A 57,671-nucleotide genomic window follows, 5' to 3' on the forward strand; every position below is an offset into this window, starting at 1 on the left:
ACCGGCTTGCCATCCTCTGCCCAGCCGACCCAGCGGTGACGCATATGAAACTGCACGCCCTGCGACTTCATACGCACCAGCCAGGCACGCAGCAGCGGCGCTGCCTTCATATCCGCAGGAAACACTCTTCCGGATGACCCCACAAAGGTATCAAAGCCCAGCTCCTTGACCCAGGCCTGAAGCTCGCTCGCACCCCACTTTTCGAGCCAGGGAGTCAAATCTGCAGAGCGGCAGCCATAGCGAGTGACAAAGCTCGAAAACTCCTCGGAGTGCGTAAGATTGAGACCGCCTTTGCCGGCCATGAGGAATTTGCGAGCCGCCGAGGCTTTCGCCTCGAATACTCTGACCGACAAGCCGGCCTTTGCCAATTGCTCGGCCGCCATCAAGCCTGCAGGCCCGGCACCGATCACTGCCACATCACAGACCCATTCGGAATCGACCATCAAGGGCTCCGAGACACTCATACTTCTACCACCTCAATCTGCCGGCAGCCACCGGCCGCCAAAGGGTGCGCAGAATACCACCGACGGCATTTCTGCAATATTGCGGGCACTATTAGCGTGATAGCTGCAAACAACCAGCCACACACCGTGGCGGGAGATGAGTTTCTGTCACAATCAACTCACTAGGCGAATAGACCGCCTACCTTTTTGATTCAAGAAAATCCAGGACTACAAATGGCCAGCGAATTGATCAAGCACATCACGGATGCAAGCTTTGAGTCTGACGTACTGCAACCCGGCACGACCGTGCTGGTGGATTACTGGGCTGAATGGTGCGGCCCTTGCAAGATGATCGCCCCCATCTTGGACGATGTGGCCGAAGGCTACAAAGGCAAGGTGCAGATCGCCAAGATGAATGTGGACGAAAACCGTGAGATCCCTGCCAAGTTCGGCATTCGCGGCATTCCCACACTGATGTTGTTCAAGGACGGCCAGCTGGCCGCCACCAAGGTTGGCGCGCTGAACAAGACGCAACTGTCCGCCTTCCTCGACCAGCATATCTAATGCATTCAACAAACAGAGCTCCCAATGGAGCTCTGTTTGCTTCTGGGCACCCGCTGCCCACCCCCATTTGCATCTGCTACAGACCCGGCACAGGCTGCAGATGACAAGTCCTCGATAAATTGCTTGCAAGCTGCGCCAGTTTTCCTGTCATAATGTATGAACCGCCGGCAACCGCATGGGACCGCGCTGGATTTTCTTCAGGCAAGCCTGCCCACTTTCACAGTGTCTCGTTAGGCTCTACGCCTCCCCCCCTGGTTATTCTCACTCCACGCTTGGAGTCATTTCATGCACCTTAATGAACTCAAGGCACTGCACGTGTCTGAAGTCTTGAAGCAGGCCGAAGCGCTTGAGATCGAAAATGTCGGTCGCATGCGCAAGCAGGAACTGATGTTCGCCATCATCAAAAAGCGCGCCAAGGCCGGTGAACAGGTCTTCGCCGACGGCGTGCTGGAAATCCTGCCCGATGGCTTCGGCTTTCTGCGTAGCCCCGATACCAGCTACACCGCCAGCACCGACGATATCTACATCTCGCCCAGCCAGGTGCGCCGCTTCAACCTGCACACCGGCGACATGATCGAAGGCGAAGTGCGCATCCCCAAGGATGGCGAGCGCTACTTCGCACTGACCAAGCTCGACAAGGTCAATGGCAATTCGCCCGAGCAAAACAAGCACAAGGTGCTGTTTGAAAACCTGACCCCTCTGTTCCCCAAGGAACAGATGCGCCTGGAGCGCGACATCAAGGGCGAAGAGAACATCACCGGCCGCATCATCGACATCATCGCCCCCATCGGCCGCGGCCAGCGCGCGCTGATCGTGGCACCGCCCAAGAGCGGCAAGACCATGATGATGCAGAGCATTGCGCACGCCATCACCGCCAATCACCCCGATGTGCACCTGATGGTGCTGCTGGTGGACGAGCGCCCCGAAGAAGTGACGGAAATGCAGCGCTCGGTCAAGGGCGAAATCATCGCCTCTACCTTCGACGAGCCTGCCACCCGCCACGTGCATGTCGCCGAAATGGTGATCGAGCGCGCCAAGCGCCTGGTGGAACTGGGCAAGGATGTGGTCATCCTGCTGGACTCCATCACCCGTCTGGCCCGCGCCTACAACAACGTCGTGCCCTCGTCGGGCAAGGTGCTGTCCGGCGGTGTGGACTCCAACGCCCTGCAGCGCCCCAAGCGCTTCTTCGGCGCCGCCCGCAATGTGGAAGAAGGTGGCTCCCTGACCATCATCGCCACTGCACTGGTCGACACCGGCAGCCGCATGGACGAAGTGATCTTTGAAGAATTCAAGGGCACGGGCAACAGCGAACTGCACCTGAATCGTCGCCTCTACGAGAAGCGCGTCTTCCCGGCCATCGAGCTCAACAAGAGCGGCACCCGCCGTGAAGAGTTGCTGCTGCCTCCCGAGATTCTGCAGAAGACCCGCATCCTGCGTCAGTTCATGTACAACATGGACGAGATCGAGTCCATGGAACTCATGATCAAGAACATGAAGGCCACCAAGAACAATGTGGAGTTCTTCGACATGATGCGTCGCGGCGGCTAAGCCCTTCGTGCACCGAGACAACAAAGCCCCGCCTCGCGGGGCTTTGTTGTTTCTGGCGCTTGACTCCACTGCTTGACCTAGCTCAAACTGAATTGCGAGCTGCCCCCCAATACTAGGGATACACATCTATACAAATCTTGCGATAACCGGAAGCCAAAAGCTTTCAAGTCGCAGGTTCTGCATTCATGGCCCCTTCAGCAAATCGCACACCACCCTACAACACTACACCGATGCGCCTGCTGGCAGCAGCCGCATTGCTGACAGCGCTGGCAGCCTGCAGCCCGACGGTGCCGATGCTGCAGCCACAGGCCCAGGCCAAGCTACCGGACAAGTGGCCTCAGGAGTGGACAAAAAAACAAGAGAACGCTGCGCCAGCAAATACGGCATCGATTGCCTGGCAAGACTTCTACCTTGACCAAAACCTGCAGGAGCTGATTCGCGCAGCTCTTGCCCACAATCAGGACCAGCGCCTTGCATTGCTGCGTGTGCAGGAGGCCCAGGCTGCCTATGACATACAGAGTGCTGCTCGACTGCCGAGCATTGGCCTGGGCAGCAGCCATGGCAGAGCACGTGTTCCCGCCGACCTCAACGCCAGCGGCCGCTCCGTCGTCGCCGGCGATCAGCAAGTCTTTGTCGGCCTCAACAGCTGGGAACTCGATCTTTGGGGCCGTGTCAAAAGCCTCAGCGAGGCTGCTTTAGGCAACTATCTGGCGCTGGATGCCACGCAGCATGCGGTTCAATCCAGTCTCATCAAGCAGGTGGCACTGAACTATCTGGCCCTGCGCAGCCTCGATGAGCGCCTGGCCCTGACCCAGCGCACGATTGCCAGCCGCGAGGAATCGCTGCGCATCTTCAAGCGCCGCACCGAGGTGGGCTCCACTTCACGCTATGCGCTCACGCAGGTACAGACTCTGGTTCACCAGGCCAAGGCCATAGGCACCCAGCTGGCACAGCAACGCGCGCTGCAGGCCAATGCGCTGCAGCAGCTCACGGGAATGGATGCAGACCGCTTGCCGGAGAGCAGCTCCACCGCCGGGATCCTGAAACCGATTCCCGAAGGCCTGCCGTCCGATCTGCTGACACAGCGCCCCGACATCATTGCCGCCGAGTACGGGCTGCAGACGGCCAAGGCCAACGTGGCCGCCGCACGCGCCGCGTTTCTGCCCCGTATCGCGCTGACCGGCAGCTGGGGCACGGCCAGCGCCGAACTCGACGGCCTGTTCAGAAGCGGCAGCCGTGCCTGGCAGTTTGCTCCCACGATTTCGCTGCCGATCTTTGACGGCGGCCAGCGCCAGGCCAACCTGAATCTGCAGGCCGTGCGACAGAACATGGCGGTCGTCCAGTACGAAAAAACCATAGAGACAGCAATGCGCGAAGTGCTGGACGCGCTGTCCAGCCGCACCATGCTCGAGCAGCAGCTCGTGGTGCTGACCGATCAGCGCGCTGCACTCAAGGAACGTGCCCGACTGGCCCGGCTGCGCTATGACCAGGGAGCCTCGCCCTATCTCGATGTGCTGGATGCCGAACGCGACCTGCTGAGTGCCGAGCAGCAACTGGTTCAGGGCCGTGAAGCCCTGCTGTCCACCCAGGTCGCTCTCTATGCCGCTTTGGGTGGAGGCTACTTGGCTCAAGGCCAGAACAGAGCCCCCAGCCCTGCAGCCCTCCAACCTTGACTGCGAATCCATGCCCATGAACAAGAAATTGACCATCGCCGCGCTCATCGTTGCCGCCGCCGCCCTGGGCGCCTATGGCTGGCAGCAATGGCGCAGCGCACAGGCATCCGAAGGCCTCGTCAGCGGCAACGGCCGCATCGAAGCCACCGAAATCGACGTCGCCACCAAATACGCCGGCCGCATCGCTGAAATCCTGGTGCAGGAAGGCGAGTTCGTGAAAGCCGGTCAGCCACTGGCGCGCATGCAGATCGAAAGCCTGCAGGCTCAGCAGCGCGAAGCCATAGCCGGTCGTGAGCGCGCCTCTCATGCGGTGACCTCGGCTCGCGCCGAAATCGCGCTGCGCGAAAGCCAGTACGCGGCCACCATGGCCACGGTGGCCCAGCGCGAGGCCGAACTGGATGCAGCGCTGCGCCGCGTCAAGCGCTCCGAGACCCTGGCGCGCGAAGGTGCTTCATCGGAGCAGGAGCTGGACGACGACCGGGCCCGCGTGCGTGGCGCCCAGGCCGCGCTCAAGGCCGCCCAGGCCCAGGCCACGGCCGCCAAGGCGGCCATCGACGCAGCCAAGGCCCAGACCATAGGTGCGGAATCGGCGGTGACGGCCGCTGCCGCCACCGTCCAGCGCATCGATGCCGATGTGAAGGACAGCGAACTCACCGCCCCGCGCGATGGCCGCGTGCAATACCGGCTGGCCCAGCCCGGCGAGGTGATCGGCGCAGGCGGCAAGGTGCTGAACATGGTGGATGTCTCGGACGTCTACATCAGCTTCTTCCTGCCCGAGACCGTGGCAGGCCGAGTGGCCCTTGGCACCGAGGTGCGCATCGTGCTGGATGCGGCTCCGCAATATGTGATTCCGGCTCAGGTGTCCTTTGTCGCCAGCACCGCCCAATTCACACCCAAGACCGTGGAGACGGCCAGCGAAAGACAGAAGCTGATGTTCCGCGTCAAGGCACGTATTGCACCGGACCTGCTGCAAAAGCACCTGGCTCAAGTCAAGACAGGCCTGCCCGGCGTGGCCTGGATCAAGCTCGATAAAGAGCGCGAATGGCCGGCCAAGCTGGAACTGCGCACCGGCGACGCTTCTGCCTCTTGAACGTTGCGTCCCCATTTGCCATGACCCAGCATGTAGCCACTTTGCGCAATGTGACGCTCGCCTACGGCAAGACGCAGGCGCTGCGCGGACTGAGCCTGGAGATTCCTGCAGGCATCATGGTCGGCCTGATCGGCCCTGACGGCGTGGGCAAGTCAAGCCTGTTGTCTTTGATTGCCGGCGCGCGTGCCCTGCAGGGCGGCGAGATACAGGTGCTTGGCGGCGACATGCGCAGCAAAAAGCACCGCGATGCCGTCTGCCCCCGCATTGCCTACATGCCTCAGGGCCTGGGCAAGAACCTCTACCCCACACTGTCGGTGGAAGAGAATCTGCAGTTCTTCGGGCGCCTTTTCGGTCATGACGCGGCCGAGCGCCGGGCGCGCATCGACGACCTGACCCAGAGCACCGGACTGCAGAAATTCCTCTCCCGCCCTGCCGGCAAGCTCTCGGGCGGCATGAAGCAGAAGCTGGCGCTGTGCTGCGCCCTCATCCACGACCCCGACCTGCTGATTCTGGACGAGCCCACGACCGGCGTGGACCCTCTGGCGCGCGCGCAGTTCTGGGATCTGATCAACCGCATCCGCGGCCAGCGCCCGCAGATGAGCGTGATCGTGGCCACGGCCTATATGGACGAGGCCCAGCGCTTCGACTGGCTGGCTGCCATGGATGACGGCCTGATTCTGGCCACCGGCACCCCCGCCGAGTTGCTGGAGCGCACCGGCATGCCGGCGCTGGAGGCCGCCTTCATCGCCCTGCTGCCCGAAGAAAAAAAGCGCGGCCATGCCGCCGTGGTGATCCCGCCGCTGCAGACCAGCGATGACGACATCGCCATCGAGGCGCGTGATCTCACCATGCGCTTTGGCGATTTCGTGGCCGTGGACCATGTGAATTTCCGCATTCGTCGCGGCGAGATCTTCGGCTTTCTGGGCTCCAACGGATGCGGCAAATCGACCACCATGAAGATGCTGACCGGGCTGCTGCCCGCCAGCGAGGGCGATGCCTGGCTGTTTGGCAAGAAGATCGATCCGCATGACGTGGCCACGCGCCGACGCGTGGGCTATATGTCGCAGGCCTTCTCGCTCTACGGCGAGCTGACCGTGCTGCAGAACCTGGTGCTGCACGCCGAACTCTTCCACGTGGATCCAGCCGAGATCCCCGCGCGTGTCGAGGAAATGCTCACCCGCTTCGGCCTCACCGAAGTGCGCGAGACGCTGCCCGGCAATATCCCGCTGGGCATGCGCCAGCGCCTGTCTCTGGCCGTGGCCATGGTGCACAAGCCGGAGCTGCTGATTCTCGACGAGCCCACCTCGGGCGTGGACCCCGTGGCTCGCGATCAGTTCTGGCGCTTGCTGATCGAGCTCTCGCGCCGCGACCGGGTGACGATCTTCATCTCCACGCACTTCATGAACGAAGCCGAGCGCTGCGACCGCATGTCCATGATGCATGCGGGCAAGGTGCTGGACAGCGACAGGCCGGCAGCCCTGACCGCCAAGCGCGGCGCGGCCACCCTGGAGGAGGCCTTCATCGGCTATCTGGTGGAGGCCTCGGGCGAGGCAGCGCCCGTGCTTGATATCAAAAAAGAAGCTGTTATCGCTGACTCAGCCTTATCTTCAGCATCAAAAGTATCTGATACCAATACAGATAAAGCGCAGCAAGCTCCTGTTTCAGAAGCACACAAAGGCCCTGGCTTCAGCCTGCAACGCTTGTGGAGCTATCTGTGGCGCGAGTCGCTGGAGCTGCAGCGCGATCCCGTGCGCGCCACCCTGGCTCTGGTGGGCTCGCTGGTGCTGATGGTGGTGATCGGCTTCGGCATCAGCATGGACGTCGAAGACCTGAAGTTTGCCGTGCTCGACCGCGACCAGAGCACCATCAGCCAGAACTATGTGAACAATCTCGCAGGCTCGCGCTATTTCATTGAAATGCCTCCCATCCAGGACTACGCCGACCTGGACCGGCGCATGAAGAGCGGCGAGCTGGCGCTGGCCATCGAGATTCCACCCGGCTTCGGCCGTGATGTGCTGCGCGGCTCGCAGGTAGCCGTGGGAGCCTGGTTCGACGGCGCCATGCCCCAGCGCGGCGAGACCGTCAAAGGCTATGTCCAGGCCATGCACCAGCTGTGGCTGGTGCAGCAGGCGCGCGAGCGACTGGGCGTGCAGCTGGGCAGCCAGGTCAGCCTCGAGACCCGCTTTCGCTACAACCCCGATGTGAAAAGCCTGCCCGCCATGGTGCCGGCCGTGATTCCGCTGCTGCTGATGATGCTGCCCGCCATGCTCACGGCCCTGGCCGTGGTGCGCGAAAAAGAGCTGGGCTCCATCGTCAACCTCTACGTCACTCCCGTGACCCGCATCGAGTTTCTACTGGGCAAGCAGCTGCCTTATGTGGTGCTGGCCATGCTGAACTTCTTTCTGATGTGCGCCATGGCGGTATTCGTGTTCGGCGTGCCCATGACCGGCAGCTTTCCCCTGCTCGTCATGGCCGCCCTGCTCTTCAGCGTCATTGCCACAGGCATGGGGCTGCTGGCCTCTGCCGTCACCAGCAGCCAGATTGCCGCCATGTTCTTTGCCATGCTGGGCACCTTGATTCCGGCCACGCAGTTCTCGGGGCTGACCGATCCGGTGTCCTCGCTCGAAGGCGCTGGTCGCTGGATTGGCGAGATCTACCCGGCCACCTATATGTTCGCCATCAGCCGCGGCGTCTTCAACAAGGCGCTGGGCCTGCACGATCTGGCGCCTACCTTGCTGCCGCTGCTGATCGCCATTCCCGTGATCATGGGCGTGGCCATCTGGGCTCTGCCCAAGCAGGAGAAGTAATGAAGCTCCCCCTGAGTCGCTGCGCGCCTTCCCCCTCTCTCGCTGCGCGGGAGGGGGACGACACCTTCGCTGCGGGGCGGCCCTGGCTCGGTGTCCCTGCGTTGGGCCTGCGCTTGTTCAGAGCGTCTTCTGCTTCACGGCACACCTTGGACTTTTACGATGTTGCATAGCCTGAAAAATATCTGGCGCCTGGGCGTCAAGGAACTGTGGAGTCTGTGGCGCGACCCGGTGATGCTGGTGCTCATCGTCTACACCTTCACGGCCTCGGTGTACACCGCGGCCACGGCCATGCCCGATACGCTGCACAAGGCGCCGATTGCCATCGTCGACGAAGACCAGTCGCCGCTGTCCGCACGCATCAGCTCGGCGTTCTACCCGCCTCAGTTCATGCCGCCACAGATGGTGGATTTCAGCCATGTGGATCCCGGGCTGGATGCAGGCGACTTCACTTTCTCGCTGACCATTCCTCCCAACTTCCAGCGCGATGTGCTGGCCGGCAGAAAGGCCGAGCTGCAGCTGAACGTGGATGCCACGCGCATGAGCCAGGCGTTCTCCGGCAGCGGATACGTGCAGCAGATCGTGCTGGCCGAAGTCAACGAGTTCGTGCAGCGCCACCGGGGAGCCAGCGCACTGCCCGTGGACCTGGAGCTGCGCGCCCGCTTCAACCCCGGGCTGAACAAGATCTGGTTCGGCGGACTGATGCAGATCATCAACAACGTCACCATGCTCTCCATCATCCTCACGGGCGCGGCGCTGATCCGCGAGCGCGAGCACGGCACCATCGAGCATCTGCTGGTCATGCCCGTGACGCCTACCGAGATCATGCTGGCCAAGGTCTGGTCCATGGGAGCCGTGGTGCTGCTGGCGGCAGGTGTCTCGCTCAATCTGGTCGTGCGCGGCGCGCTCAAGGTGCCCATCGAAGGCAGTCTGCTGCTGTTCATGGCAGGCTCGGCCCTGTGCCTGTTCGCAACCACGGCCATGGGCATCTTTCTGGCCACTGTTGCGCGCAGCATGCCGCAGTTCGGCCTGCTGATGGTGTTGACGCTGCTGCCGCTGCAATTGCTGTCTGGCGGCATGACACCCCGCGAATCCATGCCCCAGCTGGTGCAGGATGTGATGCTGTTCGCACCCACCACGCACTTTGTGGAGCTGGGTCAGGCGATTCTGTATCGCGGCGCCGGCATAGAAACCGTATGGAAGCCCTTTGTGTGGCTGGCGGGAATCGGCGCAGTGCTGTTCTGGCTGTCGCTGATGCGGTTCAGAAAAACCTTGTCGAGCATGGCCTGAGTTCTGGCCGGGCGCCGCAGCAACCATGGAGGGCGTATTGCCGGTTTCTGCTGAAAGTTTTTTCCTTCCAACCTCAAGGCCTCGGCCCTCACCGGCTCCAGCTGCTGGAAGAACAGCCCTCAGGCACGCTCGGCCATCCAGGCGAGCATCGATGCGGCCAGGCAGTGTCCGGCGCAAGAGAGCGAAGCCGGCGCACAACCGTCCAGCCTCAGCACTGTGCCGCCATGAATATCGGCATGGCGCCTTCAAGCCCTGCCGCCACTCGATGCGCGTCAAAAAGACTATGAATCCGCGAGAATTCGCACCGTATCGCGGGCGGCCACCCACTCCTCATTCGTGGGCTCAACCCCCACCAGTACCCGGCTGTCTGCAGATGAAATGAGCGGTGCATGGGCTGCATTGGCCTGCTCATCCAGCCCAAGGCCCAGCCATGCCAGACCGGCGCAGACGCGGGCGCGAATCTCCTCGCTGTGCTCGCCAATGCCCGCCGTGAACACCAGCATGTCCAGCCCGCCCAGCGCAGCGACCAGAGAACCGATCTCGCGCACGATGCGACGTACAAAGAGGTCCAGCGCGGTGCGCGCCCGCTCGCCAGCCTCACCTGAATCCCGGACATGGCGCAGGATCACGCGCGGCTCGGACGAGATGCCCGACACGCCCAGCAGCCCCGAGTCGTGATAGAGCAGACGCCCGACCTCCTGAAGCGTCAGCTTCTCGATCTCCATCAGATAGAGCACGGCCCCGGGGTCCAACGCCCCGGTGCGGGTGCCCATCATCAATCCATCCAGGGCCGAGAAGCCCATGGTGGTCGCCACGCTTTGCAGCTGCTGCATGCCGCACAGACTGGCGCCGCTGCCCAGATGGGCGACGATGGTGCGGCCCCTGGCCCTGTCGCCATGACGCTCGGCCAGCGCGGTCGCCATATAGGCATACGAGAGTCCGTGAAAGCCATAGCGGCGAACGCCGCGCTGCCACCATTCGTAGGGTAGTGGCAGGATCTGCTCGACCTTGGGCAGGCTGTGATGAAAGCCGGTATCAAAGCAGGCAATCTGCACGATGTCGGGCCGCTCACGCAACAGGATCTCAATGGCCTCCAGCGCAAACGGCTGATGCAGCGGTGCCAGCGGCACATAGCTGCGCAGGTCTCGCAACACGCTTGCATCGATGCGCGTGGACTCGAAATACTTGCTGCCGCCATGCACCACCCGATGGGCGATCGCCGCCACGGGCCGGCCCTCGAGCCGAGCCGTGATGCGCTCGCGGATGATGCGCAGCGCATCGCGATACGGATGCTCTGTGTCCAGTTCAATGGCAAAGGGCTGGACGCCGGTTTCGCCGAAGTCGGGGGCAGGCCCGCCAATTCCCTGCACCTTGCCGTTCCACAGGGGTTTGCGCGGCAGGGGACTTGCTGCCTCGAATACGGCGAACTTGATGCTCGACGAGCCGCAGTTCAAAACGATGATGACGGAATTGCTCATGCCAGGGCCTTTGTCTGCCGACGTGACCGAGACTGCTGCACTTGCCAGTCCGGTGCCATCGGCCATGTATTTCAGGGCGGCGTCTGCCGGTAGTGATGTGCGAGCAGCAGCGCAATCGCACAGGATGCAATGCGGGATTCGCGCGAGTCCGCGCGGCTGGTCAGCACGATGGGCACCTTGGCGCCAAGCACGATGCCTGCGCTGGCTGCGCCGCCCAGGTACATGAGCTGCTTGGCCAGCATGTTGCCGCTTTCCAGATCGGGCACCAGCAGGATGTCGGCCTGACCGGCCACTGGAGAGGTGATGCCCTTGGTACGCGCGGCCTCGATGGAGACTGCATTGTCGAAAGCCAGCGGTCCGTCCAGCACGCCTCCGGTGATCTGGCCCCGGTCGGCCATCTTGCACAATGCAGCAGCATCCAGTGTCGCAGGCATGTTGGGGTTGACCGTCTCGACGGCGGCGAGGATGGCGAGCTTGGGCCTTGCCACACCCAGAACCTGTGCCAGCTCGATGGCATTGCGCGCGATATCGGCCTTCTGCAACAGATCGGGGGCCAGGTTGATGGCCGCGTCGGTGACGATGAAGGGGCGTGGGTAGCTGGCCGTCTGCAACACAAAGCAATGGCTGACACGCCTCTTGGTGCGCAACCCGGCACTGCCGGCAACAACAGCCGCCATCAGCTCGTCGGTGTGCAGACTGCCTTTCATCAGTGCCTCGACTTCGCCGCTGGTGGCAAGTCTGGCACCACGCTCGGCGGCTGCATGACTGTGCGGCACGTCCTCGATGCGCAGGCCCTGCAGCTCGAACCCCTGCGCCAGCGCAATCGCTTCGAGCCTGGCGCGCGGAGCGATCAGGACCGGCTCGATCAGCCCCAGCCGATGCGCATCAAGCGCGGCGGACAGGCTGGTGGCATCGCAGGGATGGACGACCCCCACGCGAACCGGCGGCAGTTCCTTGACAGCCGCCAGCAGCCGGGTCAGGCCGTGATGTGAGGTAACGTCAAGCGGCTGCGCTGCGCCGCCTGATGGCATGGAAACCGCTTGCTGCGAGGCTGGCTGCCGGGGCTGCGCATCGTGGGCGCAGAGCAGCGTCAGCGTGCTCGCGTCACGGGAGGCGACGGTGACGCGCAGGCTGTCGCCGACGTTTATGCCCTCAAACGGCTGCAGCGTCATGTCTGGGCTCGGTTGACTCATCGCACTCCTTTCTTGCCGCGTGGTGCGGCCGGTTTACGTCGCACAGCAGCCGCAGCCCGCCGGGGAGCTGCAGGAGTCTGCACCGGAGCCGGCGCCAGCTCCAGAGGCTCCTGGATCCGGGGCTGCTGCGCCAGTGCGGCCTGCTCGAACAAGGCCTGCACCTGCTGCAAGGCATGTCTCACGGCATCCTCCTCGGCGCCGGGCTCCTTATCGATGGCTGCCATCTGGGTGATGGCTTCGCCGGCCCTGCGGATGGTGTCGGCAGGCGTGTTCTTCAGCAAGCCGGGAATGGCTTCGATGGCGGCGCTGCCGCATTGCCTCATCACCAGGGTCTGCTCGCGGATGGCGGCTCGCAGCTCGGCCAGACTCCAGCGCCCAGGTGCTTGCTGCTCCAGCAATTGCGCAGCCAGGTGGTAGTAGCGCTCGTCCACAGCGCGACGCCGGGACAGCACGCTCAGCAAGCCGCGCAGCGTGGCTTCGAGCACGCCCCCTTGATCCACGCTGCTCTCGATCTGTTGCTGCCTGGCCGCCATCAGCGCCAGATGCTCGGGGGTGGAGCCAGGATGCTGGCGCACTGGTGCGCTCTCGCCATAGGCATGCCCAGCCAGCGCCTGCATGAGCGGCAAGCCATAGAGCATGTCGAACCACAGGGCGTAGATGTGGTCGCGCCGGTCGCGGAAATCATCGAGAGCGCGATCCAGTGCGGCCGAGCACCGCTGCTGCATGTGCAGCCAGGGATTGGCCTCATCCACGGGCTGGCGATGTTCGCGTATGTATTCGGCGCTGCTGCGTATCAAACAAGCCAGCGGGTGCTGGCTGCTCCAGGCCTCGAATTGCAGGCGCATGGGATGCAAGGTCTGCAACCAGTGTGCCGATTGGGAAGTGCTCAGCGCACGCACCCAGGGTTGCCATATGCTGCGATACAGAGCCAGGTTGATGTCGGATACGCGGGCCGCTGCGTCGAAACGGCGATCGGACTCCGGATCGGGCCTGACGATATCGCGCACTTCATCGATGCCGCTGGCACGGATGCTCAGCAGATAGGGATCATGGAGCAGCTTTTGCTCCTGCTTCGTGGCATCGTCAACGCTGGCGCGATAGATGCCTGCCGGCAGCAGATTGATCTGCTCGATGGCACTGGCGAACTTGCGGTGCTGCTTGCTGCCGACGGCGCCCGAAACAAAGATGCCCAGATGACCGATGCTGTCGTGCGTGCTGAAGATGATGGTCTGGTCATGAGCGCGCACGTCGTCGTCGCTGGCGTACAAATCGGTGATCCAGCCCAGAGCCTGGGCCGGCGGCGTGATGTTGTCGCCATAGGAGCAGAACACGAGGATGGGCGAGCGGATATTGCGCAGATCGATGCGCACCCCGTCCGATGTCAGCAACTGGGCCGTCGACAGCCTGTTGCCTATGAACAGATTGTCGACGATGTACTGCATCTCCACATCGTTGAGGAAGACATAGCCACCCCAGTATTTCTCGAAGTCTATATAGCGCTCGGCTTCGGTGTCGGCATTCGCATAGACCTTGTACTGCTTGCTCCACAGCGTGTTGGCCGGATCGAGCTGCTCGAAGTTCTGCACCAGATGGGCGCCGTCGAAGCGGCCGTTACCCAGATCGCTGGCAAGAGCCGTCATCCAGCTGCCCCCGAGGAGCCCGCCCGAATAACGCATGGGATTGTCGCCAGCCCAGTACGACAGGGGCGCTCCGGCAACAATGATGGGCCCGAACAGCTCGGGCCAGACAGCGGCAGTCATCAGGATCTGCCAGCCCGCCTGGCAGTTGCCGATGACCGCCGGCTTGCCCTCACTCTCGGGGTGAAGCTCGGCCACGCGACGCATGAACGCTGCCTCGGCACGCATCACATCTTCCACCGTCTGACCAGGTACGGGATCAGGCAGAAAACCGACGAAGTAGCAAGGGTGGCCAGCCTCCAGCGCAGCACCGATCTCGCTGTGGGGCTTGAAGCCACCTATGCCCGGGCCATGCCCGGCGCGTGGATCTATCACGACGAACGGACGCTTGGCGGGGTCGGCAGGCCGGTCTTCGGACGCCTGAATGCGCACCAGACCATAGTTGACAGGTCTTGGAAGGTCCAGCCCCGACATCACGAGTTCCGCGGGGAAATGCAGCACGTTCGGCATCCTGGCCTCACGCTGGGTCCGGTACTGGTCGCCCACCTGCCGCTCGATGTCGGCATACAGCACCGCACGTTGAGCGGCATCCACCGCATAGGCCCCGGCGGCCCGCCACCATGCAAAAGGATCAACAGGCCCGTTGGTCGACGGACCGGCCCCGCTGGGTTTGCTCATGTCGTGCTCCCGAAGTCACAATCTTCTGTCTCAAGAAGATTCAAAAACAATAGCATCCAGCGTTTTATGGATCGCCACAAAACGCCGAAAATATCGGATTTTTTGCAATGGAGAGCCAGCTGACCAGCCGGCCCGCAGGCGGCAGCGTCGCCATCTTGGGCTGAAGCTGCGCCAGCCGATTGCCTACTTCTGCGCTGCTTTGCCGCTCTTGGCCTGAGCGGGGTCCTGAGTGGCCGGCGTCCAGGCAGACAGCCATTGCTTGAAGATGTCCTGCAGTGGCAAAGCGGGCAGATTGGGCGCGCCGTCGGCACGCAGGGCCTCGGCCACAGATTTTTGCCAGGCCTCCAGGGCCTGCTGCAGACCGCTGGCAAAAGCCTGCTGGTTCTTGATCGCGATATCGCTGGCGCTCTTGGCATCGCTCATGCGGTCTTCGAGCCTGCGCATGAAAGCCTCGGCGGGCAGGCTGGCCAGTGATTGCCAGTCTTCGGCACGCAGCAGGCTTTGCAGCTCCGCCGTGGTTTCACTGATGCCTGCAGCACTGGTCTGCTGCGCGGCTGCCAGCCAGCGATGGCCACTTTCACGCATAAGCTGAGCGATGCGCAGTTGCAGCTCGGCATTGGCCTTGAACAGATTCAGGGGGGTCGCTTGAATGCTCATATCGTTCTCCCTATGGTGATGGTGGTGCCTATCGAGAGGCTGGCGGACCGTCCGGCATATCACCGTGACCAGACGGCTTTTGAAAACTCAATGCCCGAGCACGTACTGGCCCGGAGCGTCATACAAGGGCCCGCCGCTCGTGCCGCCCATGCGCGGCGGAGCTATCGGTGTGCCGGATCTGTTTTTGAGCCACTCGTCCCATGCCGGCCACCAGGAGCCCTGGCGCTGCTCGGCCTCTTGCTGCCACTGATGGGCGACAACGTCCTGCGCACCGACAGACCGCGTGAGCAACTGGTAGCGGCGTCGCGGATGGCCGGGCTCGCTGACGATGCCGGCGTTGTGGCCGCCACTCGTCAGCACAAAGGTGATTTCTGCCGCAGTGTGGTGGTGCAGCTTGAATACCGATTGCCAAGGCGCCACATGATCGGTGAGCGTTCCCACACAGAAGATGGGCACTTGCAGATTGAGGAGCGAGACCGGCTTGCCATCGACCGGATAGCGGCTTTCGCTGAGATCGTTATTCAGAAACAGACGGCGCAGGTATTGCGAGTGCATCCTGGCTGGCATGCGCGTGGCGTCGGCATTCCAGGCCATGAGATCGCTCATCGGTGCCCGCTCGCCCAGCAGGTATTGATTGACCATGCGCGACCACAGCAGATCATGAGAGCGCAGCATCAGGAACGCGCCCGCCATCTGATCGGCGCGCAGATAGCCTTGCTGGGCCATCTGGGCCTCAAGCAGGCTGATCTGCGCTTCGTCGATGAACAGCGCCAGCTCGCCGGGTTCGGTGAAATCGGTCTGCGCCGCCAGCAAGGTCATCGATGCCAGACGCTCGTCTCCATCGCGCGCCATCGCGGCTGCCGCAATGGCCAGCAAGGTTCCGCCCAGACAATAGCCTGCGGCATGCACCTTCTGCCCCGGGACGATGGCCGTGACGGCATCCAGCGCAGCACGCCAGCCCAGCTCGACATAGTCGTCCATGCCCAGATCTCGATCTCCGGCATCGGGGTTCTTCCAGGAGACGCAGAACACCGTATGTCCCTGATCGACCAGATACTTGATCAGCGAATTGTGTAGTGAAAGATCCAGGATGTAGTACTTCATGATCCAGGCCGGCATGATCAATACCGGCTCGGGATGGACCTTGTCGGTTGTCGGCGCGTACTGGATCAGCTCCATCAGCTGGTTGCGCAGCACCACCTTGCCAGCGGTGACGGCCACATCGCGCCCCACCTGAAACCCCTCGCAACCTGCAGGCGGCTTGTTTGCGAGCTGCGCATGCACATCCTCCATCAGGTACTGGAAGCCACGCACCAGATTCGCCCCGCCCTCTTTGGCGGTACGTTCCAGAACTATCGGGTTGGTGGCAAAAAAGTTCGCTGGCGAAAGCATCTCCAGCCACTGCCTGCTCCAGAACCCGACCAGACGCTCGTGATGTTTTTCAACACCTGGAACGCCTTGAGTGGCAGCCTGCCACCAGCGTTGCTGGGCGACAAATCCTGCACTCATGACCGTGAACGGCCATTGCCTCCATTCAGGAGCCTGAAAGAGACGCTCCGCCTCCTGCGTCTGCGGCCCGCCATAGCAAAGCCTGACCCATTCCTCCAGCGCCAGCCTTGCCAGATCCAGACGCTTTCCTGGGCTGATGGCGAGATTGCCGGTCCAATCCATCCAGGCCTGCCATTGGGACTCGGGGGAAACCGACAGCCACTGCTGCGCCCACATCGCACGCACAGCTTGATCAAGCTGCTGGCTGGAACTGAACTGAGCTTCGGCCTCGCGGTCAACCATAGCGGCCCCTTTTTGCTGCATGGCAATAACGCAACATCTTATGCGCTGCAGAAGTTGTTGCATAGTCACGACCTGCCGGGAGTTGAGCCACATCAAGCTCCCGCAGCCGGAAGCGCTCCGGCATGCGCAAGCCGGCTCCAAGCACCGGGCTGCTGCAGCTAGAAGAACTCTGCAGCCTTGCCTGGATCAGGCCTGCCACCGAAGCTATCGGCCATGGTTTGCAAGCTGACCGCACACCACCGCCTGCGGACGCATGTGGTGGTGTTTTCTCATTGTGTGCAATAATGGAGAGCTTTTATGCGGAAAGTACACCGGACAGGCTGGTGCGGCTCCCGCACTTGACCAAAGGAAAGATCATGAAAGAAGGCATTCACCCCAATTACCGCGAAGTTCTGTTCGTTGACATGTCCAACGGCTTCAAGTTCGTGACACGTTCTTGCGTTTCCACCAAGGAAACCGAAAACTTCGAAGGTAAAGAGTACCCTCTGTTCAAGCTGGATACCACTTCTGAATCGCACCCCTTCTACACTGGCACGCAAAAGTCGGTGGACAACATGGGTGGTCGCGTGGAGAAGTTCCGCAACCGCTTCGGCAAGAAGTAATTCTTACTTTTTTGCTGAAAAGGCAGCCCGGGCAACCGTGCTGCCTTTTTCTTTTTTTGGGTGCCGCCCCACGGAATCCCAATGCTCCTATCATCGGAGCACCAAGCGCTTTGACTTCAAGCGCTTTCGCCTGATCTGGCCGTGCAAATTCGCACAGCCGCTACTGGATTGATTGCGTGAACCAGCCCACACCTGCCATCGTTGCCCAAAGCGCTGTACGCCGCCTGCCGCGCTGGGCCCTGCTTTTGCTGTGCCTGGCCTATGTAATTCCCGGCTTTGTCATGCGTGGCCCCTGGCGCTCCAACGATATGGAGGCCTTTGGCTATATGCGCGAGCTGGCGCTGGGCAAGACCGACTGGCTGGCCCCCAAGCTCTCGGGCCTGGCTCCCAGCATGGACGGTCTGCTGCCCTACTGGCTGGGTGCCTTGTCCTTGCAGGGTTTCGAGTGGCTGCTTGGCGCCGAGATGGCGGCGCGCCTGCCCTTCATCGCCTTGCTGATCGTGACCCTTGGCGCCACCTGGTGGGGAGCCTATTACCTTGCACGCACCCCCGGGGCGCAGCCCGTGGCCTTTGCCTTTGGCGGGGAAGCCCAACTGATCGACTATGCCCGCGCCATGGCCGATGCGGCTTTGCTGGCCCTGGTTGCCTGCCTGGGCCTGGCCCAGCTCTCGCATGAAACCACCAGCTATGTCACGCAGCTGGGCTGCACGGCGCTGCTGTTTTTTGCAGCAGCGGCCATGGCCTATCACCCCAGGAAGTCAGCCGCGGCACTGCTATGCGGCCTGCTGGGATTGGCCCTGAGCGGCGCCCCCACTCTTTCCGTACTGTTCGGACTGGGCGGCAGCGTGATCGCCTTCACACAGCGCAGCTGGGGCGACAATCCCGGCCGCGCCCACCGTCAGGCCCGCACCTGGGCCGCAGCCTGGCTGGCCGCCACGGTGCTCGCTGCCAGCCTGACCACGGCCTTGCATCAATGGGTCTGGCATCTGGTGGACTCGTTCAAGGACTGGGATGCCCTGCTGCAACTGCTGCTGTGGTTCTGCTGGCCCGCCTGGCCCCTGGCTTTGTGGACACTGTGGGTCTGGCGCCGCCAGATTGCACGCCCCGGCCACAACCCACATCTGTCCATCGCCCTGCTGTTTGCCACAGTCCCTGTGGCTGCCTGCCTGAGCAGCACCCCGGCCGATCGTGCGCTGCTGCTGGGACTTCCCGCCATTGCCACCCTGGCCGCCTTCGCCCTGCCCACATTCCGCCGCAGCATCAGCGCGCTGATCGACTGGTTCACGCTGCTGTTCTTTACGGCATCCGCGATTGCCATCTGGGTGGTCTGGCTGGCGTTTCAGACCGGATTCCCGCCCAAGATCGCCGCCAATATTGCGCGTCTGGCTCCGCAGTTCGAGGCCAGCATCTCCTGGCTCACCGTCATCGTGGCGCTGATCGCCACGGCCGGCTGGTTTGTACTGGTGGTCTGGCGCACCTCGCGCAATCGTGCAGCCATCTGGAAGAGCCTGGTGCTCCCGGCCGGCGGCGCCACACTGAGCTGGGTTTTGCTGTCCACACTCTGGATGGAGCCGCTGGATCATGCTCGCAGCTATGAATTCCAGATGACACAGCTGGGCGGCGAACTCAGGCAGAACGGCGCCACAAGCTGCGTGCTGACCTACGGCCTGGGCCGTTCGCAGATTGCGGCCGTGCGCTACTACACCCATGTGGATACGGCGCTATTGCGTCGCAGCAATCCAGGCGACTGCGGCTGGGCGCTGGTCGACGCAGACCGCTGGGCGGGCGATCACAATCGCAAGCTGCGCCAGGGCTGGAGCGAGGTCAGCCGCATCACCCGTCTGGCAGGCCAAAAGGAAGTCCTGGTACTGCTCAAGTACACCGACCCCAAAGCCCCATGAAGGGCGAATTGCAGTACATAGGACGGCATGCGGGCACCGTGCTGGCCGGGCAGCTGGCCGTCATGGCCTTTGGCACCACCGACACCATCGTGGCCAGCCGCTATTCCAACGATGCCGTGGCCGCCCACTCCGTAGGGTCGGCCATTTTCATCAGCGTCTATGCCTCGCTGATGGGCATTTTTCAGGCTCTTCTGCCCTTGTGGTCCGAGCAGCGCGGCGCTGGTCAGCCCCTGGCCATAGGTCAATCGCTGCGTCAGTCCATGTATCTGTGCGCCATGGCCTGCGTGCTCGGCATGGCGGTGCTGCTCATGCCCGGTGCACTGCTGCACTGGACGGGCGTGCCCGATGTGCTGCAACTGGAGGTCAAGCGCTATCTCGCCGTACTGGCCTGGGGCTTGCCTCCGGCGCTGCTGTTTCGTATCTACAGCGCGCTCAACCAGGCGCTAGGCCACCCCAAGCTGGTCACCTGGCTGCAACTCATCTCGCTGCTGATCAAGATCCCCTTGTCCATCTGGTTCACCTTTGGCGGGCTGGGTCTTGCTCCCCTCGGAGCAGTGGGCTGCGCACTGGCCACGCTGCTGGTCAACTACACCATGTTTGCCGTGGCTCTGTGGCTGATGCGCACTCAGGATTTCTATGCTCCGCTGGCGCTTTGGCAGAAGCTGGAGCGCCCTGACTGGCGGCAACTTGGCCATTTCTGCCGCCTGGGTGTTCCTGCAGGCCTGGCCATTCTGGTGGAAGTCACCTCCTTCACCCTCATGGCCCTGTATGTGGCAAGGCAGGGCTCGCTCTCGTCCGCCAGCCACCAGATCGCCGCCAATCTGGCCGCCATCTGCTATATGGTGCCGCTGTCTCTGGCCATCGCCACCAGCGCCCGCGTCAGCTACTGGCGCGGCGCCGGTGATGAAGCCCAGGCCAGGACGCTGATTCAACAGTGTTTCAAACTTGCCCTGCTCATCGGTATTGCGACAGCAGCTACGCTCTTGATCACTCGCACCTGGATTGCAGACATCTACACCGACTCCCCGCGGGTGCTGGCAATGACATCCTGGCTGCTGATCTGCGTGGCGGCCTACCACGTGGCGGACTGCGTGCAGACCTATTGCATTTTCGTGCTGCGTTGCTATCGCGTGACCGTGGCGCCTCTGGTGATCTATTGCCTGCTGCTATGGGGCGGCGGCCTGGGCCTTGGCTACTGGCTGACCTACCGATGGCAAGCAGCCGAAGGCTGGCTGGACTGGCAAGCCACGCCCATGCCCTTCTGGGTTTGCAGCGCGGCAGCCCTGTTTGTCACGGCCATGGCCTTCAGCAGCATTTTGCACAGAGCCATACGACCACCAAAGCCGCAGGCCCAGCCCAGGGCCTCCTAATGAGAAAGTGCCTTGGCGGGCACTTCTGCAGCCGCCCGCACTCGGCTGGGCGGGAAGGTGACGGCGAATTCCGAACCCTTGCCCAGCTCACTCTCAATACTGAGCCTGGCGCCATGCCGCTGCAGCACATGCTTGACGATGGCCAGCCCCAGGCCGGTGCCACCCGTATCGCGTGAGCGGCTGCGATCCACGCGATAAAAGCGCTCCGTCAGGCGCGACACATGCTTTTCATCGATGCCTGGGCCGGAGTCCTTGACGGCAAAGCGGGCTGATCCATCGGGCAGCAGTTGCCAGCGCACATCAATCTGCCCGCCGGCCGGCGTGTAGCGCATGGCATTGGCCAGCAGATTGGAAAACGCACTGTGCAGTTCTGCGCTTGCACCTGCCAGATCTCCAGCCTGCCGCAGCGCCTGCTCATCAGGAAAGTTCAGCACATGGGGTTTGGCCTGCTTGCGCGTCAAGGCATTGGACAGGCCGCGAGCCTCGTTCTCACAGCGATTGAGCAACTGCGCCACCGACACCCAGTCATTGTTGCTGGGCAGCGGGCTTCCCTCCAGGCGCGACAAGGTCAGCAAGTCTTCCACCAGATGCTGCATGCGCTCGGCCTGCTGGGCCATCAGCTCCAGATAGCGCCTGCGCTCGTCTTCCTCGAGCGGCAGGTTCTGCAGGGTCTCGACAAAACCGGCCAGCACGGTCAGAGGCGTGCGGATTTCGTGCGAGACATTGGCCACGAAGTCGCGGCGCATGGCCTCGGCCTGCTCCAGCGCCGTCACATCGCGCGCCAGCAGCAGCTTGCGCCCTTCACCGTAGCCGTAGAGCTGCACCGACAGCTTGACCGGCCGCGAAGGTGTGCTTTCGCGCCCCTGCATGACCAGATCATGGCTGAAGTCCTGCGCCGCAAAATAGGCACTGAACTGAGGATCTCGCACCAGATTACCGATGCTTTGCAGCACATCGCGCTCGGCGTCAAAGCCGAACTGCTTGGCGGAAATCTGATTGCACCATTCGATGCGGCCCTGTGCATCGAGCAGCACCACACCATTGGGACTGGCCTGCAAGGCAGACAGAATGTCATTGAGCCGCTGGTCGCCCTGCTGCACCTGCTGCACGCTCTGGCGAATCCAGCGGCGCATGCGCACGCTGGCCTCGCCCCAGATCCCTGCCAGATTGGGCACCGCGCCCAGCTCCGACTGGCGCAGCCAGTGCAGCAGCCGCGCGCCATTCCAGCTGTCCACCAGCCACCATATCCAGCCGCCGATCAAGGCGCCCGTCATGGCCGCCACGCATTGCTGCAGCACCGTCGCACCGGGTGCAACCAGATAGGCCCACAGCAGCCATACCACCACGGCTGCCGCGACCTGAGAAGCCAACAATCGAAAACCACGCCACCCCATATTTGCTTTCAGTTGTGATTTTTGACGACCCAGCCAGGCCGGGCCGAGGTTCGGGGGGAAATGCTGTCAGGCCATGGCCTGGGCGCTGAAACGGTAGCCCGCACCGCGCACGGTCTCAATCAGAACACCCGCCACGCCCAGCGATTCTCGCAAGCGCTTGACGTGCACGTCCACGGTACGCTCTTCAATGAAGACATGATCGCCCCAGACCTTGTCGAGCAACTGCGCACGGCTGTGCACGCGCTCGGGGTGCTTCATCAGATAGTTGAGCAGCTTGAACTCGGTAGGTCCGATCTTGAGCAGATCGCCCTGCCAGCTTACGCGGTGAGCCGCGGCATCCAGCACCAGCTCGCCAATGCTGACCTTGTCCTGCACCTGTTCAGGCGCACGGCGGCGCAGCACGGCACGAATGCGGGCCAGCAGCTCCTGGGTGGAGAAAGGCTTGGTGATGTAGTCATCCGCACCGGCATCCAGTCCCGCCACCTTGTCGGGCTCGTCGCCACGCGCCGTCAGCATGAGAATGGGCACGGCCTTGGTGCGGCTGTCGGCACGCCATTTGCGAGCCAGAGACAGACCGCTGGCCCCGGGCAGCATCCAGTCGAGCAAAATCACGTCGGGCAGCACGGCATCAAGCTCGCGCTGCGCCGAAACACCGTCTTCCGCCCAGACGGGCTGGAAGCCGTTATGCCTCAAATTGACCGCGATCAACTCTGCAATCGCAGGTTCGTCCTCCACGATGAGGACCATGGGCATCTTCTTCATCCCTGAGTAGCCTCCGTCTTACAACACCGCAGATTCGATTTCAGCCATGGTCTGATGGCGCACATCCTTGCCTTCGACCAGGTAGATGATCAGCTCGGCCACATTCTTGGAGTGGTCGCCGATACGCTCGATGGCCTTGGCCAGGAACAGCAGGTCCAGGCTGGCGGAGATGGTGCGCGGATCTTCCATCATGTAGGTGATGAGCTTGCGCACAAAGCCGTCGAACTCTTCGTCGATCAGGTCGTCTTCGCGCAAGATGGCCACTGCCGCCTTGGTGTCCAGTCGGGCGAAAGCATCCAGGGTCTTGCGCAGCAGCTCGGAAGCCATCTGTGCAGCCATGCGCAACTCGCCGCTGGGCAGCGAACGGGCAGCGCCGCTTTCGATGATGGACTTGACCATGCGGGCCATCTTGCAGGCTTCGTCGCCCATGCGCTCCAGATTGGCCGTGGCCTTGGAGAAGGCGATCAGCAGGCGCAGGTCGCGGGCCGTGGGTTGGCGGCGCGCAATGATGGACGACAGCTCATGGTCGATCTCGACCTCCATGGCGTTGACGCGCTGCTCGGTTCTGATGACCTGCTCAACCGCTTCGGTGCTGAAGCTGGTCAGTGCGTAGACGGCATTGCTGATCTGCGACTCGACCAGACCGCCCAGCTCCATGACGCGTGCCGAGACACGATTGAGTTCGGAGTCGAACTGCGTGGACAAATGTTTTTCTGTCATTTTTAAGTCCTTAGCCGAAGCGGCCTGTGATGTAGTCTTCCGTTTCCTTGCGCTGGGGCTTGAAGAACATTTTTTCGGTGTCGCCAAACTCCACCAGATCCCCCAGATACATATAGGCCGTGTAGTCGCTGCAACGGGCGGCCTGCTGCATGTTGTGTGTCACGATGACCACGGTGTAGTCGTTCTTCAGCTCCGCAATCAGCTCTTCGATCTTGGCCGTGGAGATGGGGTCCAGCGCCGAGCAGGGCTCGTCCAGCAGCAGCACTTCGGGCTTGATGGCAATGCCGCGCGCGATGCACAGACGCTGCTGCTGACCGCCCGACAGACCCGAGCCGCTTTGCTGCAGCTTGTCCTTGACTTCATTCCACAGTGCTGCCTTGCGCAGCGCCCACTCCACGCGGTCGTCCATGTCCGAGGCGTTGAGATTCTCGAACAGCTTCACGCCGAAAGCGATGTTGTCATAGATGGACATGGGAAACGGCGTGGGCTTCTGGAACACCATGCCGACCTTGGCACGAATCAGTGCCACATCCTGCTTGCTGGTCAGCAGATTGTCGCCGTCCAGCATGATCTGACCTTCGGCGCGCTGCTCGGGATAGAGCTCGAACATGCGGTTGAAGGTGCGCAGCAGCGTGGACTTGCCGCAGCCCGAGGGGCCGATGAAGGCCGTGACCTTCTTCTCGGGAATATCGAGGTTGATGTTCTTCAGCGCGTGAAACTTGCCGTAGTAGAAGTTCAGGTCGCGCACGGCCAGCTTGATGTTGGCGGGAGCAGTGATTGCAGTCATGATCTTGAACTTTCGAATTATTTCTGGCGGGTGATGAAACGCGCCAGGATATTCAGACCCAGCACAGCCACAGTGATGAGGAAGACACCGGCCCAGGCCAGTTGCTGCCAGTTCTCATACGGGCTCATGGCAAATTTGAAGATGGTGACCGGCAGGCTGGCCATGGGCTTGCTCATGTCGGCATTCCAGAACTGGTTGTTCAGCGCCGTGAACAGCAGCGGAGCGGTCTCGCCAGCAATACGGGCCACTGCCAGCAGCACACCGGTGATCACGCCGGCGCGGGCTGCGCGCAAGGTCACCATGATGATGACCTTCCACTTGGGCGTACCCAGCGCATAAGCCGCTTCACGCAGGCTGGATGGAACCAGCACCAGCATGTTTTCCGTGGTGCGGATGACCACGGGAATCACGATCAGCGCCAGCGCGATCACGCCGGCCATGCCGGAGAAGCTCTTGAAGCGCACCACCACCACGGTATAGACAAACAGACCGATGACGATGGAGGGGGCCGACAGCAGAATGTCGTTGACGAAGCGGGTGGTGGAAGCCAGCCAGCCTTTTTTGTCGTACTCGGCCAGATAGACCCCGGCCATCACGCCGATCGGCGTGCCCACGAAAGTGGCCAGCGCCACCATCATCAGCGAACCCCAGATGGCATTGGCAATACCGCCCTCCTCGTTGGGGGGAGGCGTCATCTGCGAGAACAGGGCGAAGTTCAGACCACCCAGGCCCTGGCGAATGGTTTCCCAGAGAATCCAGACCAGCCAGAACACGCCAAACAGCATGGCTGCCATGGACAGGGTCAGCGCGACCTGATTGAGGCGCTTGCGCTTGTTGTACTTGGCCTGACGCACCGCAGCCAGATCGGCTGCGTCGAGCATTTTGGTGGAGGTGGAGGTCGGGCTCATGAGCGGGCTCCTTCGTTCTTCTGCAGACGGTTGAGCAGCAGCTTGGAGCAGGCCAGCACCACGAAGGTGATGAAGAACAGCACCAGACCCAGATAGATCAGCGACGCCTGATGCAGGCCCTCGCCCGCTTCGGCAAACTCATTGGCCAGCGCCGAGGTGATGCTGTTCGCGGCCTCGAACACGGACAGGGAATTGAGCTGGTTCATGTTGCCGATCACAAAGGTCACGGCCATGGTCTCGCCCAGTGCGCGGCCCAGGCCCAGCATGACGCCGCCCAGCACGCCGGTCTTGGTATAGGGCAGCACCACTTTCCAGACCACTTCCCAGGTCGTGGAGCCCAGACCGTAGGCCGACTCCTTGAGCAGCGCCGGCGTGACTTCGAACACATCGCGCATCACGGAGGCGATAAAGGGGATGATCATGATGGCCAGAATGATGCCGGCCGACAAAATACCGATACCCACGGGAGGGCCGGAGACAAAAGCGCCCAGATAGGGCACACCGGTCAGCAGGTTCTGCAGAGGCTGCTGCACATAGGTGGCCAGCACGGGGCCGAACACCATCAGGCCCCACATGCCGTAAACAATGGAGGGAACTGCGGCCAGCAACTCGATGGCAGTGCCCAGAGGGCGCTTGAGCCAGGCAGGCGAGAGTTCCGTCAGAAACAGGGCAATGCCGAAGCTCACGGGCACTGCAATGATGAGCGCGATGGCCGAAGTGGCCAGCGTGCCGTAAATCATGACCAGACCGCCGTATTGATCCTGCACGGGGTCCCAGACACTGCTGGTCAGAAAGCTCAGACCATATTCGGAGATGGCGGGCCAGGCACCGAAGATCAGCGAAACCATGATGGCCAGCAGCAGCACCAGCGTCAAAATTGCTGCGCTGCGTGCCAGGCCACCAAACAAACGATCCGCCATACGTCCCGAGATCATCGGAGCACGTGGCGGAGAGGGAGAGCGTCGCTTGGCGGCATCGGTGGGGGCTGCAGCCAGCGAACTGGAGGGCGACGTAGTGGACACGTGAGCGCCTTTATTCGCAAAGGGTTGAAACAAGCAGCGAACATACCGTCCGGCACGGCAGCCCGCTGCTCACTGATGACACGAAATTACTTGGAAACAACCTTGCCCGAAGCGTCCTTGATGTCGTTCCAGGACTTGTAGATCACGTTCTTGACTGCGTCGGGCATGGGCACATAGTCCAGATCGGCGGCAGTCTTGTCACCCTGCTTGTAAGCCCAGTCGAAGAACTTCAGCGAGGTGGCGGCCTGAGCAGGCTTTTCCTGAGTCTTGTGCATCAGGATGAAGGTTGCCGAGGTGATGGGCCAGGCGTTCTTGCCGGGCTGGTTGGTCAGGATCTGGTAGAAGCTCTTGGCCCAGTCAGCGCCAGCAGCAGCCGCCTTGAAGGTCTCGTCGTCAGGAGAGACAAAAGCGCCTTCCTTGTTCTGCAGCTGTGTGTAGGTCAGCTTGTTCTGCTTCACATAGGCGTACTCGACATAACCGATGGAGTTGGGCAGGCGACCCACAAAGGCGGCAACGCCTTCGTTACCCTTGCCGCCGGCACCGGTGGGCCAGTTCACGGCCTTGCCCTCGCCCACTTTTTCCTTCCACTCGGCATTGACCTTGGAGAGGTAGTTGGTGAAGCCGAAGGTGGTGCCGGAGCCGTCAGCGCGGCGCACGGGAGCGATAGCGGCATCAGGCAGTGCCACACCGGGGTTCAGAGCCGTGATGGCGGGGTCGTTCCACTTGGAGATCTTGCCCAGGTAGATATCGCCCAGCACCTGGCCCGACAGCTTCAGCTGGCCGGGAGCCACGCCCTTGATGTTGACCACGGGAACAATGCCGCCGATCACGGTGGGGAACTGAACCAGACCCTTCTTGGCCAGTTCGTCATCCTTCAGGGGTTCATCGGAAGCACCAAAGTCCACGGTCTTGGCTTCGATCTGCTTGACACCGGCACTGGAACCCACGGACTGATAGTTAATCTTGACGCCAGTGGCCTTGTGATAGTCGGCAGCCCACTTGGAATACAGAGGAGCCGGGAAGCTCGCACCGGCACCTGTGGCTTCCTGGCTGGCGTTGGCAATACCCGCTGCAGACAGAGCACCAGCCACCAGAACGTGAATCAAGGACAACTTCATGAAACGACCTCTTAGGGTTGAAAGATTCGATGGAGTGAACTTTAAAAACCTTTTATGACAAGGTCGTGACATGAAAATTTCAAGGCGCAACCGAGTGAAAGAGCTCCAAAGCGGTCATGCGAGTGTCATATTTCATTCGCAAACTGCTGAGCCTTGACCCGCAGACCCGGCCCGGGTAACAGCTTGTCGCAAGGCTGGAGACTGATCGTCGGCAATGTATGACATAGTCTGTCACACAGCGTGAGCGCACTCTGGCGGCCCAACTCGGCAAATACCTGCAAATACCTGACTTGGCAGAGGTTGAACCCCGCGCCCCGCAAGCTTGATGACGGCCCGTATTGCATATTCCACTGCCCGGTGCATGTGTCGCCTGTTCCATCACGCTCATGCTCTGCCCGTGCCCCAACCCGCATAACAACAACGCATTGATTGGCTCAGAAATGGCTCCTGAATCGCTGCTTGCCGCCGTAGACCTTGGCTCCAATAGCTTTCGCCTTGAAATAGGCCGTATCGGCTCGCATCAACGCATCGAGCGTGTGGAATACCTCAAGGAAACCGTGCGCCAGGGCAATGGCCTGAACTCACGCCAGGAACTCTCGCGCGAAGCCATGGAGCGCGGCTGGGAGTGCCTGGCTCGCTTTGGCGAGCGCCTCAGGGGCTTTGATGCCTCGCATGTCCGCGCTGTAGCCACCCAGACCCTGCGCGAGGCATTGAATGCCGACGAATTCGTGACGCGTGGCAGCCAGTTGCTGGGCTTTCCCATCGAAGTCATTGCCGGCGAGGAAGAAGCCCGGCTCATCTATCGCGGCGTGGCCAGCTCGCTGCCGCCCAGCCAGCAAAAACGCCTGGTCATCGACATTGGCGGTCGCTCCACCGAAATCATCATCGGCCAGCACAGCCAGCCTCTGCAAGTGGCATCGTTCGCACTGGGCAGCGTCTCCTGGAGCAGCCGTTTCTTCAGCGACGGCGCACTGAGCAAGGCCAACTTCCAGGCCGCCGTTGCCGCCGCCAAGCAATGCCTGGCCCAGGCCCAGTTCGCCTACCCGGGCACAGCCTGGGACTGCGCCTATGCCTCCTCCGGCACAGCCAACGCCGTGGCCGACGCTCTCACGGCCCAGGGCCTGGACGGACAGGTGATCACGCCCGCCAAGCTGCGCTACCTCTATGAGCTGCTGCTGGACATCGGTCATGTGGAGCGCCTGCGCATGCCGGGCCTCAAGGAAGATCGCCGCCCGGTGGTCGCAGGCGGCATCAGCGTGATGATGGCCGTGGTCGACCTGCTGGGCATTACCGAGCTGGAAGTTGCACAGGGTGCACTGCGCCAGGGAGCCCTGCACGACCTGCTCGACCATGAGCCCCCTGCCGACAAGGAAGCGGCGGAAGTCGGCGCGCTGCAACTGGACTTCGGCGTGGACGTACCCCATGCCCAGCGCGTTCAGCGCATTGCCACCCAGCTGTGCCAGCAAATCCTGCCCGCAGAAACCGCGCCGCTGAGCACTCAGGCCCTGGCCATTGCCGCGCAGCTGCATGAGGTCGGCATGCGCGTGGCCCTGAGCAACTATCACCGCCACGGCGCCTATATCGTCGAGCATTGCGGCCTGGCCACCTGGGAGCCTGAGCTGCGCCAGCGCATCTGTCAGCTGGTGCTGGGTCACCAGGGCAAGCTGCGCAAGCTGGAGGACGCGATCGAGGAGCCGCAGCTGGCCCTGCCGCTGATGGCACTGCGCATTGCCGTGCAGTTGAGCCATACCCGCCGCGACCCTGACATGCAGGGCATGCAGATCAAGCGTTCGGGTTCGGAATGCAAGCTCTCCACACCTTCGGGCTGGATGCTGACCTACCCACAATCCGCCCGCCTGCTCGAAGAGGAAGCCATGGCCTGGAGCAAGACGCCCTGGAGCCTCAAGCTGCAGCTGCGCTGATATCAACTGCCAGGCCGCCACGGCCTGCAAAAGGCAAAGGGACTGCGAGGCAGTCCCTTTTTTGCTCTGCAGAAACCTTCAAAAAAGATAGCTTCAAGCACCTGTCAAACAATGATTTCAATACTAAAAATATCTGAAAACATTGCATATCAGGCGCAAGAAGCTCCTCTTTTCAGAGTATTCAAACGCTCTTGCCGCCGTAGCGCACCATCAGGGCCTGCTGGGCGCCCTTGCCCTCCAGCGGACGCGCGGGCTTTTGGTAAATGCCCGAGGCATTCAACGTCCAGGCATCGCGGTCGTCGCCCAGATAGGCCACCAGGCACTCGTCGATCACGCGCTGGCGCAGCTTTTTGTCCAGCACCGGCCAGGCCAGTTCCACACGGCTGAGCATGTTGCGATTCATCCAGTCGGCACTGGACAGCAGCAGCTCTTCTTCCTGGCCCCAGGCAAAGTAGAAGACCCGCGAATGCTCCAGAAAACGGCCGATGATGGAGCGCACGCGGATATTGTCCGTCACGCCCGGGCGCTGCGCCGGCAGCATGCAGGAGCCGCGCACGATGAGATCGATCTGCGCGCCCCTGCGGCCCGCCTCGACCAGGGCGCGAATCAGGGGCTCGTCGGTCAGCGCATTCATCTTGAGCACCATGCGTGCCTTCTCGCCCCGCGCCGCTGCGGCAGCCACCAGGTCGATCAGTTCCAGCATGCGGTTTTGCAGATGGAACGGCGCCATGACCAGCTTTTGCAGCTTGGGCATGGTGTTATGGCTGGACAGGTGGCGGAATACCGCATCCATATCGGCCGTGATCTCGTCATCGCAGGTCAGCTGGCTGATGTCGGTGTAAAGGCGTGCGCTGCGGGCGTTGTAGTTGCCCGTGGACAGATGGGCATAGCGCTTGAGCTGGTTGTTGCGCTTTTCACGGCGCGTGATGAGCAGCATCTTGGCGTGGGTCTTGAGGCCGACCACGCCGTACACCACCTGCACGCCCAGCGATTCCAGCTTTTCCGCCCAGTTGATATTGGCCTCTTCATCAAAGCGCGCCTTGAGCTCCAGCACGGCCAGCACCTCCTTGCCGCGGCTCACGGCCTCGGCCAGCAGGCTCATGATCTCGGAGTCGGTGCCCGTGCGGTAGATGGTCTGCTTGATGGCCAGCACCTGCGGATCGTTCACGGCCTCGCGCAGCAACTCCAGCACGCCATCAAAGCTCTCGAAGGGCTGATGGATGATGATGTCGCTCTTGCGCATCTGCGCCAGGATGGAGCGACCGGGCACGAGCTGCGTGGGCCAGGCCGGCTTCCACTTGGGAAACAGCAGGGCCGGGTCGTCGACCAGATCGATCAGCTGCATCTGGCGCACCAGATTCACCGGCCCCTTGACGCGGAACAGCGCCTCGGCCGGCAGGCCGTATTGCTCCAGCAACAGGTCAGAGAGCACCACAGAGCAGGACGAGGACACCTCCAGACGCACGGCCTGGCCGTAGTGACGGTGGTGCAGGCCCTGGCGCAGGGCCATGCGCAGATCCACCACATCGTCTTCATCCACGGCCAGATCGGAGTGGCGGGTGACACGGAACTGCGAGAACTCCGACACTTCGCGCCCCGGGAACAGCTCGGCCAGATGGGCACGCACCACGCTGGAGATGCTGACAAACAGCTTTTGCTTGCCCGAGATCTTCTCGGGCAGACGGATCAGGCGCGGCAAGGCGCGCGGCACCTTCACGATGGCCACTTCATTGGCTCTCCCGAAGGCATCCACGCCATTGAGGCGCACGATGAAATTCAGCGCCTTGTTGGCGACCTGCGGGAAGGGATGCGACGGATCCAGCCCCACCGGCATCAGCAGGGGCTGCACCTCGCGCATGAAGTACTCGCGCACCCATTTGCGCTGAGCCACGCTGCGCTCGCCGTGAGAAACCAGGCGAATCGCATGCTTGTCGAACGCGGGAATGATGGACTGGTTATAGAGCTGGTACTGCTTGGCCACCAGGCCGTGGGCCGTGGTCATCAGTCGCTCGAAGCTGGCGCGCGAGTACGGGCCCTGTTCATCGCCCACCTTGGCGGCCGAGACATGAGGGGCGCAGCGCACCTCGAACCACTCATCGAGATTGGAAGACACGATGCACAGATAGCGCAAGCGCTCGAGCAGCGGCACATCCTCACGCTCGGCCCAGTTCAGCACGCGCTCATTGAAGACCAGAATGCTTTGATCGCGGTCCAGCAGCTCCAGAGTCGGCTCGATCACAGGCGGCATGGCTACCTCGTTCTTGGACGCCGCTCGGCGTCGGCGCGGCGCTTTGGCAGGGGCCGGTGTCGCAGCGTCAGAAACGGCACCGGGCACACCATGGTGCCCGGCCGCCCCGGCTTGCGCAACTGCTGCCGGCTCGCTCGTGGAGTTGACGACCGCCGTCGTGACGGGAGGCACAAGCGAGATATGCGCCAGACCCAGAGATGCAGGTCCCGCCTCATGCGCCTGACTATCGGTCTGCGAGGTCACTGGGGAAACTGCAACCGGATCCTGCCCTGAAGATGAAGTGATGGAAGTGGGAAAAAAAGAGTCGGAAGCAGATACGGATTGGGACATGTGGCAGCAGCCTGCGAAAGCTTGAAGCGCCCCTGAGGGCATGTCCGCAGTCTGCCCATGGTTTATGACAATTAGATGACCAAGAGATGACTGTCATCGTTGTTCATGACAGTCATCAGGGTTTGCGCAGCTTCAGCTGACCCTGACCACCTCGGCCAGACGCTCGGCACAGTTGCTGGCCATGTCCGCACTCCTGGCCTCGACCATGACTCGCACCAGGGGCTCGGTACCGCTGGGACGGATCAGCACCCGGCCGTCGCTGCCCAGCAGCTTTTCGACCGCTGCCTGCTCACCAGGCAGCTTGGCGTTGCTCTTCCAGTCCTGGCCAGGCTGCAAGCGCACATTGATCATGACCTGGGGGAACAGCTTCACGGACTCCAGCCACTGGGCAATGGTCTTCTTCGAGCGCACGCAGGCCTGCAGCACCTGCAGTGCGCTGACCAGGCCGTCACCGGTCGTGTGCTTGTCCAGCGCCAGCAGGTGGCCCGAGCTTTCACCGCCCAGCTGCCAGCCCTTGGCATTGAGCGCTTCCAGAACATAACGGTCTCCCACCTTGGCACGCACAAAACCCACGCCCTGCTCCTTGAGTGCCTGCTCCACCGCCATATTGGTCATCAGGGTTCCCGCCACGCCGCTGACTACGTCGCCGCGCGCCAGACGATCGGCTGCCATGAGATAGAGCAGTTCGTCGCCGTTGTATAGACGGCCTTGCGCATCGACCAGCTGCAGACGGTCGGCATCGCCGTCCAGCGCCACGCCATAGTCGGCATTGTTGGCACGCACTGCCCTCACCAGCGCTTCGGGATGGGTCGCGCCGACTCCCTCGTTGATGTTCAGGCCGTCCGGGGAGCAGCCGATTTCCACCACATTGGCACCCAGCTCGTGAAAGACCTTGGGAGCAATCTGATAGGCCGCGCCATGGGCCGCATCCACGACGATCTTCAGGCCGCGCAACGACAGGCTGTGATCGAAAGTGCTTTTGCAGAACTCGATATAACGGCCGGCTGCATCGGCCAGACGTCGTGCCTTGCCCAAAGAGGCTGAATCCACCCAGACGGGGTCTTCCTTGAGAGCGGCTTCCACATCCTCCTCCCAGGAATCAGGCAGCTTGGTGCCCTCGGCACTGAAGAACTTGATGCCGTTGTCGTAAAACGGGTTGTGGCTGGCACTGATCACCACCCCCAGGCTGGCGCGCTGGGCACGCGTCAGATAGGCCACGCCCGGTGTCGGCAAGGGGCCAAGCAACATGACATCGACACCGGCAGAGTTGAAGCCCGACTCGAGCGCGCTCTCCAGCATGTAGCCAGAGATGCGGGTGTCCTTGCCGATCAGCACCAGAGGGCGCTCTTGCGTGCGACGCAACACGCGCCCCACGGCATGCGCCAGGCGCAAGGCGAAGTCAGGCGTGATGGGCGACTTGCCCACCGTGCCGCGAATCCCGTCGGTGCCGAAATACTGTCGTGCCATATTCTCGTTGTCCTTTTTAGATTCAATACTCTGTCATCAGGCCTGCAGCGCTTGCGCATCATGCATGGCCTGCCAGACTGCCAGCGCAGCCACCGTATCCTTCACATCGTGGACACGCACAATTTTGGCCCCACGTTCGATCGCCAGCAATGCCGCCGCGACGCTGGGCACCATGCGCTGATCCACAGGCAGGCCGGTCACCTGCCCCAGGGAGCCCTTGCGCGACCAGCCCGCCAGCAAGGGGAAGTCTAGGCCCAGCAGCTCACGCTGATGTGCAAGCAAGGCAAAATTTTGTACCACGCTCTTGCCGAAACCAATACCGTAATCCCAGGCGATGCGGGAACGAGCAACACCTGCATCGAGCAAAGGCTGAGTCACCTGCAGCAGAAAGTCCCGAACTTGAACCACGGCATCGCCCTGCATATGCTCCAGATGCATGTCTTGCGGGGTCTTGTGCATATGCATCAGGCACACGCCACAGCTGGCGTGCCTGCTCACCACCTCGAAGGCACCGGGCTGGCGCAGCGCCCAGATGTCGTTGATGATGTCTGCCCCCAGATCCAGAGACGCAGCCATGACTTCGGGCTTGTAGGTATCGATGGAGACAGGCACGTTGAGCTTGACGGCTTCGCGCAGCACGGGCAGAACGCGAGCCAGCTCGTCTTCGAGGCTGACCCCAGGCGAGCCCGGCCGGGTCGACTCACCACCTATATCGAGAATATGCGCGCCCTGCTGGAGCAGCAGCTCGGCATGGGCCATGGCCTGGGACACACCGGCATGCCTGCCTCCGTCCGAAAAGGAATCCGGCGTCACATTCACGATGCCCATGACCTGAGGCTTGTCGAGCTGCAAGAGAAAACGCGAGGTTTGCCACTGTTGCGACATAAATCTTCCGATATCTGAGAGTGCAAAAACAAAAGGCCCCTGAGGGACCTTTTGTATATGAGGCTTGGCGCTCAAGCCGTAGTAGGCGAAGGCTCGGCATTCGATGCGGGATTGCCTCCCGAGGAATTGCCACCATCCGATGAGGGGGGATTGCGAGGCGTCCAGTCCTTGGGAGGACGAGGCTCCTTGCCTGCCATGATGTCGTTGAGCTGCTCGGCGTCGATCGTCTCCCAGTCCAGCATGGCCTTGGCCATGGCGTGCATCTTGTCGCTGTTGTCTTCGATGAGCTTGCGCGCCAAAGCATATTGCTCGTCGATGATGCGACGCACTTCGTCGTCCACCTTCTGCATGGTGGATTCGGACAGATTGGAGCCTCGGCTAAAGGTACGGCCCAGGAAAGGCTCGCCTTCCTGCTCGGAGTAGACCATGGTGCCCAGCGCATCGCTCATGCCGTAGCGCGTCACCATGTCACGGGCGATCTGGGTCGCACGCTCGAAGTCGTTCGAGGCACCAGTCGTCATCTGGTTCATGAACACTTCTTCGGCGATACGGCCACCAAACAGCATGGCGATCTGGTTGAGCATGTACTCCTTGTCATAGGAGTAGCGGTCCTTCTCGGGCAGGCTCATGGTCACGCCCAGCGCACGGCCGCGCGGGATGATGGTGACCTTGTGCACGGGATCGCACTTGGGCAGCAGCTTGCCGATCAAGGCATGGCCGGCTTCGTGGTAGGCCGTGTTGCGGCGCTCTTCCTCTGGCATGACCATGGTCTTGCGCTCGGGGCCCATGATGATCTTGTCCTTGGCCTTCTCGAAGTCCTGCATCTCCACGGTGCGCGCATTGCGGCGTGCCGCCATCAGCGCAGCTTCGTTGCAGAGGTTGGCCAGATCGGCGCCCGACATGCCGGGCGTGCCGCGCGCGATGATGGCGGGGTTCACGTCCTGGCCCACGGGAATCTTGCGCATGTGCACGTTCAGGATCTGCTCGCGACCGCGGATATCGGGCAGCGTCACATAGACCTGACGGTCGAAGCGACCGGGGCGCAGCAAGGCCGCATCCAGAATGTCGGGGCGGTTGGTTGCCGCCACCACGATCACACCGAGGTTGGTCTCGAAACCGTCCATCTCGACCAGCATCTGATTCAGTGTCTGCTCGCGCTCGTCGTTGCCGCCGCCCATGCCGGCACCGCGCTGGCGACCGACGGCGTCGATTTCGTCGATGAAGATGATGCAAGGCGCATTCTTCTTGGCGTTCTCGAACATGTCGCGCACGCGGGCCGCGCCCACGCCGACGAACATTTCAACGAAATCGGAACCCGAGATCGAGAAGAAAGGCACCTTGGCTTCGCCCGCGATGGACTTGGCCAGCAGCGTCTTGCCGGTACCGGGAGGGCCGACCAGCAGCAGACCGCGGGGAATGCGGCCGCCGAGCTTCTGGAACTTGTTGGGGTCCTTGAGGAAGTCCACGACTTCCTTGACTTCTTCCTTGGCCTCATCGGCACCAGCCACGTCGGCAAAGGTGACGGTGTTGCTGTTCTCGTCGAGCATGCGCGCCTTGGACTTGCCGAAGCTGAAGGCGCCGCCCTTGCCGCCACCCTGCATCTGGCGCATGAAGTACACCCAGACGCCGATCAGCAGCAGCATGGGGCCCCAGCTCACGAGCAGCGTCATGAGCAGCGAGCCTTCTTCACGTGGCTTGACGTCGAACTTGACGTTGTTGTTGATCAGGTCGCCCACCAGGCCACGATCCAGGTAGGTGGCTGTGGTGCGGATCTTGCGATCATCGGTGGTGGTGGCTACGACCTCGGTACCGCCAGCACCTTCCTGAATGGTGGCGCTCTTGATACGGTTGTTGCGCACTTGCTCCAGGAATTCCGAGTAGCCAACATGAGAGGCACCGCCAGCACCTCGGGTGTCAAACTGTTTGAACACCGTAAACAGCACCATGGCGATGACCAGCCAGACGGCGACTTTTGAAAACCACTGATTGTTCAAGCGGGGCTCCAATGGAATATTCAGACGTAAAGGCCCGGAGGGGACTCCAGACCTAGTTGAGGTTCATTTTAGGTGTTTCAAGCGCCAAAGACGCCTATTTCCCCCTATAGCGGCCATAGGCAAGGTACGGCCCTGCAGACAATCGACCCTAAGCCTGTGTTTTATCAAGGCTTTGCGCTATCAGTTTCACTGGTTTGCTGCAGCAAACCATGAGGTCAAATGCCCCTATGCAAGCCGGCAACTCCGTCAAGAGCCCTGCTTGAGTCCCATTCCCACGAGAAAAATCTCGGCAGACCGGTCACGCGAAGCCTTGGGCTTGATGGGCTTGACCACCTTGAAGGTCTGCTTGAACAGATCCACCAGCTCGTTGTAGCCGCTGCCGTGGAAAAGCTTGACCACCAGCGCGCCCTCGGGCTTCATGTTGTTGATCGCAAAATCAACGGCCATCTCGATGAGCACCGCGACCCGCGCCCCGTCCGTGGCGCCATGGCCCGACAGATTGGGCGCCATATCCGAGACCACCACGTCGGCCTTGCCGCCACCCATGGCCTCTTCAAGCTGCGCCAGCACCGCCTCTTCACGAAAGTCGCCCTGGATGTAATGCACGCCCTCGATGGGCTCCATGGGCAGCAGATCCAGCGAGATGATGCGGCCGTTGAGTTCGCCAACAGCCGCACCGCTGGGCGAGAGACGACGGCGCACATACTGACTCCAGGCGCCGGGCGCGCAACCCAGGTCCACCACGGTGTGGCCAGGCTGAATCAGCTTGAGCGACTCGTCAATTTCCTTGAGCTTGTAGGCCGCGCGCGCACGATAGCCGTCCTTTTGGGCGGCTTTCACATACGGGTCATTGATGTGATCGTGCAGCCAATTCTTATTGACCTTCTTGCTTTTGGTTTTCGTTTTCATGCCTGAATTCTCGCAGCCTTGATAATACGGGTATGCCCCAAATTGAATTAACTCCCGCGCAGCGCCGGGAACACCGCGCCGAAGCCCACCATCTGGACCCCGTCGTCCTCATCGGTGGCGATGGTCTGACCACTGCCGTTCAAAAGGAAGTGGACGCCGCACTCAATGCCCATGGTCTGATCAAGGTCCGCGTTTTCGGCGACGACCGTGCAGCCCGCGAGCAGGTCTATCAACAACTTTGCGACGAGCTGAACGCGGCTCCCATCCAGCACATCGGCAAGCTGCTGGTGCTGTGGCGCCCCATTCCCGAAAAGGAAAAGGCCTTTGACGAAGACCGCATGCCCGGTCCTCGCGACGTCAAGGTGCTCAAGTTCGGCCGCGCCGGCCAGAAGCCCGAAGTCAAGCAACTGCGCGTGCTCGGCAACCAGCGCCTGACCGCCGGCGGCACCATCAAGCGCGCCAAGCCCAAGCAGAAGTCGGTCAAGAAAGGTCGTCAGGACTGATCTGCCGATCCGCCCTGTCTGCCCGCCCCATTGCCTTATTTCCTCGCCGAGACCGCCAACCCATGGTTCAGACCACACAGCAGCAACGCCACATTCTTTGCATGAAATGGGGCACCAAATACGGCCCGGAGTACGTCAACCGACTCTATGCCATGGTGCGCCGCCATCTCAGCGGAGATTTTCGCTTTGTCTGCCTGACCGACAGCACAGAGGGGATTCGCTCCGAAGTGGAGTGCTTTCCCATCCCCGACCTGAACATCCATCTGGCGCCCGGCCAGCGTGACGGCGCCTGGAAGAAGCTCACCACCTTCGAGCGCGACCTGCATGGCCTCAAGGGTCAGGCGCTGTTCCTGGACCTGGACGTGGTGATTGTGGGCAGCCTCGACGAATTCTTCACGCTGCCCGGCGACTTCCGCATCATTCACGACTATCCGCGTTTCTGGCGCTTTGGCGAACGCATTGTCGGCAACTCATCGGTCTACCGCTTCGAGCTGGGTGCCCATGCCGATGTGCTGGAGCATTTCCGCGCGCACACCGAAGAGATGCGCGGCAAGTACCGCAACGAGCAGGAGTATCTGTCGCACTTTCTGCACAAGCAGGGCAAGCTGGACTACTGGCCTGCAGCCTGGTGCCCCAGCTTCAAGTACTACTGCATTCCGACCTGGCCCAGCAACTACTGGAAGGAGCCAGTGCCGCCGGCCGATGCGCGCATCGTGATCTTCCACGGCGAGGTGAACCCCCCCGATGCCCTGGAAGGCCGCCGCAACAAGCGCTTTCGCCATATCGAGCCCGCCAGGTGGATCGAGAAGGCCTGGGGCTGAAGGACGGCTGCAGTTGCAGCCTCAAAAACAAAAGGCGTTGACCGCGAGGTTCAACGCCTTTTTTGTGCTCGCCTGACCGATGGATCAGCGATATTTGGCATCGACCAGCGGATGCCCCTTCATGCGCGAGAGAATGGACAGCGGGCTGGCCGCCGGGTTGTATTCGCTGCCTGGCGGCAGGAACAAGGTCTGCTCCAGCATGTACTGCCCCGACATGACGGCATGCACTGCCTGATCGGAGAAACACACCCAGGTGGAACCTGCCGCGAAAGGCACGGTTTCCTGGGGAGCATTTTTCTGATAGTCGGGATCGCCCTTCATGCCGTCATGCAGCTGCAGCATCAAATGGTCGTATTCGCTGCGATAGGACTTGGTCACATGCAGCAGCTCCAGAGCCTTGGCCTGCCAGGCGCTGTAGGGCTTGGCACGCGGCACAAAACGCTTCGCCACATCGGTGAAGGGCTCGCCCACCCGCCAGACCCGGGGCTGGCCATCCGGATTGACATTGGTGAAGACGCGCAGAATGCGCTCGCCATAGTTGGGCCGCGAAGGAAAGGCATCCACATGCATGCGCTTGTCGTCCGCACGCCAGGACTGCGCCCGCGTTTCCACCTGCGAAGGCCGGTAGCTGGTGGGTGCCATGCGCACCACCGGCATATAGGCGGGAAACAGGCCTGCGATCAGCGCCGTGGCCTGGTCTCGAAAGCGTCCGACCATGCCAGCCACCTGCGTCTGTGTGGCCTCGTCGCCCGCCACGCCCTTGATCGAGCCATCCACATTGAGGCTGATATTGCGCGTCTTGGGATCGCGCACATCGGGGCGCAGCAGCGCTTTTTCCTGCTCGGTCAGCTGAAAGCTCAGCTGCGGAAAGTACAGCACCTTGCCTGCCTCGACGGCAGCAGTCCATTCATCGCGCCCCAGGACCTTGCTCCAGTCGGTCGCGTCGATTTTTACGATTTGAGATTCCATGGCTTCGGCAGTGTACTCCCCGCAGCTGGCGCGGGCTTGCACTGGATCAAGCCGGCTTGCGCGCGCCCGCCACACGCCACAGCACGATGGCGGCGCACAGCCACTGCAGCGCATACATGCCGGTGCCCACGCTATGCCAGAGCCTGAGGTTCTCGCGCGCCACGATCCTGGGCGACACGCCGTACTGCACCAGCAGCGCCAGCAACATGCCGGCGATAACAAAACCGATAGCTGCTTGCGCCCATTGTTCAATCTTTTCAGCATGTTTTCGCTTTGAAAACACCAGCAGAAGAGCGCAACATGCTATGGAAATCCAGGTCTGCGCGGCGAACAGCTTGGCCGCCATAAAGCCCGCCAGAGCCGGCGTGGGCAGGTGGGCAAACAGCATGGGTACGGCCACAAAGCCGATGGAGCACAGACTGCCCCACCATAAAGAGGCCAGGAAAACAGGCAAACGCTCGTACATAGTCACGGATCCTTGAACGCGGCGCAGCGCCCAGGCCAGAAACATCAAGCAAGGGCAGCCCCGCAGCGAAGATGTTGTCCCCCTCCGCGAAGCAGAGAGGGGGAAGGCGCGCAGCGCCTCAGGGGGTGCTTACACGTACTTTACGCCTACGATTTCGTAGCGACGCTCGCCGCCCGGTGCCTGCACCACGGCGGTATCGCCCTCTTCCTTGCCGATCAGGGCGCGGGCAATGGGGCTGGACACATTGATCAGGCCGTGCTTGAGATCGGCCTCGTCCTCGCCCACGATCTGGTAGGTCACGGGAGAGCCGCTGTCTTCATCTTCCAGGTCCACGGTCGCGCCGAACACCACGCGACCGCCGGCATCCAGCTCGGTCGGGTCGATGACCTGCGCGGCGGACAGCTTGCCCTCGACCTCGAGGATGCGGCCTTCGATGAAGCCCTGCTGCTCCTTCGCGGATTCATATTCGGCGTTTTCGCTCAGGTCACCCTGAGCACGGGCCTCTGCAATGGCTTGAATGACCGCGGGACGATCCACAGTCTTCAGGCGTTGCAGTTCCACCTTGAGCTTTTCTGCTCCGCGCTTGGTGATTGGGATGGTGGCCATGATCGAGTCTCCAAATTCAGCAAACGCCGCGCCAAGCGCGGCACCTCTCGCACAGTCCTGAGTGACAACGTCAAACAGGGGCCTGTGCCCCAAAAGCAAACCGCCGCACGTTGCCGCGCGGCGGTTCAAATACATTACCGCAGATTATGCCGTGTTTGCCGTGGCACAAGTGCGGTAAAAACCCGGCAGCCCTTGCGGGCTGCTTCGGGCGTCAGGCTTTTCAGGCCTTGGTCAGCATGGCATGCAGCTCTTGCACCGAGTGCACGTCCAGATTGCCGCGCATGGCCTTCATGCCTTCCACGGCCGCTTCCGCGCCGAAGATGGTGGTGAAGGTGGTCACACGTGCCAACAGCGCGCTGGTACGGATCTGGCGCGAGTCGGCGATGGCGTTGCGACGCTCTTCCACGGTGTTGATGACCAGGGCGATCTCGCCGTTCTTGATCATGTCCACGATGTGAGGACGGCCTTCAGTCACCTTGTTGACCGCTTGCACTTCCAGGCCAGCTTCAGCAATCGCTGCAGCTGTACCGCGTGTAGCGCACAGGCTGTAGCCCATGGCAACCAGCTCCTTGGCCACAGCCACGGCACGGGTCTTGTCGTTGTTCTTCACCGACAGGAAGACCTTGCCTTCCGCAGGCAGGTGCACGCCGGCGCCCATCTGGCTCTTCACAAAGGCTTCGCCAAAGGTCTTGCCCACGCCCATGACTTCACCGGTGGACTTCATCTCGGGGCCGAGAATGGTGTCCACACCAGGGAACTTCACGAACGGGAACACGGCTTCCTTGACGCTGAAGTAAGGCGGTGTGACTTCCTTGGTGATGCCCTGCTCGGCCAGCGTGTCGCCGGCCATGCAGCGTGCAGCCACCTTGGCCAGTTGCACGCCGGTGGCCTTGGAGACGAAGGGCACGGTGCGCGAGGCACGGGGGTTCACTTCCAGCACGTAGATCACGTCCTGGCCGTCAGCTTCCTTGATGGCGAACTGCACGTTCATCAGGCCCACCACATGCAGGCCTTCGGCCATGGCTGCGGTCTGGCGCTTGATCTCAGCAACGGTTTCGGCCTTCAGGTAGTAAGGAGGCAGCGAACAGGCGGAGTCACCGGAGTGAACGCCGGCTTGCTCGATGTGCTCCATCACGCCGCCGATGTACACAGCGCCGGTCTTGTCGCGCACGCAATCGACGTCGCACTCGATGGCGTTGGACAGGAAGTGGTCCAGCAGCACGGGAGAGTCGTTGGAGACCTTCACGGCTTCGCGCATGTAGCGCTCGAGGTCACGCTGCTCGTGCACGATTTCCATGGCACGGCCGCCCAGCACATAGGAAGGACGCACCACCAGGGGGTAACCCAGGCCGGCAGCCTTTTCCAGGGCTTCGGCTTCGGTACGCGCAGTGGCGTTGGGAGGCTGGCGCAGACCCAGTTCGTTGAGCAGCTTCTGGAAGCGCTCGCGGTCCTCGGCGGCGTCGATCATGTCGGGCGTGGTGCCGATGATCTTCACGCCTTCGCGCTCCAGGCCCAGAGCCAGCTTCAGAGGCGTCTGGCCGCCGTACTGCACGATCACGCCTTCGGGCTGCTCCACGTCCACGATTTCCAGCACGTCTTCCAGCGTCAGGGGCTCGAAGTACAGGCGATCGGAAGTGTCGTAGTCGGTAGACACGGTCTCGGGGTTGCAGTTGACCATGATGGTTTCGTAACCATCTTCGCGCATGGCCATGGCGGCGTGCACGCAGCAATAGTCGAACTCGATGCCCTGGCCGATACGGTTCGGGCCGCCACCCAGCACCATGATCTTCTTCTTGTCCGTGGGAGCGGCTTCGCACTCTTCGTCATACGTGGAGTACATGTACGCGGTGTTGGAGGCGAACTCGGCCGCGCAGGTGTCCACGCGCTTGAACACGGGACGCACCTTCAGCGCCTTGCGTGCTTCGCGCACGGCCTTATCGCTGGTGTGCAGCAGCTTGGCCAAGCGGCGGTCGGAAAAGCCCTTTTGCTTGAGGGTGCGCAGAGTCTGCGCATCCAGAGCCGCCAGAGCGCCTTCGCCCTTGGCTTCGTAGAGCTTGTCCAGGTCGAGTTCGATCTTGACGATCTCCTCGATCTGCACCAGGAACCACTTGTCGATCTTGGTGATGTTGTGCACCTCGTCCAGCGACCAGCCGGCAGCGAAAGCGTCACCCACATACCAGATGCGGTCGGGACCGGGCTCGCCCAGTTCCTTTTCCAGGATTTCACGATCCTGGGTCTTTTCGTTCATGCCGTCCACGCCCACTTCCAGGCCGCGCAAGGCCTTCTGGAAGGATTCCTGGAAGGTACGGCCGATGGCCATCACTTCGCCCACGGACTTCATCTGCGTGGTCAGGCGGTTGTCGGCAGCAGGGAACTTCTCGAAGGCGAAACGCGGGATCTTGGTGACCACGTAGTCGATCGATGGCTCAAACGAAGCGGGGGTCTTGCCGCCGGTGATTTCGTTCTTGAGCTCGTCCAGCGTGAAGCCCACGGCCAGCTTGGCCGCGATCTTGGCGATGGGGAAGCCCGTGGCCTTGGAAGCCAGCGCCGAGGAACGCGAGACGCGGGGATTCATCTCGATGACGATCATGCGACCGTCCTTGGGATTCACCGAAAACTGCACGTTGGAGCCGCCAGTGTCCACACCGATTTCGCGCAGAACGGCCAGAGATGCATTACGCATGATCTGGTATTCCTTGTCGGTCAGTGTCTGGGCCGGCGCCACGGTGATGGAGTCACCGGTGTGCACGCCCATGGGGTCCAGGTTTTCGATGGAGCAGACGATGATGCAGTTGTCAGCGGTGTCGCGCACCACTTCCATCTCGTACTCTTTCCAGCCCAGCAGGGATTCCTCGATCAGCAGTTCGTTGGTAGGCGAAGCCTCCAGACCGCGCTTGCAGATGGTTTCGAATTCCTCGGGGTTGTAGGCAATGCCGCCGCCAGTGCCGCCCAGCGTGAAGCTGGGGCGAATGACGGTGGGGAAGCCCATCTGCTTTTGCACGGCCCAGGCTTCGTCCATGGAGTGGGCGATGCCGGAGCGCGCGGAGCCCAGACCGATCTTGGTCATGGCGTCCTTGAACTTCAGACGGTCTTCGGCCTTGTCGATGGCTTCGGGCTTGGCGCCGATCAGCTCGACCTTGTACTTGTCCAGCACGCCGTTCTTCCACAGGTCCAGTGCGCAGTTCAGCGCGGTCTGGCCACCCATAGTGGGCAGGATGGCATCGGGGCGTTCCTTGGCGATGATCTTCTCGACCGTCTGCCAGGTAATGGGCTCGATGTAGGTGACGTCGGCCGTGGCCGGGTCGGTCATGATCGTGGCAGGGTTGCTGTTGATCAGGATGACCTTGTAACCCTCTTCGCGCAGCGCCTTGCAGGCCTGCACACCGGAGTAGTCAAACTCGCAGGCCTGACCGATCACGATGGGACCGGCGCCAATGATCAGAATGCTTTTTAGGTCGTTGCGCTTAGGCATTTTTGTGTTTCTCCATCAGCGCTGTGAAGCGGTCAAACAGATAGCCGATATCGTTGGGGCCGGGCGATGCTTCGGGGTGACCCTGGAAGCAGAAGGCAGGCACATCGGTACGCTCCAGACCTTGCAGCGTGCCGTCAAACAGGCTGATGTGCGTGGCGCGGGCATTGGCGGGCAGCGACTCCAGCTCCACCGCAAAACCGTGGTTCTGGCTGGTGATGCTGACGTGGCCGGTGTCCAGGTCCTTGACGGGGTGGTTGGCACCGTGATGGCTGTTTTGCATCTTGAAGGTCTTGGCACCGGAGGCCAGAGCCATGATCTGGTGGCCCAGGCAGATACCGAACACCGGCATCTTGGCTGCCATGATCTCTTGCACAGCGGCAATGGCGTAGTCGCAAGGCGCGGGGTCGCCAGGGCCGTTGGACAGGAACACGCCGTCGGGGTTCAGGGCCAACACATCCTTGGCTGGAGTCTGGGCGGGCACGACGGTCACGTCGCAACCGCGCTCGGCCAGCATGCGCAGAATGTTCTTCTTCACGCCGAAGTCATAGGCCACAACCTTGAACTTGGGCGATTCGAGCTTGCCGTAGCCTTCGCCCAGCGTCCACTCGGCCTCGGTCCATGGGTAGGACTTGTCGGTGGACACGACCTTGGCCAGATCCAGACCCTTCATGCTGGGGGCAGCCTTGGCGGCGGCGATGGCCTCGTCGATCCTGGCCTGGGTGACTTCTTCACCAGCGGCCAGACCCACGATTGCACCGTTCTGCGCGCCCTGATCACGCAGCAGTCGCGTGAGCTTGCGGGTGTCGATGTTGGCGATGGCGACGGTCTTACCTTCGGTCAGGTACTCGGACAGCGTCTGGGTGCTTCGGAAGTTGCTGGCCAGCAAAGGCAGGTTCTTGATGATGAGACCTGCGGCATGGATCTTGTCAGCTTCGACGTCTTCAGGATTGACACCGTAGTTGCCGATGTGCGGATACGTGAGCGTCACGATCTGCTGGCAATAGCTGGGGTCTGTGAGGATTTCCTGGTAGCCGGTCAGCGAAGTGTTGAAAACGACTTCACCAACAGTGGTGCCTTGCGCACCAATCGAGTTGCCAATAAAGACCGTGCCGTCTGCGAGCGCCAGAATGGCGGATGGGAAATTTCCCTTGAGAGACAAAAGCACTGGGTTCTCCGGTTTTTTAATTACGGTTACGCCCAACGAAGCCCCGGCATGTGCGCTGGGACATTTGTGTCTGCAGGGAATGGCGAGGAAGCGTCGCTAGGCGTATGAAGGAATGCTTGGGAGGGTAGGGACAGTTCATTGCTGAACCATCCCCCCCTAAGAACCGGACTTGCGACTTTCACCGCATCCGGCTCAAGCACAACAAATTCAGCCCCGTTAAAAGCGCACCATTCTACCTCAGCGCGGTTAATCCGGGGTGAACCCTAAGCCTATTCAGGCCGGTTTCGCTACCTGCAAACCCAAGGCATGCAGTCGTCTATGACAGACCGGATGCAGTAGCACCCGATTGGAGAGGTTGTCTGACCCGCCCATCACCTTGTAAACAATGTGGTGGTCGTGCCAGCGTTCACCGTCCTCCAACGGCTCCGCACAAAGTGCGCAACGCCCATTTTGACTGATATACAGCATCGAAGTTTCGTACTGGTACGTCATATTTTTCAACATGCGTTTCGTTCTCAACTCCTCTCCGTACACCTCCCATACCGGGTCAAAGGGGTTGTATTCCCCCTTGATCTTTTCGTGCCTCACGATCTCTGTATCTGCAAGCTTCAACAGTTTGGTCGTAAGCGGGCCGTCCGCCGTTTTCACGGTTGCAGCAAACTCATCCCGGTCCTTGATGCGCCGCCAGTAACGGCTTTTGCACCAGGGGTGGGACTTATTCGGGTGTCGCCTTCTCGTCCAGCGCACCAGGCGCCAGTAGATCAGGCTATCCATCCGACTGAAGGTTTCCTTCGCCACCACCGGTTGGTGGTACCTCGCCCAGCCCCGAAGGATTGGGTTCAGTTTGGCAATGAGATCCTCCTGCTTCGTCGATAAGTGTGTTTTCACGATTTCACTGACCTTGCGATAGAACGCTTGCGCGTTCTTCTTGCTCGGTTTGATCAAGAGCTTCCCTTTGTATTTGCGGAAGTTCCATCCCAGAAAATCGAAACCCTCGTCTATGTGAACGACCTTGGTCTTCTCCGGTGACAGTTGCAGACCTCGTTGTGCGAGGAAGGCTTCTATCCACGGCTTGATTTCTGTTTCCAGCACCTCTCGCGAGATGCCAGTCACCACAAAATCGTCTGCGTACCGGATCACATGGACTTTGAGTCCCTTGGCTTTTGTCTTCCCGTATTTCGCAACCAAGTGCGCTTTCAGGTCGGTTTCCAGCCCGTTCAAACACATATTCGCCAAAGTTGGCGAGATGATGCCGCCTTGCGGCGTCCCTTCTTCAGTCGGCGATAGGTGCCCTCTATGGACTACCCCGGCTTTCAACCATTTCAGCAAGATTGCCTTGTTCATAGGAACGTGGCGCACCAGCCATTCGTGGTTGATATGGTCAAAGCAACCTCGGATATCCGCTTCTAACACCCAAGAAGACGCCGTCTTCTGGGAAGTCGTAACGAATATCTGGCCCATGGCGTCTGCCGTCGAACGATTTCTCCTGAAGCCGTAGCTATTCGGATCGCTCGTGGTTTCCGCCACCGGTTCCAGTCCAAGCAGGTGTAGCGCCTGCATGGCCCGATCCAACATGGTTGGAATGCCCAGAGGACGCTCCTTCCCGTTGGCTTTGGGGATGTAGACCCGCCGCAATGGCTTGGGTTTGTATCCCCGCTGCTGCTTCAACCTTCCAATCGCCGCCCGTTTCAGGGCAGGAGAGTCCCAAAGCTGGCGATCGACTCCCGCCGTTCGCTTACCTTGGTTTTCAGTTACACGTCTTACCGCCAGAGCCCTGGCGGAAAACGAGTGGTTTAAAGACCGTTGCAGAGCTTTCACCCTGCGCCAGTCCTTGTCCAGCGTTGCCTTCGCTATGCGTTGCTGCGTCGTTCTCACAAACTGCTCGACACGATGCCAATCGATGGCATGCCAGTCTTGCGGTTCGCGTGAGGACGCAGATTCGCCGTCGCCGGTGAGTTTTCTCATGCTTTCCTCCTACCGAGTTGAACCCTCAGAGGACGCACGTCTCCCCGAAGGGATACGCACAATCCCTTCGGGCTAGGTTTAAACAAATGCAGTCGCGAGCGACGGTTGCACCAAGTGGAAGTGGGCACGCTTTCGCGTCAGGGTTTGAACCCCTATGCCACCCATTACAGGCAGCCATTCGCTTTTTCCACCATCCCATACCCCCTCATCCAACAGGTTGCCTTACGGCTTCCCTGCCGACACGCTTACGCATGCTGGCGGATAGTGGGGCTTACCACGTTCCCTGACTTACCGACACGGGCGATTCGCATCGCTGCATGTCTATCCGGTTAGGACTCATCTCTCCTGGGGCTGAATTAACGTCGACGTGTGTCTTAGCTCTACAAACACAGCCATCAGCACACTTTTTAGTTATGGCTTATCAGCAGATTTAGCCATTCAATGGTTACCCAGGTTCAAGCGATGATTCACTTTATGTTGCCCTTGCGGAACTAGCCTGGCCCCTCTACCGCCCTTCTGCTGGCAGTGTCTACATCCGCCCTCACGGGTTAGGTGTACCGCTTGCGCGGGGGTACTTTGTCAGGTGAGCTTCACACAGACCCATTACTAGGTTTGCATGTCACCGTAGGCTACTTGTGGTCGCACACAAGGTCATGGCACTCCATTGCTAGAGAGCATGACAAGGCAGGTCAGAGTTGCACTCTGTGCTTCTTCCATCAGTCAAAGCGTATGCACGCGAAAAGTCCTCCAATGAAGGATTTCTGTTTCTTAGAAATGTCCGCTTGTGGCGGTCAGTGTGATACGGCCGGGACGTGCATTACACACGACCATAGCTGAGCCGGACTATTGCAGGAATAGTCAAGCTGATGAGGCTGCCGAAGTTCGGAACCAGAGACTGGACTGACCCCAGTGGGGTAAAGCCTGATGGGAAGAATGTGCCTCGTACCGGACCCTTGGGAGGTCTGGTTGTACGGTTTTCAGAGGCTCAACCGACTCTCAGAGCGACTAACGTGTCGCACAAAGCCGCCCATTATAGGCTCTGTCCGCTTCACCCCTTTGAAGCGCCCCGGGATTACCCTCTACGGCGTAGCATGCTTACGCTGCTCGCATGCAGGCAGATCGCTGCGGCAGCAGCCACATTGAGTGACTCCTCACCCCCGGGCTGTGCAATGCTGATGCGGTGGCTCGCCATCTCCATCAGCGCATCGCCCACACCCTGCCCTTCATGGCCCATGGCCCAGGCACAGGGCCATGGCAGGTCGGCCTCATGAATCAATGTCCCCTGATGGGAGCTGGTCACTACCAGGGGCACCTGCAGGGCTTGCACATCCTCGACCGAGGCAGCCTCGACCAGATGCAGACCGAAGTGAGCACCCATTCCAGCGCGCAGCACTTTCTGGCTCCACAGCGCGGCCGTGCCCTTGAGCGCCACGATCTGGGTGAAGCCGAAGGCCGACGCGCTGCGCAGGATGCTGCCCACATTGCCGGCATCCTGGACGCGGTCCAGCACCACGGTGGCAACGCCCGGCTGCACCTGCACACCCGCATCCCAGTCCATCACATAGCCCATGCGGGCAGGAGATTCCAGAGCGCTGATCTCGTCGAACAAGGCATCTGCCAGCACCACGACCTTGCCGGCAGCCAGCACCCACTCTTCGGGCGCCTGAGGCCAGAAAGACTGCGCAAAAACGGCAACCTTTGGTTTCAGGCCCCGCACCAGGGCCGCACGGCAAAGATGATCGCCTTCAAGCCAGACCTGCCCCTGTTTGCGATAGGCCGTGCTGTCCTGGGACAGACGGCGCAGCTCCTTGACGAAAGCGTTGTCTCGCGAATGAATGTCCGTGACCTGGGGGCGTGCAGCCATGTCGACCTCTGAGAAAAAACAAAAACCCGGCATGCAAGCACCTGGCCGAGCTTGAAACAAGAAGATAGAACCCCCAAGGCGGCCCTGCGCCGCACTCGGGAATGCAGACAATGTCGATCAGGCGCGCATCAGACGTAGAGCGATGCCTGCGACATCTGCAGGCTGGACGTCACACCCGACAGCCCGGTCTCGCACAGCACAGGCTGCGCCGTGCCGCCTGCACACACCTGGCCGGCTTGCAGCACCTGGGCCACGGGTGCAAAGGAGCGCCTGTGCTCTGCCGTCGCACCATGGGCACGCAAGGCCTGCAGATGCGCGGCCGTGCCATAGCCCTTGTGGCCAGCAAAGCCATACTGCGGATACTGGGTGTCCAGGCGTTCGCACCAGCGGTCGCGCGTGACCTTGGCCAAAATGGACGCTGCAGAAATGGCCTGCACCAGCGAGTCCCCCTTGACGATGGCCTCGGCCTGCACATCGATCTGCGGCAACTGGTTGCCATCCACCAGCACCAGCACGGGCTTGAGACGCAGGCCCATCACCGCACGACGCATGGCCAGCAACGTTGCCTTGAGGATGTTGATCTCGTCGATCTCCTGCACCGAAGCCTGAGCTATGCAAAAGCACAGCGCCTTGGCACGAATTTCGTCGTAGAGCACCTCGCGGCGGTTGGCCGTGAGCTTCTTGGAGTCGTTAAGCCCGGCAATGGGCTTCAGATCGTCCAGGATGACGGCGGCAGCCACCACCGGACCGGCCAGCGGGCCGCGCCCTGCCTCATCCACCCCGGCAACCAGCCCGGGCGGATGCCAGGGCAGGCAGCCTTGCTCAAGCAGCGGGGGTGGCAATGATTTTTTGGATCGCATGGGCAGCCAGTTCGGCGGTATCGCGGCGCAGTTCGTGATGTAGCGCGGTGAAGCGCTCAACCAGCGCTTCAATGGTGACAGGAGAATCCTGGCTGGCTCTGAGCCAGCCCAGTGCGGCCTGGGCCAGCGCCTCGGGTGTTGCCGCATCCTGCAGCAGCTCGGGCACGACAAAATCGCCGCACAGAATATTGGGCAGCCCCACCCAGGGCTGAAGCTGTTTGCGCTTCATCAGGCGCCAGCTCCAGGGATGCATGCTGTAGCTGATGACCATGGGGCGCTTGTAGAGCGCCGCCTCCAGCGTGGCGGTGCCGCTGGCAATCAGCGTGCAGTCGCAGGCAGCCAGCACATCGTGGGACCGGCCCTTGACGATGAGACATTTGCCCTGCATGCCGGCCTCGGCAGCAATGCGCTGCACCTCTTCGTACAGCGAAGGCACGGCCGGCACCACGATCCGGGTCTGAGGCAACGCCTTCTGGACCAGCGCCGCCGCCTTGAAAAAGCCTGAGGCAATGTAGCGCACCTCGGAGCGGCGGCTGCCGGGCAGCAAGGCCAGCACCAGACCCTCTTCGGCCAGGCCCAGGCGCGCACGCGCGGCCGCTCTATCGGGGTGCAGCGGAATCACCTGCGCCAGCGGATGACCGACGTAGGTAGCTTCGATGCCATGCTGGGCCAGCAGTTCGGGCTCGAACGGGAAGATGCACAGCACATGGTCGGCCGCGCGACGGATTTTCTCCACGCGATCGGCACGCCAGGCCCAGATCGACGGACAGACAAAGTGCACGGTCTTGATGCCGGCTTCACGCAAGCCGGTTTCCAGCCCCAGGTTGAAGTCGGGGGCATCCACACCGACGAAGACCGAGGGCGGATGCGCAATCAGGCGCTGACGCAGCTTTTTGCGAATACCGAGCAACTCGGCCACGCGCGCCAGCACTTCCCAGCTGTAACCGTGCACGGCGAGGCGCTCTGACTGCCACCAGGCGTCAAAGCCGCGCTCCTGCATTCTGTCGCCGCCTATGCCCATGGAGCTCGCATCGGGCCAGCGCTGACGAAGACCGTCCAGCAACAGCGAAGCCAGCAGATCGCCCGAGGCCTCGCCTGCCACCATGGCAATGCTGGGCGCTATGGAATCTGGAGCAGCTTGCGCTTGCTTATTAGTCATTTCAGAGCTATTCACGTCTCAAACTCAGATAGGGACAGCGCGAGTCGCTATCAACGTGTAATGCCGTTGCTTGCCGATGCCAGAAAGGACTGCATGAAGTCCACGTCCTGCACGGCTTCAGGCGTTGCCGACTTGATCGCATCCATGGCCGCAATGGCATGCTCCAGCGTCAGCCCCTGGCGGTACAGCAGCTTGTGCATTTCACGCACGGCGGCAATGCGTGCATCCGAGAAGCCACGACGCTTGAGACCAATCAGATTCACGCTGCGAGCGGCCAGCGGATTGCCATCCACCGTCATGAAGGGCGGCACATCCTTGTTCACATGGGCCTGAAAGCCCACCATGGCATGTGCACCTATGCGCATGCGCTGCAGCACACCGGTCAGGCCGCCAATCGTCACCCAGTCGCCGACATGCACATGGCCTGCCAGCGTGGTGTTGTTGGCCAGCGTGGTCTGGTTGCCAATGATGCAGTCATGCGCGATATGCACATAGGCCATGATCCAGTTGTCATTGCCGATGGTCGTCTCGCCGCGATCCTGCGTGGTCCCCGTGTTGAAGGTACAGAACTCGCGCACCGTGTTGCGATCGCCGATCACCAGACGCGTGGGCTCGCCCGCGTACTTCTTGTCCTGAGGCTGCGCACCCAGCGACGCGAACTGGAAGATGTGGTTGCCTTCACCAATGGTGGTGTCGCCTTCGATCACGCAATGCGCGCCCACCTTGCTGCCGGCGCCAATGCGCACCCTGGGGCCGATGACGGCATACGGCCCCACCGACACCGAGGTGTCAAGCTGGGCCGCAGGGTCCACCACGGCGGTGGGATGAATCAAGCTCACAGCCGCCATCAACGCTTATCCCACGTGACGCATGGTGCACATCAGCTGAGCTTCAGCGGCCACTTCGCCATCCACGCTGGCGACGGCGTTGAACTTCCAGATGCCGCCGCGCACGCGATCGATAGTGATCTCCAGGGCCAGTTGGTCTCCCGGCACCACAGGGCGCTTGAAGCGAGCCGAGTCGATGCCCACGAAGTAGTAGATATTGTTTTCATCGGGCACCTGGCCCATGGCGTCGAAGGCCAGCAGGCCGGCAGCCTGGGCCAGAGCTTCAAGAATCAGCACGCCGGGCATGACCGGACGACCGGGGAAATGCCCGGTAAAGAACGGCTCGTTGAACGTGACGTTCTTGATCGCCTTGATGCGCGTGTTGCGCTCAAGCTCCAGCACCCGGTCCACCAGAAGAAAGGGGTAGCGGTGAGGCAGTTGCTTGAGAATTTCTTGAATATCCATCATCAATTTCCGTTGTTGCTTTGCCGGCCCTCTGCCAGCGCTTGTTCAAGCTTCTTGACCCGCTCCCGGAGCGTGTACAACTGCCTGAAGGTTGCAGCGTTCTTTTCCCATTGCTCGTTCTCTTGCAACGGAAAGATGCCTGTATAAAAACCTGCCTTGGGCAAGGAGCGAGTGACCATGGAGGTCGGCGAAATCACCGTGCCATCCGCAATCGTCAAATGCCCCAGAATATTGGCAGCTCCACCAATCTGGCAGCGCTTGCCGATACGCGCACTGCCGGCAATACCGGTATTGCCGGCAATCACCGTATGCGCACCAATGTGCACATTGTGAGCAATCTGCACCAGATTATCGATCTTGACGCCATCTTCAATGACGGTGTCATCAAGTGCCCCACGATCCACGCAGGTGTTGGCACCGATTTCCACGTCGTTGCCGATGCGCACGGCCCCCAGCTGCTCTATCTTTTCCCATTGGCCCGCCGAGGGCGCGAAGCCGAAGCCGTCGGCACCGATGACCACACCGGGATGCAGAATGCAGCGCTCGCCCAGCACACAGCCCTGGCTGATGGTGACGCGCGATTTCAGCACCGTATCGGCACCGATGACCGCACCTGCCTCCACCACACATTGCGGCCCCACATAGGCACTTTCATGCACCTGGGCCGTGGCATCCACCACCGCACTCGCATGGATGCCGCGCGGCCTGCCGCCCTGCTGATGCGCCTTCCACCACTGGGTGGCACGCGCGAAATAGGCATAAGGATCGGCCGCGACAATGCAGGCGCCACGCTGCGCCGCTTCATCACGCATCGTCGGCGCCACAATGACACAGGCCGCCTGTGAGGCGGCCAGTTGCTGGCGATAGCGGGGATTGCTTAAAAAGCTCAGATCACCGTGGCCCGCAGAGTCCAGTGGAGCGATGCGCGAGATAGGCATCTCGCGCTCGCCACCCACCAGCTCTCCTCCGAGCGCATCGAGAATCTGTCCCAATAGAACGCTCACAAAAGTATCCTTGGGATTACTTTGTGCCGTTCAGGGCCTTGATGACCTTGTCGGTGATATCGAACTTGGGGTTGATATACACGGCCTCTTGCAGGATGACGTCGTACTTTTCAGTCTCGGCCACTTGCTTGACAACCTTGTTCGCACGATCCAGCACGGTGGCCAGTTCTTCGTTCTTGCGTGCGTTCAGATCTTCCTGAAATTCACGGCGCTTGCGCTGGAATTCACGATCCTGATCCACCAACTGACGCTGGCGCGAAGCACGCTGGCTCTCGGACATAGTGGTAGCTTCACGCTCGAACTTGTCCGAGGCGCTCTTCAAGGAATTGCCCTGATCGACCAAATCCTTTTCACGCTTAGAAAACTCCTGCTCAAGCTTGGCTTGGGCAGCCTTGGCAGCGGATGCCTCACGGAAGATACGATCCGTGTTCACAAAACCGGCCTTGAATTCCTGTGCATGCGCAGAGACGGCCATGGCGCCAAGCAGCACAGCCAAAGAAAGATGGCTAGAGAGAGATTTCATTAGAAAGATGTTCCGATTTGGAATTGCAGTTTCTGGATTCTATCGCCGGTTTCCTTACGGATTGGCTGAGCATACGCCAAACGCAGAGGACCCAGCGGCGAAATCCAACTAATACCGACACCGGTGGAAGCACGCAAGGTTCCCAGATCCATGCTTTCACCTTCCGCCCACACATTACCCACGTCCACAAAGCCGAACAGACGCAGTGTTCTGTCATTACCGGCACCTGGGAACGGGACCATGAATTCGCCATTCAAGGTCAGCTTGCGCGTACCGCCCAAGGCCAGATTGGTATTCACCGTGTCACGACGCCCCAGAGAGCCCTGCTCAAAACCACGCACTGAACCCAGGCCACCCGAGTAGAAATTCTTGAAGATGGGATAGGGATTGCCGCCCAGCCCCTTGCCCCAGCCCAGCTCGCCGTTCAGGGCAATCGTGTACTTCTTGTTCAGCGGAATATATTGCTGAATCTGGTAGTTGGCCTTCGCATAGCGCATATCGCTCATGAACGAGGCTTCCAGATTCACACGCTGATAGCGACCGGCATTGGGTGCCAGGGCACTGTCGCGGTTATCACGAGACCATCCCAGAGTCAGAGGGATACCGGTCTTGGAGCAGCCTATGTTCTGGCCAGGCAGACCACCGCAATACTCGTTGTAGACCGCCGGCATATAGGTGCCAGGCTTGATCTCATTGCCTTCAACACCGGCACCGAAGAAGATGGTGTCCACTTCACTGAAGGGCACACCGAAGCGCACGCTGGCACCCTTGGTGATGATCTTGTAGGCGCCATCGTCATAGTAGGGACGGATGGTGCGGTAGTACAGGTCATAGGTGCGCGAGATACCGGTATCCGTGAAGTACGGATTGGTTGTCGACACCACCATGGTGCGGTTGTACTTGCTGGTGTTGACATCCAGACCCAGGTAGTTGCCCGAGCCGAACACGTTTTCCTGCTTGATGCCGAAGGACAGCGAGACCTTTTCAGCGCTGGAAAAACCTGCGCCCAGCTGGATCGAGCCTGTGGGCTTCTCAACCACATTGATCATCAGATCGACCTGATCGGGAGAGCCGGGCACTTCCTGGGTCTCAATGTCGACCTGGGTAAAGAAGCCCAGACGATCCACACGGTCGCGCGACAGCTTGATCTTCTGGCCGTCATACCAGGAGGCCTCGAACTGACGGAACTCGCGACGAATCACTTCGTCGCGGGTCTTGTTGTTGCCGCTGACGCTGATGCGACGGACGTAGGCGCGACGCGAAGGCTGCGCTTGCAACACGATGGCCACACGATTGTTGGCGCGATCGATTTCGGGCACGGCCTCCACCTTGGCGAAGGCAAAACCGAAATTGCTGTAATAGTCGGTAAAAGCCTTGACGGTCTCGGAAACCTGATCGGCGTTATAGGGCTCACCTGGCTTGATCTTGACCAGCGATTTGAACTCGTCGTCACGGTCCAGGTAGTTGCCTTCGAGCTTCACGCCGGAGACCACATACTGATTGCCTTCGTGAATATTCACGGTCAGGCCGATGCTTTGCTTGTCCGGAGAGATGGCGACCTGGGTGGACTCCACACGGAACTCCAGGTAGCCTCGCTGCAGATAGTAGGAGCGCAGAGACTCCAGGTCGGCATTGAGCTTGTTGCGAGCGTAGCGGTCAGACTTGGTGTACCAGCTCATCCAGTTGCCAGTGTCCTGGTCGAACAGGTCCTTGAGCGTCGATTCCTTGAAGGCCTTGTTGCCCACAATGTGGATTTCGTTGATCTTGGCCGGCTCGCCTTCGGAGACGGTGAAGGTCAGGTTCACTCGGTTGCGCTCGATAGGCGTCACCGTGGTCACCACTTCAGCGCCATACAGACTGCGGTTGATGTACTGGCGCTTGAGTTCTTGCTCTGCGCGATCAGCCAGTGCCTTGTCGAAAGGGCGGCCATCGGCCAGGCCCACGTCACGCATGGCCTTGAGCAGAGTGTCCTTGTCGAACTCCTTGGTGCCGGCAAAGTTCACCTCGGCAATGGTTGGGCGCTCTTCCACAACCACCACCAGCACATTGCCATTGGCTTCGAGGCGCACGTCCTTGAACAGACCCAGAGCAAACAACGAACGAATGGCAGCCGCGCCCTTTTCGTCGTTGTAGTCATCGCCCACGCGCAAAGGCATGGAGGCGAACACCGTACCGGGCTCCACTCGCTGCAAACCCTCGACGCGGATATCTTGAACTTTGAAGGGCTCCAATGCCCATGCCGCTTGCGCAGCTAAAACCATAGCAGCCAGGGCAGTTGCAGAGCGCACGCCCAAGCGATTGAAATGTTTTTTCATGAGTGGAAATCGCCGCGAATGCGGCCTACCGTAGCGGTAAAAATTAGCCCCAGAGCCGGTTGATATCGTTGAAAAAGGCGACTGACATCATCAGCAATATGACTGCGACGCCTGCACGCTGCAGTCTTTCAGCCCAGACATCAGAGACACTGCGCCCCGTCAAACCTTCCCAAAGATAATACATCAGGTGCCCACCATCCAGAACGGGCAATGGTAGCAGGTTGAGAACGCCCAGGCTGATGCTGATCAGCGCGAGGAACGACAGGTATTGCACCAGCCCCATGCTGGCGGACTTGCCTGCATAGTCTGCGATCGTCAAAGGACCGCTGATATTCTTGAGCGAGGCCTGACCGATCAGCATGCGCCCCATCATGCGCAGCGTCATGGAGGACAGCTCCCAGGTCTTGTGCACACCGGCGCTCAAGCCATCCAGAAAGCCATGGCGCACCAACACCATCTCGTGCTGGCTGCCAATAAAGGCGTTCACACGTGCAGTTGCAGCTTGTCCATCCTTGCCAGGTACTATTTCCGGCTGCACTCGCAGGTTCAGACGCCGGCCCGCACGCTCCACCGCCCAGGCCTGCGGCTCGACTCGACCCGATGCACCCGAGGCACGAATCGCGGCACGCGCCTGAGCGCCATCCTGAACTGCCTGGCCATCGATGCTGAGCAGCACATCGCCTTTTTGCAGACCCGCCTTTTCTGCAGGGCCACCCGCAACAACCTCTTCTATGACCGGACGACTCCAGGCACCCTGCAGCCCGACCTTGTCAAAGAAAGCTGCATCCGGTTCCTTTTGTTGCAAAGAAGCGAGATCGAGTGGCACGACACGCGCCGCGCCATGCTCTTGCGCCGCCACCTCCAGCTGCAAGGTTTCACCTTCAATGGCAGCTGTCGTCACCAGCCAGCGCAAATCACCCAGGGCACGCACAGGCTGCCATTCCTTGCCACCCACAGAGGCACGCTGCACCCAGTCGCCACTTTGAATACCGGCCTGATGCAGCAACGTGCCTTCCGGAGGAGCCGCAAGCCGGGCTGCCGGCTCGTTGGTACCCACCCAGTTGACCACCGCCAGCAGCGCCACGGCCAGCACCAGATTGGCCACCGGTCCCGCAGCAACAATCGCTGCACGTGAGCGCAAGGGCTGATTGTTGAAGGCCAGATGTTTTTCCTCGGGTCTGACCTCACCCTCACGTTCGTCAAGCATGCGCACATAGCCGCCCAGAGGCAACGCCGCGATCACATATTCGGTGCCCGACTTCTTGCCGACCCAGCGCAACAGCGGCTTGCCAAAGCCCACGGAGTAACGCAGCACCTTGACGCCACAGGCCACGGCAACGCGATAGTGGCCCCACTCATGCACCGCAATCAGAACGCCGAGCGCCACGATGAAAGCCACAACCGTCAGCAACACCTGAAACTCCTTAATGCCAATCAATGCTTGGAGTGCGTAGCAGGCCGCAAGTTCAACCGCAAGCCCTCAAGCCACCAAACTCGACGCC

45 protein-coding genes (1 of these 45 cut by a window edge) are annotated in these 57,671 nt (G+C 61.2%); 12 read left to right on the forward strand and 33 right to left on the reverse strand.

The genetic code is table 11. The annotated features are described in order from the left end of the window. Window positions 1–464, reverse strand: partial view of a TIGR03862 family flavoprotein gene (locus MPZ60_RS16810; RefSeq protein ID WP_242882040.1) — the 5' portion only. Its footprint begins 823 nt before the window's first position; only the first 464 of its 1,287 coding nucleotides appear in the window; it begins with the start codon at window positions 462–464; the stop codon falls past the left edge of the window. A gap of 213 nt (window positions 465–677) precedes the next feature. Between MPZ60_RS16810 and trxA the strand changes: the two genes are divergently transcribed. The 6 genes from trxA (at window position 678) to MPZ60_RS16840 (ending at window position 9,412) form a co-directional block, all read left to right on the forward strand. Next, on the forward strand, window positions 678–1,007 hold the full coding sequence (trxA, locus tag MPZ60_RS16815) for a thioredoxin TrxA (RefSeq protein WP_003053480.1): 330 nt from the start codon (window positions 678–680) through the stop codon (window positions 1,005–1,007). 285 nt (window positions 1,008–1,292) lie between these two features. Next, on the forward strand, window positions 1,293–2,555 hold the full coding sequence (gene rho, locus MPZ60_RS16820; protein ID WP_012839098.1) for a transcription termination factor Rho: 1,263 nt from the start codon (window positions 1,293–1,295) through the stop codon (window positions 2,553–2,555). A gap of 230 nt (window positions 2,556–2,785) precedes the next feature. Continuing rightward, complete coding sequence (locus tag MPZ60_RS16825; RefSeq protein WP_034358697.1) at window positions 2,786–4,228, forward strand: efflux transporter outer membrane subunit; 1,443 nt, start codon at window positions 2,786–2,788, stop codon at window positions 4,226–4,228. A gap of 10 nt (window positions 4,229–4,238) precedes the next feature. Next, a complete protein-coding gene (locus MPZ60_RS16830) occupies window positions 4,239–5,318 on the forward strand; it encodes an HlyD family secretion protein (protein ID WP_034358699.1) in 1,080 nt (359 codons plus the stop codon). A gap of 20 nt (window positions 5,319–5,338) precedes the next feature. Further along, a complete protein-coding gene (gene rbbA, locus MPZ60_RS16835) occupies window positions 5,339–8,125 on the forward strand; it encodes a ribosome-associated ATPase/putative transporter RbbA (RefSeq protein WP_034358700.1) in 2,787 nt (928 codons plus the stop codon). 159 nt (window positions 8,126–8,284) lie between these two features. Continuing rightward, window positions 8,285–9,412: an ABC transporter permease gene (locus MPZ60_RS16840; RefSeq protein ID WP_034358702.1), complete on the forward strand. Its 1,128-nt coding sequence runs from the start codon at window positions 8,285–8,287 to the stop codon at window positions 9,410–9,412. A gap of 281 nt (window positions 9,413–9,693) precedes the next feature. Here the strand turns inward: MPZ60_RS16840 and MPZ60_RS16845 are convergent, their stop codons facing one another. The 5 genes from MPZ60_RS16845 to MPZ60_RS16865 form a co-directional block, all read right to left on the reverse strand. Beyond that, window positions 9,694–10,956, reverse strand: a complete 1,263-nt coding sequence (locus MPZ60_RS16845) for an acetate/propionate family kinase (RefSeq protein WP_187771855.1) — start codon at window positions 10,954–10,956, stop codon at window positions 9,694–9,696. A gap of 5 nt (window positions 10,957–10,961) precedes the next feature. Further along, complete coding sequence (locus MPZ60_RS16850) at window positions 10,962–12,083, reverse strand: bifunctional enoyl-CoA hydratase/phosphate acetyltransferase (RefSeq protein ID WP_080746227.1); 1,122 nt, start codon at window positions 12,081–12,083, stop codon at window positions 10,962–10,964. Then, window positions 12,080–14,398, reverse strand: coding sequence for a DUF3141 domain-containing protein (locus MPZ60_RS16855; RefSeq protein ID WP_034358704.1), 2,319 nt, complete (start codon window positions 14,396–14,398; stop codon window positions 12,080–12,082). Before MPZ60_RS16855 ends, MPZ60_RS16850 begins: the two co-directional genes overlap by 4 nt. Window positions 14,399–14,581: 183 nt before the next feature. Beyond that, complete coding sequence (locus tag MPZ60_RS16860; RefSeq protein WP_034358706.1) at window positions 14,582–15,055, reverse strand: phasin family protein; 474 nt, start codon at window positions 15,053–15,055, stop codon at window positions 14,582–14,584. Window positions 15,056–15,142: 87 nt separating this feature from the next. After that, the gene (locus tag MPZ60_RS16865) at window positions 15,143–16,846 is read right to left on the reverse strand and encodes an alpha/beta hydrolase (RefSeq protein ID WP_242882039.1); all 1,704 of its coding nucleotides are present in this window, start codon (window positions 16,844–16,846) and stop codon (window positions 15,143–15,145) included. A gap of 356 nt (window positions 16,847–17,202) precedes the next feature. On the opposite strand from MPZ60_RS16865, the gene MPZ60_RS16870 reads away from it, so the two are divergent. From MPZ60_RS16870 to MPZ60_RS16880, 3 genes are all read left to right on the forward strand, one after another. Then, the gene (locus MPZ60_RS16870; RefSeq protein ID WP_003053459.1) at window positions 17,203–17,448 is read left to right on the forward strand and encodes a type B 50S ribosomal protein L31; all 246 of its coding nucleotides are present in this window, start codon (window positions 17,203–17,205) and stop codon (window positions 17,446–17,448) included. Between the two features lie 176 nt (window positions 17,449–17,624). Continuing rightward, window positions 17,625–19,349, forward strand: coding sequence for a hypothetical protein (locus MPZ60_RS16875; RefSeq protein WP_034358710.1), 1,725 nt, complete (start codon window positions 17,625–17,627; stop codon window positions 19,347–19,349). Next, on the forward strand, window positions 19,346–20,719 hold the full coding sequence (locus tag MPZ60_RS16880) for an MATE family efflux transporter (protein ID WP_034358712.1): 1,374 nt from the start codon (window positions 19,346–19,348) through the stop codon (window positions 20,717–20,719). The genes MPZ60_RS16875 and MPZ60_RS16880 overlap by 4 nt, the downstream gene beginning before the upstream one ends. Here the strand turns inward: MPZ60_RS16880 and phoR are convergent. The 7 genes from phoR to pstS all read right to left on the reverse strand — a co-directional run bounded on the left by phoR (window position 20,716) and on the right by pstS (window position 27,430). Next, complete coding sequence (gene phoR, locus MPZ60_RS16885) at window positions 20,716–22,092, reverse strand: phosphate regulon sensor histidine kinase PhoR (RefSeq protein ID WP_034358714.1); 1,377 nt, start codon at window positions 22,090–22,092, stop codon at window positions 20,716–20,718. The genes MPZ60_RS16880 and phoR overlap by 4 nt on opposite strands. Window positions 22,093–22,179: 87 nt before the next feature. Beyond that, entirely contained in the window at window positions 22,180–22,875 is a 696-nt protein-coding gene (gene phoB / locus MPZ60_RS16890) for a phosphate regulon transcriptional regulator PhoB (RefSeq protein ID WP_003053455.1), read from the reverse strand. Between the two features lie 18 nt (window positions 22,876–22,893). Further along, window positions 22,894–23,595 (reverse strand): phosphate signaling complex protein PhoU, encoded by a 702-nt coding sequence (gene phoU / locus MPZ60_RS16895; RefSeq protein WP_034358715.1) that lies wholly within the window; start codon window positions 23,593–23,595, stop codon window positions 22,894–22,896. Window positions 23,596–23,605: 10 nt separating this feature from the next. After that, a complete protein-coding gene (gene pstB, locus MPZ60_RS16900; RefSeq protein ID WP_003067324.1) occupies window positions 23,606–24,382 on the reverse strand; it encodes a phosphate ABC transporter ATP-binding protein PstB in 777 nt (258 codons plus the stop codon). 17 nt (window positions 24,383–24,399) lie between these two features. Further along, window positions 24,400–25,290 carry a phosphate ABC transporter permease PstA gene (gene pstA / locus MPZ60_RS16905; RefSeq protein WP_034358716.1) on the reverse strand — a complete coding sequence of 297 codons (891 nt, stop codon included), beginning with the start codon at window positions 25,288–25,290 and terminating at the stop codon, window positions 24,400–24,402. Then, window positions 25,287–26,225, reverse strand: coding sequence for a phosphate ABC transporter permease PstC (gene pstC, locus MPZ60_RS16910; protein WP_034358718.1), 939 nt, complete (start codon window positions 26,223–26,225; stop codon window positions 25,287–25,289). The genes pstA and pstC overlap by 4 nt, the downstream gene beginning before the upstream one ends. Window positions 26,226–26,398: 173 nt before the next feature. Continuing rightward, window positions 26,399–27,430 (reverse strand): phosphate ABC transporter substrate-binding protein PstS, encoded by a 1,032-nt coding sequence (gene pstS, locus MPZ60_RS16915; RefSeq protein WP_003067330.1) that lies wholly within the window; start codon window positions 27,428–27,430, stop codon window positions 26,399–26,401. Window positions 27,431–27,870: 440 nt separating this feature from the next. Between pstS and MPZ60_RS16920 the strand changes: the two genes are divergently transcribed. After that, window positions 27,871–29,352, forward strand: coding sequence for a Ppx/GppA phosphatase family protein (locus MPZ60_RS16920; RefSeq protein ID WP_034358724.1), 1,482 nt, complete (start codon window positions 27,871–27,873; stop codon window positions 29,350–29,352). 181 nt (window positions 29,353–29,533) lie between these two features. On the opposite strand, the gene ppk1 is transcribed toward MPZ60_RS16920, so the two are convergent. The 5 genes from ppk1 to MPZ60_RS16945 form a co-directional block, all read right to left on the reverse strand. Continuing rightward, window positions 29,534–31,600, reverse strand: coding sequence for a polyphosphate kinase 1 (ppk1, locus tag MPZ60_RS16925; RefSeq protein ID WP_034358768.1), 2,067 nt, complete (start codon window positions 31,598–31,600; stop codon window positions 29,534–29,536). Window positions 31,601–32,062: 462 nt separating this feature from the next. Then, window positions 32,063–33,397 carry a phosphoglucosamine mutase gene (gene glmM, locus MPZ60_RS16930; protein ID WP_242882038.1) on the reverse strand — a complete coding sequence of 445 codons (1,335 nt, stop codon included), beginning with the start codon at window positions 33,395–33,397 and terminating at the stop codon, window positions 32,063–32,065. A gap of 36 nt (window positions 33,398–33,433) precedes the next feature. After that, window positions 33,434–34,282 (reverse strand): dihydropteroate synthase, encoded by an 849-nt coding sequence (gene folP, locus MPZ60_RS16935; RefSeq protein WP_034358727.1) that lies wholly within the window; start codon window positions 34,280–34,282, stop codon window positions 33,434–33,436. A 71-nt stretch (window positions 34,283–34,353) separates the two neighbouring features. Then, window positions 34,354–36,276 carry an ATP-dependent zinc metalloprotease FtsH gene (gene ftsH, locus MPZ60_RS16940; protein ID WP_003067340.1) on the reverse strand — a complete coding sequence of 641 codons (1,923 nt, stop codon included), beginning with the start codon at window positions 36,274–36,276 and terminating at the stop codon, window positions 34,354–34,356. Between the two features lie 246 nt (window positions 36,277–36,522). Continuing rightward, window positions 36,523–37,185 carry an RlmE family RNA methyltransferase gene (locus MPZ60_RS16945; RefSeq protein ID WP_003053442.1) on the reverse strand — a complete coding sequence of 221 codons (663 nt, stop codon included), beginning with the start codon at window positions 37,183–37,185 and terminating at the stop codon, window positions 36,523–36,525. Window positions 37,186–37,217: 32 nt separating this feature from the next. Here MPZ60_RS16945 and MPZ60_RS16950 point away from each other — a divergent pair, with 32 nt between their 5' ends. Both MPZ60_RS16950 and MPZ60_RS16955 read left to right on the forward strand, forming a co-directional pair. Next, window positions 37,218–37,688, forward strand: coding sequence for a YhbY family RNA-binding protein (locus tag MPZ60_RS16950; protein WP_034358731.1), 471 nt, complete (start codon window positions 37,218–37,220; stop codon window positions 37,686–37,688). A 62-nt stretch (window positions 37,689–37,750) separates the two neighbouring features. Then, the gene (locus MPZ60_RS16955; protein ID WP_012839116.1) at window positions 37,751–38,509 is read left to right on the forward strand and encodes a glycosyl transferase; all 759 of its coding nucleotides are present in this window, start codon (window positions 37,751–37,753) and stop codon (window positions 38,507–38,509) included. A gap of 84 nt (window positions 38,510–38,593) precedes the next feature. Here the strand turns inward: MPZ60_RS16955 and MPZ60_RS16960 are convergent, their stop codons facing one another. The 15 genes from MPZ60_RS16960 to rseP all read right to left on the reverse strand — a co-directional run bounded on the left by MPZ60_RS16960 (window position 38,594) and on the right by rseP (window position 57,583). Further along, on the reverse strand, window positions 38,594–39,478 hold the full coding sequence (locus MPZ60_RS16960) for a Kdo hydroxylase family protein (RefSeq protein WP_034358770.1): 885 nt from the start codon (window positions 39,476–39,478) through the stop codon (window positions 38,594–38,596). Window positions 39,479–39,524: 46 nt separating this feature from the next. Continuing rightward, the gene (locus MPZ60_RS16965) at window positions 39,525–39,944 is read right to left on the reverse strand and encodes a DUF4149 domain-containing protein (protein WP_034358734.1); all 420 of its coding nucleotides are present in this window, start codon (window positions 39,942–39,944) and stop codon (window positions 39,525–39,527) included. Between the two features lie 129 nt (window positions 39,945–40,073). Beyond that, window positions 40,074–40,550, reverse strand: a complete 477-nt coding sequence (greA, locus tag MPZ60_RS16970) for a transcription elongation factor GreA (protein WP_003067350.1) — start codon at window positions 40,548–40,550, stop codon at window positions 40,074–40,076. A 220-nt stretch (window positions 40,551–40,770) separates the two neighbouring features. Continuing rightward, on the reverse strand, window positions 40,771–44,022 hold the full coding sequence (carB, locus tag MPZ60_RS16975; RefSeq protein ID WP_003067353.1) for a carbamoyl-phosphate synthase large subunit: 3,252 nt from the start codon (window positions 44,020–44,022) through the stop codon (window positions 40,771–40,773). Then, window positions 44,015–45,187: a glutamine-hydrolyzing carbamoyl-phosphate synthase small subunit gene (gene carA, locus MPZ60_RS16980; protein WP_012839119.1), complete on the reverse strand. Its 1,173-nt coding sequence runs from the start codon at window positions 45,185–45,187 to the stop codon at window positions 44,015–44,017. The genes carB and carA overlap by 8 nt, the downstream gene beginning before the upstream one ends. Before the next feature lie 273 nt (window positions 45,188–45,460). Beyond that, window positions 45,461–47,152, reverse strand: coding sequence for a group II intron reverse transcriptase/maturase (gene ltrA / locus MPZ60_RS16985; RefSeq protein ID WP_003053432.1), 1,692 nt, complete (start codon window positions 47,150–47,152; stop codon window positions 45,461–45,463). Between the two features lie 1,072 nt (window positions 47,153–48,224). Then, window positions 48,225–49,016: an RNA methyltransferase gene (locus MPZ60_RS16990; RefSeq protein ID WP_034358736.1), complete on the reverse strand. Its 792-nt coding sequence runs from the start codon at window positions 49,014–49,016 to the stop codon at window positions 48,225–48,227. 128 nt (window positions 49,017–49,144) lie between these two features. Continuing rightward, window positions 49,145–49,876 carry a ribonuclease HII gene (gene rnhB / locus MPZ60_RS16995; protein WP_034358738.1) on the reverse strand — a complete coding sequence of 244 codons (732 nt, stop codon included), beginning with the start codon at window positions 49,874–49,876 and terminating at the stop codon, window positions 49,145–49,147. Further along, complete coding sequence (gene lpxB / locus MPZ60_RS17000; protein WP_034358740.1) at window positions 49,839–51,035, reverse strand: lipid-A-disaccharide synthase; 1,197 nt, start codon at window positions 51,033–51,035, stop codon at window positions 49,839–49,841. Before lpxB ends, rnhB begins: the two co-directional genes overlap by 38 nt. A gap of 50 nt (window positions 51,036–51,085) precedes the next feature. Further along, window positions 51,086–51,874 carry an acyl-ACP--UDP-N-acetylglucosamine O-acyltransferase gene (gene lpxA, locus MPZ60_RS17005; RefSeq protein ID WP_171832531.1) on the reverse strand — a complete coding sequence of 263 codons (789 nt, stop codon included), beginning with the start codon at window positions 51,872–51,874 and terminating at the stop codon, window positions 51,086–51,088. Between the two features lie 15 nt (window positions 51,875–51,889). After that, window positions 51,890–52,330 (reverse strand): 3-hydroxyacyl-ACP dehydratase FabZ, encoded by a 441-nt coding sequence (fabZ, locus tag MPZ60_RS17010; protein WP_003053425.1) that lies wholly within the window; start codon window positions 52,328–52,330, stop codon window positions 51,890–51,892. Continuing rightward, window positions 52,330–53,331 carry a UDP-3-O-(3-hydroxymyristoyl)glucosamine N-acyltransferase gene (gene lpxD / locus MPZ60_RS17015; protein ID WP_034358742.1) on the reverse strand — a complete coding sequence of 334 codons (1,002 nt, stop codon included), beginning with the start codon at window positions 53,329–53,331 and terminating at the stop codon, window positions 52,330–52,332. Before lpxD ends, fabZ begins: the two co-directional genes overlap by 1 nt. Before the next feature lie 16 nt (window positions 53,332–53,347). Next, the gene (locus tag MPZ60_RS17020; protein WP_034358744.1) at window positions 53,348–53,854 is read right to left on the reverse strand and encodes an OmpH family outer membrane protein; all 507 of its coding nucleotides are present in this window, start codon (window positions 53,852–53,854) and stop codon (window positions 53,348–53,350) included. After that, the gene (gene bamA / locus MPZ60_RS17025) at window positions 53,854–56,169 is read right to left on the reverse strand and encodes an outer membrane protein assembly factor BamA (RefSeq protein WP_034358746.1); all 2,316 of its coding nucleotides are present in this window, start codon (window positions 56,167–56,169) and stop codon (window positions 53,854–53,856) included. Before bamA ends, MPZ60_RS17020 begins: the two co-directional genes overlap by 1 nt. 43 nt (window positions 56,170–56,212) lie before the next feature. After that, window positions 56,213–57,583, reverse strand: coding sequence for an RIP metalloprotease RseP (gene rseP / locus MPZ60_RS17030; RefSeq protein ID WP_034358772.1), 1,371 nt, complete (start codon window positions 57,581–57,583; stop codon window positions 56,213–56,215). Window positions 57,584–57,671: the final 88 nt, after the last annotated feature.

The organism is Comamonas sp. 7D-2 (assembly GCF_022749555.1).
Lineage (GTDB): Bacteria > Pseudomonadota > Gammaproteobacteria > Burkholderiales > Burkholderiaceae_C > Comamonas > Comamonas thiooxydans.

Bases quoted from the DNA above. Each gene is read 5' to 3' on its own strand.
- MPZ60_RS16990 (WP_034358736.1), bottom strand. From the start codon at position 49,016: ATGGCTGCACGCCCCCAGGTCACGGACATTCATTCGCGAGACAACGCT.
- ltrA (WP_003053432.1), bottom strand. From the start codon at position 47,152: ATGAGAAAACTCACCGGCGACGGCGAATCTGCGTCCTCACGCGAACCG.
- fabZ (WP_003053425.1), bottom strand. From the start codon at position 52,330: ATGATGGATATTCAAGAAATTCTCAAGCAACTGCCTCACCGCTACCCC.
- MPZ60_RS16955 (WP_012839116.1), top strand. From the start codon at position 37,751: ATGGTTCAGACCACACAGCAGCAACGCCACATTCTTTGCATGAAATGG.
- MPZ60_RS16825 (WP_034358697.1), top strand. From the start codon at position 2,786: ATGCGCCTGCTGGCAGCAGCCGCATTGCTGACAGCGCTGGCAGCCTGC.
- pstA (WP_034358716.1), bottom strand. From the start codon at position 25,290: ATGAGCCCGACCTCCACCTCCACCAAAATGCTCGACGCAGCCGATCTG.
- glmM (WP_242882038.1), bottom strand. From the start codon at position 33,397: ATGGCACGACAGTATTTCGGCACCGACGGGATTCGCGGCACGGTGGGC.
- MPZ60_RS16950 (WP_034358731.1), top strand. From the start codon at position 37,218: ATGCCCCAAATTGAATTAACTCCCGCGCAGCGCCGGGAACACCGCGCC.
- MPZ60_RS16850 (WP_080746227.1), bottom strand. From the start codon at position 12,083: ATGAGTCAACCGAGCCCAGACATGACGCTGCAGCCGTTTGAGGGCATA.
- trxA (WP_003053480.1), top strand. From the start codon at position 678: ATGGCCAGCGAATTGATCAAGCACATCACGGATGCAAGCTTTGAGTCT.
- pstC (WP_034358718.1), bottom strand. From the start codon at position 26,225: ATGATCTCGGGACGTATGGCGGATCGTTTGTTTGGTGGCCTGGCACGC.
- MPZ60_RS16920 (WP_034358724.1), top strand. From the start codon at position 27,871: ATGGCTCCTGAATCGCTGCTTGCCGCCGTAGACCTTGGCTCCAATAGC.
- MPZ60_RS16945 (WP_003053442.1), bottom strand. From the start codon at position 37,185: ATGAAAACGAAAACCAAAAGCAAGAAGGTCAATAAGAATTGGCTGCAC.
- MPZ60_RS16870 (WP_003053459.1), top strand. From the start codon at position 17,203: ATGAAAGAAGGCATTCACCCCAATTACCGCGAAGTTCTGTTCGTTGAC.
- greA (WP_003067350.1), bottom strand. From the start codon at position 40,550: ATGGCCACCATCCCAATCACCAAGCGCGGAGCAGAAAAGCTCAAGGTG.
- carB (WP_003067353.1), bottom strand. From the start codon at position 44,022: ATGCCTAAGCGCAACGACCTAAAAAGCATTCTGATCATTGGCGCCGGT.
- lpxB (WP_034358740.1), bottom strand. From the start codon at position 51,035: ATGACTAATAAGCAAGCGCAAGCTGCTCCAGATTCCATAGCGCCCAGC.
- ppk1 (WP_034358768.1), bottom strand. From the start codon at position 31,600: ATGCCGCCTGTGATCGAGCCGACTCTGGAGCTGCTGGACCGCGATCAA.
- phoB (WP_003053455.1), bottom strand. From the start codon at position 22,875: ATGAAGAAGATGCCCATGGTCCTCATCGTGGAGGACGAACCTGCGATT.
- MPZ60_RS16845 (WP_187771855.1), bottom strand. From the start codon at position 10,956: ATGGCCGATGGCACCGGACTGGCAAGTGCAGCAGTCTCGGTCACGTCG.
- MPZ60_RS16880 (WP_034358712.1), top strand. From the start codon at position 19,346: ATGAAGGGCGAATTGCAGTACATAGGACGGCATGCGGGCACCGTGCTG.
- MPZ60_RS16865 (WP_242882039.1), bottom strand. From the start codon at position 16,846: ATGGTTGACCGCGAGGCCGAAGCTCAGTTCAGTTCCAGCCAGCAGCTT.
- MPZ60_RS16855 (WP_034358704.1), bottom strand. From the start codon at position 14,398: ATGAGCAAACCCAGCGGGGCCGGTCCGTCGACCAACGGGCCTGTTGAT.
- MPZ60_RS16840 (WP_034358702.1), top strand. From the start codon at position 8,285: ATGTTGCATAGCCTGAAAAATATCTGGCGCCTGGGCGTCAAGGAACTG.
- MPZ60_RS16860 (WP_034358706.1), bottom strand. From the start codon at position 15,055: ATGAGCATTCAAGCGACCCCCCTGAATCTGTTCAAGGCCAATGCCGAG.
- bamA (WP_034358746.1), bottom strand. From the start codon at position 56,169: ATGAAAAAACATTTCAATCGCTTGGGCGTGCGCTCTGCAACTGCCCTG.
- pstS (WP_003067330.1), bottom strand. From the start codon at position 27,430: ATGAAGTTGTCCTTGATTCACGTTCTGGTGGCTGGTGCTCTGTCTGCA.
- MPZ60_RS16965 (WP_034358734.1), bottom strand. From the start codon at position 39,944: ATGTACGAGCGTTTGCCTGTTTTCCTGGCCTCTTTATGGTGGGGCAGT.
- MPZ60_RS16830 (WP_034358699.1), top strand. From the start codon at position 4,239: ATGCCCATGAACAAGAAATTGACCATCGCCGCGCTCATCGTTGCCGCC.
- phoU (WP_034358715.1), bottom strand. From the start codon at position 23,595: ATGACAGAAAAACATTTGTCCACGCAGTTCGACTCCGAACTCAATCGT.
- rho (WP_012839098.1), top strand. From the start codon at position 1,293: ATGCACCTTAATGAACTCAAGGCACTGCACGTGTCTGAAGTCTTGAAG.
- rnhB (WP_034358738.1), bottom strand. From the start codon at position 49,876: ATGCGATCCAAAAAATCATTGCCACCCCCGCTGCTTGAGCAAGGCTGC.
- folP (WP_034358727.1), bottom strand. From the start codon at position 34,282: ATGTCGCAACAGTGGCAAACCTCGCGTTTTCTCTTGCAGCTCGACAAG.
- pstB (WP_003067324.1), bottom strand. From the start codon at position 24,382: ATGACTGCAATCACTGCTCCCGCCAACATCAAGCTGGCCGTGCGCGAC.
- MPZ60_RS17020 (WP_034358744.1), bottom strand. From the start codon at position 53,854: ATGAAATCTCTCTCTAGCCATCTTTCTTTGGCTGTGCTGCTTGGCGCC.
- rbbA (WP_034358700.1), top strand. From the start codon at position 5,339: ATGACCCAGCATGTAGCCACTTTGCGCAATGTGACGCTCGCCTACGGC.
- MPZ60_RS16960 (WP_034358770.1), bottom strand. From the start codon at position 39,478: ATGGAATCTCAAATCGTAAAAATCGACGCGACCGACTGGAGCAAGGTC.